We start from the raw sequence: 57,483 nt of genomic DNA, 5'->3' as shown, positions 1-57,483 counted from the left end.
CGAACGCGTCGGTGTCTTCACCGACGCGATCTTCGCGATCGCCATCACGCTGCTCGCCCTGGAACTCCCCCGCCCGGAGAGCGAGGACTTCCGGCGGCTGGGGGCGTTCTTCGGCGATCACTTCGGCTCCTTCATGGCCTTCGCCATCGCCTTTCTCATGCTCTGGTTCGCCTGGCGGGCCCATCACACGCTGTTCGACCAGATCGAGCGGGCGTCCCAGTCGATGCTCCTGCTGCACATCCCGCTGCTGTTCTTCGTGGCCGTGCTGCCGTATACGACGTCGGTCTTCGGCGAGGCCAACGCCGACGCCCTGCCGGGCGAGGCGGAGGGCAGGGCCCTGGCGACCGGCCTGTTCGCCGGCAGCGAGGCCGTCCTGCTGCTGTGTCAAGGCGCGCTGTTCACTCTGGTGCTGGCGCAGCGCCTGCACCAGCCGGACGCCGACCTGCGCCGCCTGCGCGGCAACGCCTGCGTCTACTGGGCCATCGGGATCTACTGGCTGCTGACCGCCGTGGCGAGCGCGTGGGCGGTCACCGCGGTGCCCTTCCTGTGGCTGGCGACCCCGCTCGTCGCCGGCGGCACGATCCGTGTGCTCAGGATGCGGCGGTGAAGCCGCGCAACACGTCCGCGATCTCGCCGACCTCGGTGAGCTTCCCCGACGCCACCGCGATCACGAAATCGTAGGCGGCGTCGTCGTCCTGCGGCTCGATCTCCACTCCGTTCTTCGCACAGAAGACGTACGTCGTGAGCCAGCCCGCTCGCTTGTTGCCGTCCACGAACGGGTGGTTGGAGAGGATCGAGTGCAGGATGGCCGCGGCCTTGGTCGGCAGATCCGGGTAGGCGTCCCGCCCGAACAACGACGTCTGAGGACGAAGCAGCGCCGCCTCGAAGAGCCCGATGTCACGAACCTCGATCGGCGCTCCCGTCGCGTGGCGGGCGATGCGCAGCCCCTGCTCACAGCTGATGTAGCGGATCATTCTCCCAGCCTGCGCAGAAGGTCCGCGAAACGCTGGGCCCCCTTCTCGGCCAAAATGTCGGTGTACTCGTCGTCGGCGACGCGGGTGAGGTAGTCGTCGATCGCGTCCAAGGCGATCTGCCGCATGCTCCGGCCTTCCCTCTCGGCGCACCGCCGGAGGGCCTCGGTCTGCTCATCGGTCAGGCGAAGCGTCATGGCCATGCCGTCATCCTACGGAGCGGTGTCACGCCGATACCGTCGGCCGAGAGCCGGCAGCCGGTCGCGATCACGCCTGACCGCCGCCGAGGCGGCGGAGGCGTGTCACCGCCTCGGCGATGACCTCGTCCCGCTTGCAGAAGGCGAAGCGCAGGTAGTGACGGCCCCGTGCGGGGTGGTCGTAGAAGACCTGGGTCGGGATGGCCACCACCCCAGCCAGCTCGGGCAGCCGCCGGGCCAGCTCCAGACCGTCGTCGAAGCCGAGCGGCCGAATGTCGGTCTGCACGAAATAGGTGCCGGCCGGCCGGAGCACGTCGAAGCCGGCCTCCGTCAGACCCGTCACGAGGCGGTCCCGCTTGGACTGCAGGGCCGCCTGCTGGGCCGCGACCCACTCCATTTCTTCCCGCAGGGCGTACGCGACCGCGGCCTGCCAGGGGGCGTTCGCGGTGAAGGTGAGGAACTGCTTGACCGCCTGCACGGCGCCCGCGAGCGGCTCCGGAGCGCACACCCAGCCGGTCTTCCAGCCGGTGACGCTGAAGGTCTTGCCCGCGGAGGAAATCATGACCGTGCGCTCGCGCATGCCGGGCAGCGTGGCGAGCGGAACGTGCTCGACGCCGTCGAAGGCGAGGTGCTCGTAGACCTCGTCGGTCACCGCGATCAGGTCGTGCTCCAGGCAGATCCGGGCGACGCACTCCAGCTCCTCGCGGGTGAACACGGTCCCCGTCGGGTTGTGCGGCGAGTTCACCAGGATCGCGCGGGTGCGGGGCGTGATCGCGGCCTCCAGCTCGGCGGGGTCGAAGGTGAACCGCCCCCCGTCGACACGCAGCGTGACCGCCCGGCGCACGGCTCCCGCGAGCGCGACGGCCGCGGCGTAGGAGTCGTAGTAGGGCTCGAAGACGACCACCTCGTCGCCCGGTTCGCAGAGCGCGAGGATCGCCGCGGCGATGGCCTCGGTGGCGCCGACGGTGACGAGGACCTCGCCGTCCGGGTCGTAGGAGAGGCCGTACCACTGCTTGCGGTGCTCGGCGACCGCCTGCCGCAGCTCTGGAAGGCCCGGTCCGGGCGGGTACTGGTTGAGACCGCTGCGCACGGCCTCGACCGCGCGCTCCAGCATGCGCTCCGGCCCGTCGGTGTCCGGGAAGCCCTGGCCCAGGTTGATCGAGCCCGTCTCCACGGCCAGCTTCGTCATCGTGGCGAACACGGTCGTGCCGAACTCCCGCATCCGCCGCACCAGCGGCTCGCTCACGCCTCCAGCCTATCCGAAACCTTCTATATGCACACTAAGCAAGCCCGGCCAGCAGAATGCAGACGACGGGACAACACTTCCCGGTCCACTCCGTGACTCATTAGGGCATAGCCGCGCGCGACGCGGCAATCCTGCTACCATGCCTCTCCCCGCCGCGGGCGCCAAAGAACTGCGCCGACATGACAGTGGAGGAGCTGCCGGAGGGCCGACGATGCAAAAGAATGCACGTCGTCATCCAGTCCGACTGTTTGACTCGCCCCATTCGGTCGGGGGCCGACTCCAGACTCGGCCGCCGGCGCCGCCGGATCCATTACCTTTCGCATCCCGACGACGTAGTCACAGGCACCTCCTACGAGTAATCTGTCAAGAAGGCGGCGGGACCGCCTTCGGGGAGAGCGTTCGAAGGAGCCGCTCTTGCCACGTCGTCGGGCCTCTTGGGTACTGACTACATCGGTCATCGCAGTCGTTCTGCTGCCGACGACGACCAACGTCGCCTCGAATGCTCTTCCCGATTCCTGGCGATCGCACCTTTGGCTGGCGTGGCCTGTCTGCATATTGCTCGCGATTCCCGTACTGGTGATGGAGTTGCGCACGCGGCACGGCACCTCTACCGAACACGTACCTGCCCCAGTTACGTTCGTCCCGAACGCCGACGCTCAGATATGGAATATCCCGGCACCCGTCAAGGAATTCAGCAATCGCAGGGCGGAGTTTCGCAGGATCGGGACGATACTGATGCGCGGAAGTGGCCGAGCGCTTCTGTTGAGCGGCATGGGAGGCGTTGGAAAAACGCAGCTCGCTCTCGCTTATGCGCACCGCCGGCGTTCCTCCGTCACTCTGGGATGGCGGATCTCCGCGGGTAGCCGAACGTCGGTGATCTCTTCCCTGGCGGAGCTGGGCGGCCAGCTGAATCTGCCCTCCACCACCGCCGAGTCCACAGCCAAGAAGGTTGTGGAGCTGCTGAGCGAGCGGGAGGGATGGCTACTCATATTCGACGACGCCAAGACCGGCGAGGACCTGCTGGACCTGATACCCGTCACGTCAGGCGGGCAGGTCCTCATAACGTCCAGGAACCCCCAATTCGATCGTCGCGCAGAAACGCTGCTCCTACAGACGTTTCCTCAGGAGGAGGCCGCCCGGTTCTTACGCAACCGCGTCGGAGACACCGACCAGGGCTCTTCCGCGGAACTGGCGACGAGGCTTGGGGGCCTGCCCCTCGCGCTGGAGCAGGCGGGTGCATACTGCCGTGACTCCGGCATCGGCCTCCGCGATTACCTGCAACGCTACGACTCCAGTCGGGCGCGCCTGCTCCGGCAGGGCTCAGTTCATAATCGCGTCAGTGTGGAGGCGACTCTCGAGCTTTCCTTCGACTGGATCGGGCGACGCGATCCCGCAGCCATGCAACTCCTTCGTGTTCTCGCCTTCATGGCGCCCGCGGAGATCCCTCGAGACCTGCCCACGATGAATCCGTCCGTGCTACCTCGCGCGCTCGCGCACGCCTGTGCCGATGTCGTAGGCCTCGATGAGATCATCGCGGCGCTCCTGCAGGCCTCACTTCTCACCTCGGCGACCGCCGAGCACATCCGCGTTCACCAGCTGATCTCAGACGTGCTCCGCGACAGGATCACGGCCGATGGAGACCGCAGGTTTCGATGGTCGCGCACCCTGCGAACGGTATTTCCACCGAGAAGGGACCCGTCCTCGTCCTGGAGCGCCTCACGCTGGGCGAAGGCCGCTTTGGCTCTCCTGTGGGCGGGCGTGCAGGTGAACGAGCGGGACCCGGACGGTTGGAGCCGTGCCGCCACCCTGCTTCCCCATGCCGACAAGGTCTGGACCCACCTGGCGAACGAAGAAGTGGCCCTTCTCAAAGAGGAGAGGATTCTTGCCGCACAGCTGTTCGGCGAGCTCGGCATTCGGCTGTTCCGAGGCGGCGACTACGCGGTGGCCGAAGAGTTGTGCCGCCGAGCTCGGCGACTCGGCCAAGAGGTGCTCTCCGACACGGACCCACGTCTGCTGCGCCTGACGAGCTGTCTCGCCCAGGTCACCAACGGACTCGGAAATCTGAGCGAGGCGAAAGACCTCTACGAACAAATACTTTCTGTTCACCGCCGTAACCACGGAGAGGATCATCCGGACACAATCCAGACGATGAATGATCTGGGCGGTGTCCTCATGGAGCAGGACGAGTGCCTTCCCCATGCGAGGCACATGTGCGAGCAAGTCGTTTCCACACGGCTTCGCACACTCGGTGAACACAACGTCCACACTCTCATGGCAATGAACAACCTCGGCAAGGTGTGCCGCCGTCTTCACGACCTCTCCACTGCCCATACTCTTGCCACAGAGGTAGTAAGAGTCGGAAGCGAGCTGTTGGGAGAGGAGCATCCCGACAATCTCGTCTGGATGAACAACCTCGCGGAGGTATCGCGTGCGCGCGGAGATCTTGAAGAGGCACATGCGCTCCACCAGAAGGTCCTCGCGCTCCGACGCAAGGTACTGGGCGAGACACATCCAGCGAGCATTGTCTCCATGAACAACCTCGCTCGTGTCATGCGCCTGCTCGGCGACACGAATTCTGCCCTCCAACTGTACGAAGAGTCCTTGAGACTGGCTCGTCAGGCCATAGGCGAAGATCACCCAACCTTCACCGCAGCCGAGAATGGGGTGCGGGAATGCCTGGCAGACCGTCACCGGCTGGACGATGGGAATGGCTCCTCATAGGGTCGGGCGGGACGGCGGGCGGATCAGGCGGCCCGTCCCTCCCTGGCGAGCCAGCCCAGCACGTCGGGCAGCACATGTAAGGCGTGGAAGTGCGCCGCGCCCCGCTGGATCCGCACCGTGGCGGTGGGTATCCGCCTGCCCAGCCAACGGGAGTGGCTGACCGGGGAGAACACGTCGTCTTCGCCGTGCCACAGAAGAGTGGGCACCCTGATGTCGGCGGGGTCGAACCCCCACGGTGAGCAGAAGGCCATGGCGTCGTCGATCCAGCCGTACGCGGAGTTCCGCACAGCCTCCGCGTAGCTCTGCACCAGCATCGTCCGGATGCCGGGGTCCGCGATCACGCTTCTGTCCGACTCCGGCAGCTCGTCGTAGAGGGCGTCCACGAGCCGTACGGGGTCCTCGCGGATCTCGTCGGCGGTCGGGCCGAGCCGCGCCGCGAGGCGTGCCTGTCCCTGCATGGCGGTTCTGTACTCCGCGATGTTGCTCTCGGCCATGCCGTCGAACCAGTCGAGGCCCTCCGCATCCCGGGGGGCGAGTCCGACGAGGACCGCGGCCCGGGTCACCTGCTGGGGGATAAGTGCGGCGCAGGCGAGCGCGTGCGGCCCGCCGCCGGAGCGGCCCACCACCGCGAAGCGGTCCAGGCCGAGGTGATCCGCGATCGCGGCCACGTCCGCGGCGACGTCCCCCACGCTGCGGCCTTCGTGCCGGTCGGAGTCGCCGTATCCCGGGCGGTCGTAGGTGATGAGGCGCACGCCGAGCCGATGGAGCAGATCTTCCCGTGGAAGAGGGCCGATCCGGCTGCCGGGCGTCCCGTGGAGCAGGAACACCGGCCTGCCTCCGTCACTCTTTCCCCGCTGCGCGACGACGAGGCGCCGCCCACCATCCGCCGACCACACCCCGTCCGTCAACGCCGTGCCTCCGCGTCGCCTGTTGAAGGATTCCAGGGCCAGCATCCTCCGAACCGGTAAGACGTGAAAAGGGCCCGGCGGCCCCGAACGACGACATCTTTCGCCGTACGGACCCTGGAGCGATCCCTCTTGGCGGGTTATCTTCAATGCCGTTCGAACGGCCGGAGCCGGTGGCGTTCATGGCCGCCTCGGTCTTCATGCTGGAGCGGGCGGACGAGCTGTTCGCCGTCTGGGACGGGCTGCCGGCCCGCGGGTTCGGCGGCACGGCCGACGTCGTCTCGCACGCCCGCGAGCGGGAGATGCGGGTGCTGGTGCTCTGGCCGCCCGGTTCACGAAGGGACGGGTAAGCGTGGCGACAGGCAGGATCCGGCGGGTCGACGCGCTGCGCGGGTTCGCCGTGTGCGGGATCATGCTGGTCAACGCCTGGCAGCAGAGGGTGCGGCAGGGGCCGACCTCGCTGGACTGGGTGATGGAGAACCTGTTCCAGAGCCGCTTCTACCCGATGTTCGCGTTCCTGTTCGGGTTGTCCTTCGCACTGTTCCTGCGCTCCGCGCGGCTGCGCACGCGGCGTCCGCGGCTCGTCATGCTGCGGCGGCTGGCCGTGCTAGCGGCGCTGGGCGCGGCGCACATCCTGATCGATCCCGGCGAGGTGCTGCTGCCGTACGCGCTGCTGGGGGTGGTCGTCCTGCTTCCGGCGAGCCTCCTGCCCCGGGCGGCCGTGCTGCTGGTGGGCTGCGGCGTCCTGGTCGCCGCCGTGTTCGACCCCCATCCGTACGTGCTGATCACCGCGCTGTTCCTGCTCGGCCTGGCCGCCGCCCCGGATGCGGAAGGGAAGCGGGGGGCCGGGCGCGTCGGCGGGGCTGACGGCCTGGGCGGCGGGCCGTTGCTCGGCGTGGTGTGCGGGGCGGCGGCCCTGCTCGCGGCCGGGCTGACCTGGTGGTGGAACCACGCGCCGCCCGGCGGCGGGGTCTACCAGGCGGCCGCGCTGTGCGGCGCGGTGGCGTACGCGACGGCGTTCCTGCTGGTCGCCCGCCATACGGCGGTGTTCGAGGCGCTGGGCCGGATGACGCTGACCAACTACGTGACGGGCACGACCGTGATCGTGGCGGTGATGCCGCTCCTGAAGGCCGACGACACGGGGGCCGCCGTCGTGGTGCTCGCCGTCGTCACCGTCGCCGCGCAGGCGGTCTTCTGCAGATGGTGGCTCGCCCGCCACCGGTACGGCCCGCTGGAGTGGGTGTGGCGCGCCCTCACATGGTGGGGCACCTCCCGGGGCACCTGGTGGAGCGTGGCGGCGACCGGGCAGACTGTGATCCGTGACCCGCGTAGCGCTGTGCCAGATCCCCGTCGACCACGACCCGGAGACCAACCTCTCGACCGTGCGTGAAGCCCTCGCGCGGGCGCCGGAGGCGGACCTCGCCGTCTTCCCCGAGGCGACGCTCACCCGGTTCGGCCCGGGGGTCGTCGAGACGGCCCAGCCGCTGGACGGCCCGTTCGTCACCGGCCTGGCCGAGGCCGCGCGCGAGCACGGCACGGCCGTCATCGCCGGCGTCTTCGAGCCCGCCGCGGACGGCAGGGTCTGGAACACGGCCGTCGCCCTGCGGGAGGACGGCTCGCTCGCCGCGGCCTACCGGAAGATCCACCTGTTCGACTCCTTCGGCGCGAAGGAGTCGAAGCTGGTCGCGCCGGGGGACGCGCCGGCGGTCGTGGAGCTGGCCGGGCTCAGGATCGGCCTGATCACCTGCTACGACGTCCGCTTCCCCGAGCTGGCCCGCGCGCTGGTCGACCAGGGCGCGGACACGTTCGCGGTGATCGCCGCCTGGGGCTCGGGGCCGCTGAAGGAGGAGCACTGGACGACCCTCGTCAGGGCCAGGGCGATCGAGAACACCACCTGGACCATCGCCGTCGGTCAAGCGCCTAATCCCGCCATACCGGACGGGTTCGGTGTGGGCCGCAGCATGCTCGTCGATCCGATGGGCGTCGCCCGGCATGACCTGGGCACGGGCCCCGGCGTGCTGATCGCGGAGATCGACACGGCGTGGACCGAGACCGCGCGCGCCACCCTCCCCTCGCTCGAACACCGCCGGCTCGGAGTCCACAGATCGTAAACTTGGCCCCATGAGCGAGCCGGGACGCAGGACGCGGATGCAGAAGGTGGTTCCGCCGCGGCTGCTCGTGCCGTACCTGTCGGGCCGTCGCACGATCATCTCCGGCTACGTGTACCGCGTGCAGGACTGCGACCGCCTCACCACCCCCGCCGCGCTCGTCGAGGCCCTCGACCTGTGCTTCGACGGATCGGAGCTGACGCCGGACGTGCCCGAGCTGTACATCATGCGCTGGGACGCGCGGGAGATCGACACCTACGTCGTCCCGTACGGCCCGCACATGGGCGGTGATTGGAGCGATGCACCCCCCTTCACCGGGAACGGGTTCACCGCCTCGCGCGAGCAGGTGGTGCCGCAGTTCCACACGATGCCCATGCCGATCCCCGCGGGTGCGGAGATCGTCCACCTCGCCCCGGCCGGAGAGCATCCCTTCGCCGGGTACGACGGCCTGACCTGGCGGCCCGCGCGATGAGCGAGATCGAGCCGGTCGGCCTGGGATTCGTCGCCCGCTACCGCGACCGGGACTACGCCGCCGCGGTCGGGCCGGGCGGTGACGACGTGGTGCTGTTCAGCGAGACGCCGCAGGAGGGGTTCACCGCCGCGGGCGGCTACTGGCGGCTGCGGGTGGGCCGGGCCGCGCTGGAGCGGCTGACCCTGCTGCGCACGGTCGGGGCGTTCGGCGGCGAGCCGTGCCTCGTGCTGGACGAGGACGACGGCGGCGACGGCGGGGAGGGCGGCCTGCACATCGCCTACACCGGCCACAACGGCCTGAAGGCCGAGGCGCTCGGATACTGGCTGGTGGACCACGGCGCGTACGAGGTGGTCGTGCCCCGCGACGAGGTCCACGCGATCCGGGTGGAGCGCGTCCCTGTGCCGCTCACCGCTGACCGGGCGGACGGTCACGAGGGTCCCTGAGGGACCCGGGCCGAGGCGGGTTCTCGGGAGCCCGGCGATCGACGCCGGGGCCGGTGGGCGGGTGTGCTGAGGCGGCCGGTTCAGGAGCCGAGCGACCGGTAGCGGGCGAAGCGGGCCGCCGTCCGCTCCCCCTCCGGGCGGTCCAGCAGCCCCGCGATCTCGTGTCCGAGCGTGCGGCCGACCCTGCGGCAGAACTCCTCCGGCTCGTACGCCGCGTCCGGCCGTTCCGGCACGATCCTGTCCACGATGCCGTCCCGCCGCAGGTCGGCGGCGCGTACGCCCTGTGCGGCGGCGATCTCCGGGGCGAAGTCGACGGTCCGGTACAGCAACGCCGACGCGCCCTCCGGCGGGAGCGGCGACAGCCAGGCGTGCTGCGCGCAGACGACCCGGTCGGCCGGGAGCAGGGCCAGCGCGGTGCCGCCGGCGCCCTCCCCCAGCAGCAGGCACACGGTCGGCGCGTCGAGCATGACGAGGTCGGCCAGGCAGCGGGCGATCTCGGCGGCCAGGCCGCCCTCCTCGGCCGCCTTCGACAGCTCCCCCCCACTGGTGTCGACGACCGTGACCAGCGGCAGGCGCAGTTCGCCCGCCAGGCGCATGCCGCGCCTGGCCACCCGCAGCCCTGCCGGGCCGAGCGGGCTGCCCGCCCGCTGCCGCCGCCGGTCCTGACCGAGGACGACGGCGGGCGCGGCGCCGAATCTGGCCAGCGCCAGCAGGAGGCCGGGGTCGCGCTCCCCCGTGCCGGTGCCGCGCAGCGGGGTCACGTCCCGCGCGCCGTATCTGAGCAGCTCGCGCACGCCGGGGCGGTCGTCGCGGCGCGAGCGGGTGACGGCCTCCCACGCCGGTACCGGTTCGTCCGCCTCCTCGGGTTCCGGGCCGGGATCCAGCCCCGCGCGCGGGGCGCAGAGCACGGTCAGCGCCCGGACGGCGACCTCCCGCGCGTCCCCGGCCGAGACCACGGCGTCGACCAGCCCGAGGGCGTGCAGGTTCTCCGCGACCTGGACTCCCTGGGGGAACGGGTAGCCGTGCAGCGACTCGAACACCCGAGGCCCGAGGAAGCCGATGAGCGCGCCCGGCTCGGCGGCCGTCACATGCCCGAGCGAGCCCCACGACGCGAGCACCCCGCCCGTCGTGGGATGGCGCAGATAGACGACGTACGGCAGGCCGGCGGCGCGGTGGGCGGCGACCGCCGCGGTGATCTTGATTATCTGGGTGAAGGCCAGTGCGCCCTCCTGCATGCGGGTGCCCCCGCTGGCGGGGGCGGCGAGCAGCGGCAGGCGCTCGGCGGTGGCCCGTTCGACGGCCCGGACGAGCCGCTCGGCGGCCGCCACCCCGATCGAGCCGGCCAGAAAGGAGAACTCGCAGGCGGCGACGGCCACCCGGCGTCCGTCGAGCGTGCCCTCACCCGTGACGACCGACTCGTCGTATCCCGTCCTGGCCCGGACGCGGGCGAGTTCGGCGGCGTAGTCCGACCCGGGAGCGGCCCGGTCCCGCGGAGGCTCGTCCCACGACTTCCACGAGTGCGGATCGAGTACCCGCGCGATCAGCGTCCGCGCGTCCGGCCGGCCCGTGCCGCCTTCGTTCATGGCGAGCGCCGCTCCCGCTCGGCCAGCCAGTCGAGCACGGCGTCGTCGTCCTGGCCCAGGCCGGGAGGCACGACGTGCCCGTCGTCCGAGGCTCGGCCGTCGAACCGCAGCGGTGGGCCGGGCAGCTCGATCTCGCCCAGGACCGGATGGTCGACGGTGACGATCAGGCCCTGCGACCGCACCTGGTCCCAGGCGTAGACCTCGTCGATCGACCGGATCGCGCCCGCGGGCACGCCGATCTCCCGCAGCGCCGCGAGCCAGTGCTCGCGGTCGTGCACCGCCAGCGCCTTCTCCATCTCGGCGATCAGCTCTTCCCGGTGAGCGAACCTCTCCCTGTTTGTCGCATATTTCGATATTTCTGGATCGATGTCCAGTAGCTGGGCGACCTTGCGCCACTGCCCGTCGCTGGCCACCGCGATCTGGATCATGCCGTCGGCGCAGCGGAAGGCGCCGTACGGGGCGATGGAGGCGTGGTGGTTGCCGCCCGCCTTCGGCACCGCGCCGCCGACGGTCCAGGCGGTGCCGTGGTAGGAGTGCACACCCACGACCGACGCCAGCAGCGACGTCCTGACGACCGTCCCGCGGCCGGTGCGCTCGCGCTCGTACAGCGCCGCGACCACGCCGTAGGCGCCGTGGATGCCCGCGAGCAGGTCGGCGATCGAGGCTCCGACACGGTACGGCTCGTCGGGCGACGGCCCGGTCAGCGACATCAGCCCGGCCTCCCCCTGGGCGATCTGGTCGTAGCCCGGCCGGCCGCCCTCGGGACCGTCGTGGCCGAACCCGGTGATGGACAGGATCACCAGCCGGGGATTGAGCGCCTGCAGGCGCTCGGTGGAGAACCCGAGGCGGTCGAGCACGCCGGTGCGGAAGTTCTCCACCAGCACGTCGCTCTGCCGTACGAGCCGCTCGATTAGGTCACGGCCCTCTTCGGACTTCATGTCCACCGCGATCGACCGCTTGTTGCGGTTGGCCGCGAGGAAGTACGTGGAAATGTCATGATCCGGGCCGACGAAGGGCGGGCCCCATCCGCGCGACTCGTCCCCCGCCGGGTGCTCCACCTTGATCACGTGGGCGCCCAGGTCGCCGAGCATCTGCGCGCAGTGCGGCCCGGCGAGGGCCCGGGACAGATCGAGGACGACGATGCCGCTGAGAGGTCCCTGCACGGCCAGCCTCCACGGAGGTCGGTGAGGAGAACGTCCGTCGGTCTCCACCGGCAAGCCTGCCAGGTCACCCCGCCGTCACGACAGCCCCGGTCCGCGCCCCCGGCGGTCTACCGCCCGTACGGCCCGGGGTTCCCGGGCCGCCGCCCCTGCCCGGGGCTGTGTCAGCGATGCGTGCGATGGCCGCGCCACTGGTCCATCAGCCGCCGCAGCCGCTGCTGGTTGTGCGGATCACGCGCCTTGGTCTTGACCTTCTCCACGTTCTCCCGGCCCTTGGGGCTCTGCAGGTAGTCCCGGATGCGCTGCACGATAGATGACATTTATGACTCACCATCCCATTTATGCCGTCACTGGACGGCTACCCACGGACACCGCCGCCAATCACCGGTGCCGGGAGCAGGCAGGGCGGTACGGTGAAAACCGGGGAGGACGTGCGGTGCCGGTACGTGACCTGGGGGCGAGACGTGGGATCGGATGCACCAGGCACGGGGCCGCTGTCTCCGGACGTACGGCACGACCACCTTTCTCCACTGCCACAGAAAACGGGAGCCGGAAACGTGCCCACGGACGACGACCTGGTGCCGAACCCGAAGTACGACGACCTGCGGGCCGCGCTCGAGACGGTTCGGGAGCACGTTCACGTCCTGGAGACGGCCCTGGACCGGGCCTGCGCCCAGTTCGGCGGTGAGCCGGTATGGGTGGGCCCAGCGGCTCGCGCCTTCGCCGAGGAGCTCAACGGCCGCCGGGCACGGCTGAGGAGCGCCGTCCACCACGTGATCGCGGAACTCGAGGCGGAACTGCGCACCACACCCGCGAAGGTCTCCCGTTCCGCGGCGGTGAGCGGCTGAGGCCGAGGCGGGGGGAAGGTGGCCCCACCCGGGCGCCACCCCGGCGGCGCGCTTTAGAGGGTGTCGACCTCCGCGTGCGGGAGGCCGCCGGAGAGTTTGGGGTAACCGGGGCCGCGGTCGAAGAAGGCGGCGGGACGCGTCTCGCGCAGCCGCTCCCGCAGGCGCTCGGTCGCCTCCGCGTCCACGACGACCTCGTCGACGGCTCCGGCCTCGCGTGAGGCGGCCAGCACGACGCCGTAGTCCTCGCGCGCGCCCTCGATCGACACCTTCCCGTCGCGGACGTCGGCGGCCACCCTCTCCGCGGGCCGGTCGTACGGCGAGCCCCAGCCGCCTCCGCCGGTCGTGCGGATGCGGATGACCTGCCCGGCGCGTACGGGGAAGTCGTCGACCAGGCCCTCCATCTCCACGCCGTCCACGGTGACCTGGAAGGGACGGCCCGCCCGGCCGCCGTTGACGCCCCAGCACGACAGGATCGAGCGATCGGCGATCGACATGAAGGAGGCGTCCCGCAGCATGCGGATGTGCTTGTCGTAGCCGAGGCCGCCGCGGAACTCCCCCGGCCCGCCGCTGTCCACGGCCAGGCCCAGCCGCTCGACCCGGAACGGCCAGCGCGCCTCGGCGAACTCCACCGGGATGTTGCGGCTGTCGGGCACCACGTGGATGGTGTCCTCCCCGTCGGCGTACCAGCGCCCGCCCGAGCCGCCGCCGAGCACCTCGCGCATGAGGTAGGGCCCGTCGTCCGACTCGCCGTACACGCCGGTGTAGCGGATGGTCTCCTGGTCGGCCGGCATCCGGCCGCCGGTCGCCTTGGCCAGCACGCCGGCCAGGACGCCGAGCAGGCGCAGGATCACGAACGTACGGGCGTTGGTGGGCGCGGGGAAGATCGGCGTCAGCAGGGTGCCCTTCTCCGGGAAGACCATCTTGATCAGCGGCACGACGCCCTCGTTGACGTCAAGCTCGGCCATCCGCTCGGGGGTGTCGGCGAGGTTGCGCAGGATCGGCGCCAGCCACTTCTTCAGGAAGACGCCGTCGGCGTAGTCGCCCGCGTGGTTGATCGGTCCCTTGGCCTGGGGCGAGGTGCCGGTGAAGTCGATGGTCAGCGGGGTGTCCGCCGCGTGGTCCACGGTGAGCGTGATCCGCTGGGCGTGCAGGCGCGGCTCGTCCACGCCGTCGTGTTCGGCGTAGTCCTCCCAGATGTGCACACCCTCGGGGATCTTCGCGAGCAGTTCGCGGCGGAACGTCTCGGTCGTCTTGCCGACGATCGCGTCGAAGCACGCCTCGACCGCCTCCCGGCCGTACCGGTCGAACAGCTCGCCGAGCCGCCGGGCCCCCATGAGGCAGGCCGAGCACTCGGCGTCGAGGTCCCCGGCCAGGGAGTCGGGCATCCGGGAGTTGCGCGTCATGATGGTGAGCGCGGCGCGGTTGGGCACTCCCTGGTCCCACAGCTTGATGGGCGGGACCATCAGGCCCTCCTCGAACGCGCTGCGCGCGTGCGACGGCATCGATCCCGGCACCGCGCCGCCGATGTCGTCGTGGTGGCCGAACGCCTGGACGAACGCGACGACGTCGCCCCCGTGGAAGACCGGCACCGTCACGCACAGGTCGGGCAGGTGGCCGATGCCGCCCTCGGAGAGGTAGACGTCGTTGTGGAAGAAGACGTCGCCGGGCCGCATGGCGCCGATCGGGAAGTCGCGGACGATCGGCTGCACCAGCGCCGAATAGGAGCGCCCGGTCAGCTTGCGCAACCGCGCGTCGTGGATGCCCGCGCGGAAGTCGTGGGCGTCGCGGATCATCGGCGACCGGGCGGTGCGGGCGATCGCGGTCTCCACCTCCATCTCCACCGAGGCGAGCGTGCCCTCCACGATCTCCACGAGCACCGGGTCGACGTTCCTATCGGTCATCGCTCACCACCACGAGGTTGCCGTAGTCGTCCATGGTCACCGTGAAGCCGGGGTGCACCGGCAGGGTCGAGCCGTACTCCTCGATCACGGCCGGGCCGCGCACCACGGCTCCCGCACCGAGGTCGGCACGGCGGTAGATGACGGTGCGGCCCCACTGCTCGTAGTACACGTCGCGGGTCGCGACCGGGCTCGGCTCGTGCTCCTGGCGGGGCCTGGGCGCGATCTTCGGCCGGGTGATCGGGCCGATGCCGGACACCCGGAGGTTGACCCACTCGACGACGTGGCGGGGGTCGTCGCGGTAGCCGTACCCGTAGAGCCTCTCGTGCTCGGCGTGGAACCGCTCGGCGATCACGGCGAGCCACGCCTCGTCCACCGGGCCGTCGGGGGCCGGCACCCGCACCTCGTACGCCTGGCCGTAGTAACGCAGGTCGGCGCTGCGCGCGTACACGTGCTCGGCGAATCCCTCGCGGTCGAGCGCGTCCGCCGCCTGGGCCTCCAGGTCGGCGAGGATCTCGCCGACCGTCTCAGGGGAGGGGGCGCGGGCGACGTGCGTGCGCACGTAGTCGTTCTTCACGTCGACCGTGAGCAGGCCGAACGCGGAGACGTTCCCGGGATCGGGCGGGACGATCACGGCCGGCAGCCCGAGGATGTCGATGAGGCGGCAGGCCAGCAGCGGCCCGGATCCGCCGAAGGCAACCATCGGGAAGTCCCGCACGTCGAGGCCGCGCTGGACCGTGATCTGCCTGATCGCGTTCGACTGGTTGAACGCGCTGATCTCCAGGATCCCGGTGGCGCAGCGTTCCGGGCTCAGCCCCAGACGGTTCGCCAGCGCCTCGACGCCCGCCCGCGCGGCGGCGACGTCGAGGGAGATCTCGCCGCCGAGCAGATGCGGGGGCACCCGCCCGAGGAAGACGTGCGCGTCGGTCACCGTCACCTCGGTGCCGCCCCTGCCGTAGCAGATCGGCCCGGGGTCCGCGCCCGCCGACCTCGGGCCGGCCTTCAGCGTCCCCTCGGGGGAGATCCAGGCGATGGATCCGCCGCCCGCCCCGACCGTGACGATGTCGATCATCGGGATCTTGCACGGGTAGCGGCCGATGCCGCCCTCGGTCGTCAGCGACGGCTCTCCGTTCACCACGACGGCCACGTCGGTCGAGGTGCCGCCGCCGTCGAGGGTGATGGCGCTCGGATGCCCGGCGGTCCCCGCGATCAGCGCCGCGCCGAGCGCCCCCGCGGCCGGGCCGGACAGCACGGTCGTGATCGGCTGGTGCACCACCTCGGCCGCCGACAGCACGCCGCCGTTGCTCTTCATGACGGAGAACGGCCGTCCGAGCCGCTCCGACAGGTTCTCGATGTACCGCCGCATGATCGGTTTGACCGCGGCGTCCACCAGCGTGGTCACCGATCGCTCGTACTCCCGGTACTCGCGCAGCACGTCGCTCGACAGCGACACGACGGCCTCGGGGTGCTCGCGCTCCAGCACCTCGCGCATCCGCCGTTCGTGCCCGGGGTTGGCGTAGGAGTGCAGGAAGCACACCCCGATCGCGGTGACGCCCCGCTCCCTGAACCACCGCGCGACGTCCGCGGCCTGCTCCTCGTCGAACGGCCGAACCTCACGGCCGAGGTGGTCGAGCCGTCCGCCGACGGTCCGCACCCGGTGGACGGGCACGATCCGCGGCGGCTTGACCCAGAAGTAGGAGTTGCCGTACCCGTCCGGCACGCTCTGCCGGGCGATCTCCAGGACGGACCCGAAGCCCTCCGTGGTGACGAAGCCCAGGTGAGACGTGCCGTCCGGGCGGTCCTCCAGCAACTGGTTGGTGGCGACGGTGGTGCCGTGGACGAGGGCGGACACGGCGTCGAGGGCGCGGGACCCCGCGTGGGCCTCGAGCACCTTGTGAACGCCTGCCATGAACCCCTCGGCCGGGTTGGCAGGAGTCGAGGGAGTCTTGGTCGTGACGATCCGGCCGGACTCCTCGTCGAGGAGCACGACGTCGGTGAAGGTGCCGCCTGTGTCGACCCCGATGCGGACGCTGGACATGCTCCGTGTTTACCGATCGCCGCCGATCGGAAGAACCGGCGCACTCTGCCGAAGAATCGACGTCCTGTCGTCAGACCCTGCCCGGACTGGTCACCTACACCGCGCAGGTGCCGTCGTCGCAGTCCTCACCGGCGGGCACGCCCACGGCCCTCTCCTCGGCCGTACGCGCCTCGACCTCCCGCAGGGCGGCCACGAGCGTCTCGACGGGCTGCGCGCCCGAGACGGCGTACTTCTCCTCGAACAGGAACAGCGGGACGGCGCGGACGCCGAGCGCACGGGCGCGGGACAGTTCCGCGCGCACCTCGTCCGCCCCGTCACCCGTGTCCTCGACTCCCGTCTCGGCGGCCAGGGCGGCCAGCGCGGCGGGGTCGCCGACGTCGAGGCCCTCGGTGAAGTGCGCCCGGAAGAGCCGGTCGGCCATGTCCCCGTCGCGCCCCGCGCGGCCGGCCAGCCGGATCAGCCGATGCGCCTCGAACGTGTTGGCGGCGACCGCCCGGTCGAAGCGGAGCTCCAGCCCGTCCTGCGCCGCCACTCCCGTGACGTGTCCGGTCATCTGCGCCACCTGGGCGGCGCCGCCGAACTTGCGCTCCAGCGCGCGCACCAACGGCTCACCGCCGGAGACCCCGTCCGGGTCGAGCTGGAACGGGCGATGGGCGACCTCGATGTCCCCCTCGTATAGGCGCACGGCCTCCCGGAGACGGTGGTGACCGATGTAGCACCAGGGACATACGACATCGGAGAAGATCTCGATTTTCACGACATATCCCAACCAGCGGCACCGACGGCCGATTCCCCGGCACCGGCGGCGTCCGTGGTCTTGCCAGGTTCCGACTCGCATCCGTATATTCGTAGACGAGTGAATGAGGAAGAGGGTGATCGTGGATGGCGAAGCGGCGCAAGGTGGCGAATCTGCTGGCGTTGGCGGTGCTCTCCACGCTCGCGCATCGGCCGATGCATCCGTACGAGATGGCGGCGGCGATGCGCGGCTGGAACAAAGAGCACGACATGGGGATCAAGTGGGGGTCTCTCTACACAGTCGTCGGCAACCTGGCCAAGCATGGGCTGATCCAGGAGCTGGAGAGCGGTCGCCAGGGGCGCCGCCCGGAGCGGACCGTCTACCAGATCACCGAGGCGGGCCGGGAAGAGTTGGTCGACTGGACCCGGGAGCTGCTCAGCGTTCCCCACACGGAGTTCCCCTGGTTTCGCGCCGGCCTGTCGGTCATGACGGTGCTCTCCCCGGACGACGTGGCCGGGCTGCTCACCGAGCGGCTCGCGGCGATCAGGAAGGGGATCGCCAGGCTGGAGGAGCTCTACGAACGTGACAGCGCGCGGATGCCGCGTCTGTTCCTCATCGAGGTGGAGTACGACCTGGCGATACTCAAGGCGGAAGAGGACTGGATCGGCGCCCTGCTGGGCGAGCTGACGGCGGGCACGTTCCCCGGCCTGCCGGAGTGGCGGACCTTCCACGAGACCGGCGAACTGCCGGCCGAGATGAAGAAACTCGCGGAAGACCACATCACTGACATTTAGCCCTGGTGGCGGTGCTGCAACACCGCCACCAGGAAGACCTTCGAACCGGCATGTGGTGGCCCGAAGATGCAGCGAATCGAGAATAACGGGTCTCCTCCCATGGCGGTTCGGCGAGCACGTCAATCGACAGGAGGAGAAATGAAGAACGTCGCGATCATCGGGGGCGGCATCGCCGGCCCGGTCACCGCGCTGGCGCTGCGCAAGGCGGGCATCGACGCCACCATCTACGAGGCGTACCCGACCAGCGCCGAGGGCGTCGGCGGATCGCTCGTCCTCGCACCCAACGGCATGGCGGCACTGGAAATCGTCGGTGTGGCCGGCGCGGTGCGGGCGGCCGCGCAGCCCAGCACGCGCTCGGTGATGACGCTCGGCAGCCGCACGCGCCTGGAGCTGCCCAGCCTGTCCCAGGTCGGACCGCTGCACGCGGTCCGGCGCGCCGACCTCTACCGGGCGCTGCACGACGAGGCCGTGAAGCAGGGCGTCAACGTCGAGTACGGCAGACGGCTCACCGGAGTGGAGGGCACCACGGCGGTCTTCGCCGACGGCAGCCGGGCCCGGTTCGACGTCCTGGTCGGCGCCGACGGCATCCACTCCACCGTTCGGCGGCTCATCGATCCGGACGCGCCCGGCCCGAAGTGGACCGGGATGCTCGGCGTGGAAGGCGTGTCGTCGTACGACGTGCCCGAAGACCCGGAGACGATCGTCTTCGCCTTCGGCAGGCGCGGCTACTACCTCTACTGGCGCAACGCCGCGGGCGGCAGCACCTGGGGCGTCAACCTGCCATACCACCGGCCCCTCTCCCTCACGCAGGCCCGCGAGGTGCCGCACGAGGAGTGGATGCGCATCCTGTTGGAGACGTACGGCGAGGACGTGCCCGGCGGTGACCTGCTCCGGCACACCCCTATGACGTCGATGCAGGTGACGGGGGCCCTCTACATCATGCCCAGCGTCCCGCACTGGTATCGGGACCGGATGGTCCTGGTCGGCGACGCCGTCCACGCGCCGTCGAACAGCTCGGGACAGGGCGCGTCGCTCTCCATCGAGAGCGCCGTCGAGCTCGCCCGCTGCCTGCGGGACATCGAGGACGTGCCGCGGGCGTTCGCCACGTACGAGCGGCTCCGCCGCACCCGGGTGGAGAAGGTGGCGGCACGCACCTCCAAGATCAACAGTACCAAGGCGCCGGGTCCGGTCGTGCAGAAGCTGATACCGCTGCTCATGCCGCTGATGCTGAAGACGTTCATGAATCCGGACAAGACCGTGGGCCCGGAGCAGCGCTACCGCATCGACTGGGACACGCCCGTCGGCGCGGCGGCCCACCTGGCGTGACCTACCTGCGGCGGCCCTGTCGGCCGAGGAGCCAGCCGATGACCGCGCTGCCGAGCGCGACCCCCGCGCCGGCGCCGAACGCCGCGAGCATCGTCCAGGCCGGCACACCCGGGCGGGGCGCGGCCGGGACCTGCCGCGTGAACACCCGCGGCTCCCCGGTCACGGCCGCCACCGCCGCACGCTCGCCGGCCGCCGCCACCGGCGCGATCTCGGCGACGACGGTCTCCACGGTTCCGGCGGGGACGGACAGCAGGTGCCGCTCGACGGCGGAGAAGAACTCCCCCGCGGTCTTCTTGGCGACCGAGGCGAGCATGCGCTGCCCCACGCCGCCGATCATGCCGCCGACGACGGCCTCGGCGTCGTAGTCGATCCGGGTGCCGCCTCCGGCGTCGCCGAGCCGTACGGCCACGGTCGCCTCCACCGTGCCGGGGGCGCCCTGGCCGCGCGCGCCGAGCGTGAACCGGTCCGGCTCCTCCTGCTCGCGCAGCGCCACCTCGCCCTGGTAGACGCCCTTGATCGAGGCGACCCCCGCGGTCACCGTCATCGCGTACACGTTCTCGCCGATCGTCTCCAGGCGCTCGCAGCCGGGGATCGTCCGGACCAGGACGGCAGGGTCCTGGAGGGCGTCCCAGACCCGCTTGCGCTCCGCCGCGACCAGCGCGCTGCCTGAGACCTTCATGAGCCACCTCCGATGCCGAGCACCCTAGAGAATCACCCGTACGGCGAGAACGGCAAGATCTGCCCCGGCACGGCGCCGTGGTCGTGCAGAGTTCACATGCCCGGCGGTGCGGCCGGCTACCGAGCCACGCCGTCGCGCCGTCAACCGCGCGGCGTACGAGCGAATCAGCCGCACGGCGGACGCGGCACTTGTCATCGTTCGTCCAGTCTTGATCCCGTGCCTCCCCAGGAGGCGCTCCCGGCGGGACGGAGCCCCCGTCCCCGGTGACCGGGACGGTCCGACCGCAACCGTCGGTACTGCAGGCAACGGGATCCGGCACCGCGAACCGGGGTCCGGGCGGCGCACGCGCCCGGCTGTGACGAAGATCGCACCTCGCGGAGCGCCGATGCTCTACAGCGTGTAGTACTACTGGTTATAGAACTACGAGCTGTAGAGCTCCGGGTGAGGGAGACATGGACGCGCTTGACCTGGCACGGTGGCAGTTCGGGGTGACCACCGTCTACCACTTTCTCTTCGTACCCCTGACGATCGGGCTGGGCGTCTACGTCGCCGGACTGCAGACCGCCTGGCACCTGACGGGCAAGGAGCACTACCTCAGGCTCACGAAGTTCTTCGGCAAGCTCTTCCTGATCAACTTCGCCATGGGCGTGGTCACCGGCATCGTCCAGGAGTTCCAGTTCGGGATGAACTGGAGCGAGTACTCGACCTTCGTCGGCGACGTGTTCGGCGCGCCGCTGGCACTGGAGGCGCTGCTCGCGTTCTTCCTGGAGTCGACGTTCCTCGGCCTGTGGATCTTCGGCTGGGACCGGCTGCCCAGGCGGATCCATCTCGCCTGCCTGTGGGCCGCCGTCATCGGCTCCAACCTGTCGGCGTACTTCATCCTCGCGGCCAACGCCTGGATGAAGCACCCGGTCGGCTACGAGGTCGTCGACGGCAGGGCCAGGATGACCGACCTGTGGGCGGTGCTGACCAACTCGACGGCCCTCGCCCAGGTGCCGCACGTCGTCGCCGCCTCGTTCGTCGTGGCGGGCGGGTTCGTCATCGCCGTCGCGGGCTACCGCATCCTGCGCGAGCGCGGCCTCGCCGTGCGGCCCGGCCGCCGGAACGCCCCGGCCGTCCAGGACGCGACCGTGCCGATGCGCCGCCTTCCGGACATGTGGCGGACCAGCCTGCGCGCCGCGCTCGTCATGACGGCGATCGCGGGGGCCGTCGTCGCCGGCAGCGGGGACCTGTCCGGCCAGTTGCTGCGCGAGCAGCAGCCGATGAAGCTCGCCGCGGCGGAGGGCCTGCGCCACGACACCGCCGGGGCGCCGTTCTCGATCGCGCCCGGCGTCGAGGTGCCCGGCCTGCTCAGCCTGCTCGCCGCGCACGACCCCGGCGCGACGGTCCAGGGCGTCGACGACATCCAGGCGCGGTACGAGAAGGCCTTCGGGCCGGCCGACTACATCCCGAACCTGCCGGTCGTCTTCTGGTCGTTCCGCGTGATGATCGGCTTCGGCATGGCCACGGTCGGCCTGTCCGTGCTCGGCCTGTGGCTGACCCGGCGGCGGCGGCGCGGCGGCACGGCGAAGCCGGTGCCCGGCTGGTTCGCCCGCCTGTGCGTGCTGGCGCTCCCGCTGCCCGCCGTCGCGATCATCTCGGGGTGGTTGCTCAGCGAGATCGGCCGCCAGCCCTGGACCGTCCAGGGCGAGCTCATGACGGCCGCCAGCGTGTCGCCGGGCGTCTCGCTCGGCGAGGTCGCGATCACCCTTGCGGTCTTCACGGTCCTGTACGGCGTGCTGGCGGTGGCCGAGGGCGTGCTGCTGGTGCGGCACGTCAAGGCGGGCCCGGAGGTGCCGCCGATCGAGAGCGCGCCCGCCGGCGCCGCTCCCGCCCGCCCCGACGATGCGCGGCTCACGCCGACGCTCATGTACTGAGGAGCCACGAGATGACGACCTTCTGGTTCATCGTGATCGCGTTCCTCTGGACGGGTTACTTCGTCCTGGAGGGATTCGACTTCGGCGTGGGCGCGCTGCTGCCGCTGCTGTCGCGCTCCGAGGCCGACCGCAGGCAGGTGCTGGGCACCATCGGGCCGGTCTGGGACGGCAACGAGGTGTGGCTGATCACCGCGATCGGGGCGATGTTCGCGGCCTTCCCTGCCTGGTACTCCGGCCTGCTCAGCGGCTTCTACCTGGCGGTCTTCCTCGTCATCGCCGGCCTGATCGTCCGCGGGGTGGGCCTGGAGTGGCGGGGCAAGGTCCACTCGCGCCGCGAGATCGCGCTGTGCGACGCCGGGATCGTCGTCGGCAGCGTGCTCCCGGCGTTCCTGTGGGGCGCGATCTTCGGCAACCTGCTGTTCGGCACGGCGCCGGCGACCGTGCTCGGCGGGGCCCTGTCGCTGTCGGTGGCCGTGCTGCACGGCGCGGTGTTCGTGGCGCTCAAGACGACCGGCGGGGTCCGGGCCCGCGCCCGCCGCGCCGCGCTTCTCGCGGCCGTCGGGGCGCTGCCGATGGCGATCGCCACGCTGCCGTCCGTGCCCGGCAGGGGGCCGGCGTGGACGCTGGGCACGGCCCTGCTCGCCGCCTCGGCGCTGGCGGCCGGGGTGACGCTGGTGTGGGGCCGCCGGGAGGGCTGGGCCTTCACCGCGACCGCGACCGCGATCGCCGCGACGACCGCCACCGTCTTCGGCGTGCTGTGGACCGCTCCCCTGCCCGGGCTCACGCTGGCCGAGGCGGCCTCGGCGCCGTACACGCTGACCGTCCTCACCTGGATCGGCCTGTTCGCCCTGCCGGGCGTCATCGCCTACCAGGCCTGGACCTACTGGGTCTTCCGCAAGCGCCTCACCGCCGGAGTTCACTGATCGCTTCCGGGCGCTCCCTGAGGCGTGAGGCGCAGGTGGTGGAGGTCGGAGGGGGAGATGGGCATCCGGGCGATCGTGATGCCCTCGGCGTCCTCGACGGCGGAGGCGATGACGGCCGAGACCGGGATGACCCCGGCCTCCCCCGCGCCCTTGATCCCCAGCGGGTTCAGCGGCGAGGGCGTCTCCAGGTGGGCCGTCTCGATGTGCGGCACCTCCGTGGCGTACGGCATCAGGAAGTCCATGAACGAGGCGTTCAGCAACTGGCCGTGCTCGTCGTAGACCATCTTCTCGTACAGCGCCCCGCCGACGCCCTGGGCGACCCCGCCGTGGATCTGCCCCTCGACGATCATCGGGTTGATCAGCCTGCCGCAGTCGTGGACGACGGCGTAGCGCAGGATCCTGATCTCGGCGGTGTCGGGGTCGGTCTCCACGATCGCCGCGTGCATGCCGGCCGCGAAGGTGGATCTGACCGGTGAGTAGTAGTCCCGCCCCTCCAGACCCGGCTCCTCCCCCTCCGCCACCGGCGGCCGGTCGTCGGAGGCGGCCCCGGCGAACTGGGTGGCCCGTCTGGTCTCCTCGTCGAAGGCGTACCGCAGCGGGTTGGACAGCACGGCGACGGTCCCCAGCGGGATCGACGCCGACGGCACGCCGGCGACGTGGACCGTCCCGTCGGTGATCTCCAGGTCGCGCGGGTCGGCCTCCAGCGCCTCCGCCGCGATCCGCAGCGCCTTCTCCCTGACCTTCCGGCAGGCGAGCGCGATCGCGTTGCCGCTCATCACGGCCGCCCGTGAGGCGAAGGTGCCCACGGCGTACCCGAAGCGCCGGGTGTCGCCGGTGACGACCGACACCTTCTCGATCGGCACGCCGAGCTCGGTGGCCGCGATCTGGGCGAAGGCGGTCTCGTGCCCCTGCCCCTGGGAGGTCAGGCCGGTCGAGACGTGCACCCGGCCGTCGGAGGTAATTTGCACGTGCCCGCCCTCGTAGGGGCCGACGCCGGTGCCCTCGACGTAGCAGCCGACGCCGATGCCGATCCTGCGCCCCTCGGCCGCCGCGCGGGCCTTCGCCTCCGGGAAGGAGTCCCAGCCGATCAGCTCCTTGAGCAGGCGCAGCGCCTCGGGGTAGTCGCCGCTGTCGTAGATCAGCGGGCGCCCGTCCTGGAACGTCATGCCCTGGTCGTACGGGAACTCGTGCGGCTGGATGAAGTTGGCCGCGCGGACCTCCGTGCGGTCCCTGCCGAGATGGGCGGCGATGCGGTCCATCGTCCGCTCCATGCAGAACACGCCCTGCGGGCGGCCCGCGCCCCGATAAGGCGTGACCTGCACGGTGTTGGTGTAGATCGAGGAGAACTCGACCCGGTAGGCGCCTACCTTGTACGGCCCGAGCAGCTGGGTCGAGGTGATGATCGGCACGATGATCCCGTACGGCGTGTAGGCGCCGTGGTCGTGCAGGATCTCCACCTCCAGGCCGAGGACGCGCCCGTCGTCGTCGAACCCGACCCGCACGTGCTGGACCTGGCCGCGCTCGTGCGACGACGAGATGAAGTGCTCGCGCCGGTCCTCGGCCCACTTGACCTCGCGGTTCAGCAGCCGGGCCGCCCACGGCACGAGGACCTCCTCGGGCCACGGATGCACGATCTTGACGCCGAACCCGCCGCCGACATCGGGCGCGACGACCTCCACCTTGGGCAGCGGCAGCCCGAGCTTGGCCGCGATCGCCATCCGCACGCTCGTGGACGTCTGCGTGGAGGAGTAGACGCGCAGCGAGCCGTCGTCGGCGTCCCAGCGGGCGTACACGCCCCTCCCCTCCAGGGGCATGGACGCGCTGCGCTCGATGTCGAGGCGGAACTCCAGCGTGTGCGGGGCGGCCGCGATCGCGTCCCGCGCGGCCGCCCCGCCCGGTCCCGGCACCTCCTGGACGAGGTGCGCGCCGACGTTGCCCGGCACGTCCTCGTGCACGAGGTGGACTCCGCGCACGGCCTCCTCGATGCCCACGACCGGCTTGAGGATCTCGTAGTCGACCCTGATCAGGGCGCAGGCGTCCTCGGCGAGGTAGCGGTCGCGGGCGACGACCATCACGACCGGCTCGCCGACGTGCCGGACGATCTCCCGGGCCAGCGGGTACGCCGTGCGCCCGTGGGTGAGCGCGGGGTGCGGGATCAGCAGCGGCAGCGGCTCGGCCAGCGCGCCCGGCAGGTCCTCCCACGTGTAGATCGCCACGAGGCCCTCCACGTCGAGGGCGGCCGACACGTCGATGTCGAGGATCCGCGCGTGGGCGTGCGGCGACCTGACGAAGGCGGCGGCCAGCGCACCTGCGCCCAGGTCGTCGAGGTAGCGCCCCTGGCCGGTGATCAGCCGGGCGTCCTCGCGCCGCTGGACCGGCTCGCCGAACAACCTGGTCGTCACCGGTCCTCCTCCACCCGAAGTTCTGTCTGACGCTCCGCCCGAGGCTCCGCCTGAAGCTCTGCCTGAAGCTCCGCCGCCCGGTGGACCGCCTTGAGGATGTTCTGGTAACCGGTGCACCGGCACAGGTTGCCCGCCACGGCCTCCAGCGCCTCCTCCTCGGCCGGTGCGGGGTTGTCCCGCAGGAACGCGGTCACCGTGCACAGGAACCCCGGCGTGCAGAACCCGCACTGCAGGGCGTGGCACTCGGCGAAGGCCCGCTGGACCGGCGACAGCTCGCCGTCGCGCGCCAGCCCCTCCACCGTCGTGATCTCGTGGCCGTCCACCATGACGGCGAACGTCAGGCACGACCGCACCGGCTCGCCGTCCAGCAGCACCGTGCAGGCGCCGCAGACGCCGTGCTCGCAGCCCACGTGGGTGCCGGTGAGGCCGAGGTCGTGGCGCAGGCAGTCGGACAGCAGCCGCCGCCCGGGCACCGTCGCCTCGCGCAGGACCCCGTTGACCGTCAGCGTCACCCGATGGCGTGTCTCGTTCACGATTCCTCCCCGCGGGCCGCCGCGGCGGCGTCCCGCAGCGCCCGCGCGGCGAGCACCCCGGTGAGGTGCCGCCGGTAGTCCGCCGTCGCGTGGATGTCGCCCTCCGGATCGATCCGGTCCCGTACGGCTCGCGCCACGGCCTCCCACTCGACCGAGGCGGCCGGACGCGGGCCGCACGCGGCGGTCACGTCCACGACCACCGGGACCGGTCCCACGCTCACACAGGCGACGCGGGCGGCGGCGATCCGGAGGTCCTCGTCCAGCGTGACGGCGGCGGCCACCCCGGCCACCGCGTAGTCGCCGTGCCGCCGGGCCACCTCGTGGAAGGCCGTGCCCGACCGAGGGGGCAGCGCCGGGAAGAACGCCGACACGGCCAGTTCGCCGGGCCGCAGCGCCGACTCCATCGGGCCGGTGAAGAACTCCGCGGCCGGCACCTCCCGCTCCCCGCCCCGGCTCGCCATCCGTACGGACCCGCCGAGCAGGGCGAGCACGGCGGGCATCTCGGCGGCGGGGTCGGCGTGCACGAGGCTGCCCACCACGGTGCCGCGGTTGCGGATCACGGGGTGGGCGACCAGCCGCAGCGCCTGCCGCAGCAGCGGCAGCGCGGCGGCGGCCCGCGGCGAGCGCTCCACGGCGGCGTGGCGGGCCAGAGCCCCGACGCGTACGCCGGACGGCCCGGCCTCGATCCCGTCCAGGCCGGGCACGCGGTTCACGTCGACGATGTGCGCGGGCGCGGCCAGCCGCATGTTGAGCAGCGGGATCAGGCTCTGGCCGCCCGCCAGCACCTTCCCGCCGGGCCCGGCCTCGGCGAGGACGTCGAGCGCCTCGCCGAGGGTGGCCGGGCCGTGGTAGTCGAACGGAGGCGGCTTCACCGCGTTCGCACCCGCGGCGCGGGCCGTTCAGACAGCCGGGTCGCGTTCGAGCCCGATCTCCCCACCCGTGACCTCCTTCGCTCGTCTGCTCGCGATCGCGCGGAGCAGGTGATAGCCGGCGAGCACCACGATCGTGCCGAGCGCGATCCCGGCGAGCGAGAAGTCGCCGGTGATCTGGTGGGTGACCGGCCCGATCGCGAGGATGATCCCCGCGCCGATCGGCACCATGTTGACCGGGTCGGCGAAGTCCACCCGGTTCTCCACCCAGATCTTCGCGCCGAGCAACCCGATCATGCCGTACAGGATGACCGTGACGCCGCCGAGCACGCCGCCGGGCGTGGCGGCGACCAGCGCGCCGAACTTGGGGCACAGGCCGAACAGGATCGCGATGACCGCGGCGATGTAGTAGGCGGCCGTCGAGTAGACCCGGGTGGCCGCCATGACGCCGATGTTCTCAGCGTATGTCGTGGTGGGCGAGCCGCCGACGGCGGTCGCCACCACGGTGCCGACGCCGTCGGCGATGATCGCCTTGCCCATCTGGGGGTCGACGTCGGCGCCGGTCATCTGGCCCACGGCCTTGACATGGCCGACGTTCTCCGCGATCAGCGCGATCACGGCGGGCAGCACGACCAGCACGGCCGACGCCTGGAACGACGGGGCGTGGAAGTGCGGCAGCCCGATCCAGTCGGCGTCGACGACGGCCTGGAAGCTCACGCGGGGGTGGGTGTCGATCTTCCCAATGCCCGCGTTGTACGCGGTGATGTTCCCGAACGCCTTGTCGGCGAGCCAGGACAGGACGAACCCGAAGACCAGCCCCAGCAGCACGCCGATCCGGCCGAGGAAGCCGCGGAACACCACGATGAACACGAACGTCGCGACCATCGTGATCAGCGCGATCCACGGGTCCTGCGGCCAGTACACGTCGGCCACGACGTACGCCAGGCCGAAGCCGATCAGCATGACCACCGCGCCGGTCACGACCGGGGGGAAGACGCGGTGGATGATCTGCACGCCGAGCACGTGGATCGCCACGCCGCACAGGGCCAGCACCAGGCCGGCGACGAGGATCGCGCCGGTCACGACCTGGTCGGCCCCCGGGGTGTCGCCGCCGAACGCGGCCCGCACCGCGACGACGCCCCCGACGAACGACGCCGACGTGCCCAGGTAGCTGGGGATCCGCCCCTGGGTGAAGAGCAGGAACAGGATCGTCGCGACGCCCGACATCATCACGGCCGTGTTCGGGTCCAGCCCCATGACGAGGGGGAACACGAAGGTCGCGCCGAACATGGCGATCACGTGCTGGGCGCCGATGCCGGCCATGCGCGGCCAGCTCAGCCTCTCGTTCGGTTTGACGACCTCCCCGGGTGCCAGCCCTCTGCCGTCGCCGTGCACTGTCCATCTGAAAGCCATTTACGCCCCTTTTGGTACTGGGCCGTGGGCCGGTAGGCCACCCCGCAGGCGTCCCTCCGCGGCGCTCTAGACCGTTTGGGGCACTTTAGGACTGGCGTGCGCGGCAGACATGGGCATGATCTGCCAAACCGGCGCGCTCCGGGGCGTCACACCACACGGATCGTGTACCCCTCGCCGCTGACGACCTGGCCCGCCCGGATTTTGCAGGCCTTGCGCAACTCCACGCGCCCGTCGACGCGCACCCGGCCCTCCGCGACGAGGTGTTTGGCCGCGCCGCCGCTGTCGGTGATCTGGCAGAACTTGAGGAGATCGCAGAGCGGGATGTAGTCGCCGTCCAGCTCGAAGGTGATCGCTGGGGCCTTCGCGTCGTTCACGCCGCCAGCTTAGATAAGTCAGCGAGTGCCCCGCAGACTCGCCGTGGCGAGGCGCCGCCTGGGCGACCGCAGGTGGAAGATCCAAGGGCCACGACCTAGATGCCCCTCATGCGCAGGACGTGCAGGGCGAGGGTGAGGTTGAGCCGCAGGTGCGCGTCCTCGGTGAAGTTGCCCAGCATGCGCTCCAGCTTGCCGATCCGGTAGCGCAAGGTGTTGTAGTGGAAGTGCAGCCGGCGCGCGGTCTCGGCGACGTTGAGGTTGGTCTCCAGCAGCGCCTGCAGGGTGCGGCGCAGGTCGGCGTTCTCCGCGTCGTCGTCCCCCGCGAGCGGGCCCAGGGTCTCGCGGACGAAGGCGTGCAGCTCGTCGGTGTCGTTCACCAGCGACAGCAGCCGGTAGACGCCCAGCTCGTCGAAGTGGGCGATCGCGCCCGCCCCGTGGAGCTGCCGGCCCACCCTGGCGGCCTTCAGCGCCTGGCCGTACGCGCCGGGCAGGGCGTCCACGCCGGAGGCGACCCGGCTGAGGCCCGTGGAGAACGTGCCGTCGGAGACGGCGGCGAGCGCGTCCCTGGCCACCTTCGCCGGGTCGGCCGCCGCCCCGACGATCGCCACGACCTCGTGGGAGAAGCCGGCGACCGCGCCGCGCGGGTCGTGCTTGCGCACCGCCGCCTGCCACGCCGCCAGCATGCGGTCCTGCAGCGGTCGTTCCTCGGCGTCCGGGTCGATCTCGGCGACCAGCACGCTCACCGGGCGCTCCACGTCCCAGCCGAACGCCTGGGCGCGCTCGGCCACCCGCAGCCCGCCCCTCCCGGTGAGCACGTCGCGCAGGAAGTCGGCGCGGTATTTGCTCTCGACCGCGGTGACCGCCTCCTGCTTGGTGATCACCAGCGCGGCGACGGTCGCGGCGCGCTCCAGGATGCCGATGTCGCTGGGGGTCAGCGTGCCGTGGGCGCTGTAGGCCGCGATCCTCCCGTGGTGGTGCCCGCCCGCGACGACCGGCACCGCCGCATAGTGCCCGTCGCCGCCCGCGGGCGGGGCCGCCTGCGTCCGCGCGAGGGCCGCGTTGATCTCCCGCAGCCGCGCCACCTGCCCGGACTCCCCGGCGGCCGCGAGGAGATGACCGGCGGCGTCGGTCGCCCCCACCGCCACCTGCAGCAGCCCGGCCACCTCCGCCGTGACCTCCCGCATCCCGCCCCCGGCCAGCACGATCTGCACGAGCGCCCGGTGCGCCTCCTCCGTACGGGCGAGGATCGCCGCCTGGCGGTTGAGGATGTCGGTGAGCACCTGGTTGAGGATGTCGTCGAAGCCCACGTCGTTGGGCAGCAGGATCAGCGGGAAGCCCAGCCGGTCGGCCTGCTCGACCATCTCCCCCGGCAGCTCGTCCAGGTAGCGGCCGAGCTTGATCGCCAGAGCGGCGAGACCGCGCTCGTCCAGGTCGGCCACGAGCCGGTCGAGTGACTGCGGCGTGTTGCGCAGCGGGTAGCCCGTGGTGAGCAGCAGCTCGTGCGGCTTCACCCAGGCGAGGATGTCGGGCACCTCCATCACGTTGAGGCGCTGCACGATGCGGTCGAGGCCCGCCCGCCCGGCGATCAGGCGGGCGTCCGCCAGCGTCGAGACCCCGAGCACCTCGCCCACCGACACGCCGTGGAGGATCGTTCCGGTGCTCGCCAGGCGCATGGCGGGCGGGGCCGGGTCGTTCTGCAATGCCGTCTCCGAGAATGCCGTCACCGGGGTCGCGACGTCCCCGGGCCATTGATCGCTCACCGCTCCTCGTCCGTTACGCGGGCCGCTCGTACCTCGCGGACCACTCCCCTCACTGCGTCGGGCTCGTCTCAGGCCGATTGTGCCCGACCGCGGTCCTGTCAGGAAGAGCCAAGCATTCGGCCGACTGTTGGCACCTTTCTCCGTACGGAGGGGGGAGACCGGGCCTTAGCGTCGGCAACGACTGGCTTCGGGAGGTCCCGGTGAGTGTTGGCACGCGCCCGAAAGGGCGGCGGGCGACGACGCCCGCGTCCCGCCCCCCGGCGGCCTCCGCCTACGTGAGCGGCGCCGCGAGCGAGGCCGTACGGCCCACGATCGAGGCGCCCCGCCGACCGGCCAGGGTGCTCGCGGTCCTTCCCCTCGCGCTCTATTTGGAGATCAGGAGCGAGGCCGAGCCGCACGTCGTCGCCGTGGTGACGGGCGAGGCGACCCGTCTGCCCAACGCCGTGCTGCTCGCGGAGCGCCTCGGCGGGGTGTCGGCGGGCGACGACGCCTGGGTCGGCGAGGGGTCCGTCGAGGTCGGCGGCGTGTCGATCTGCGTGCGCCGCTGGTGGGACCCCGCTCCCCCGCTCGGCCCCGCCGACCCCGCGCGGCTCGCGCCCGCCCTCGGCCTGCTCGGCCGTGTCCGCGCGGCCTCGCCCCGGCGTCCGGGTCTGGTCCCGGACGGCGCCCCGGCGCTGCTCGATCGCGGCTGCCGGTCCGGTTCGCTGGTGGAGAGCATCACCGCGGCCGAGCGGCTGATCGGCCTCGGCCCGGGGCTGACGCCGAGCGGCGACGACATGCTCGCCGGCCTGCTGGTCGCGCTGCGGCACCTCGGCGCGGCGGCGGGAGCGCCGCGCGCCGTATGGCTGGCCGACTGGCTCGCCGCGGCGGTCACCTACGACGCCCGCACCCGGACCACGCCCATCTCGGCCACCCTGCTGCACTGCGCCGCCAGAGGCGAGGCGAGCCCGGAGGTCACCGGGGTGCTGTGCGGCGCGGCCGGGCACCAGCCGCTGGAGCCGGCCGTGCACCGTCTGCTCCGCCTCGGGCACACCTCGGGCGCCGACCTCGCGTGGGGCGTGCAGATCGGCCTGGCCGCCGTCCTCGCCCATCGGGAGGGCCGGTGAACGATCTGGTCGAGGTGCGCCCCGGCGTCTACCGCGACTCCGTGACGCTGATGCGGGTGAGCCGGGCCCTCACCGAGCACCCCGGAGTCACCGTCGCCGTCGTCGCGATGGCGACCGAGCTCAACCTGGACCTCGCCCGCGATCTCGGCTTCGCGGTGCCGCCCGCGACGCCCGGCGACCTGCTCGTGGCGGTGCGGGCCGGCTCGCCGGCGGAGCTGGAGGACGCCGCCGCCGAACTGGAGCGGCAACTCGCCGCACGGGCGCCGGCGAGCGGGACGCGGGGCGAGGCGCCGCCGCGTACGACCCGGTCGGCGGCGCGGGCCTTCGAGGCGAGCCTGGCGCTGGTGAGCGTGCCGGGCGAGCACGCCTTCGCCGAGGCGCTCGACGCCGTGGAGGCCGGGCTCTCGGTGATGATCTTCAGTGACAACATGCCGGTGGAGCAGGAGATCTTCCTCAAGGACCGGGCACGGGCCAGGGGCGTGCTCGTGATGGGGCCCGACTGCGGCACCGCGGTCGTGGGCGGGGCCGGCCTGGGCTTCGCCAACGTCCTGCGCCCCGGGCCCGTCGGCGTCGTGGCCGCCTCGGGCACCGGCGCCCAGCAGGTGACGAGCCTGCTCGACCTCGCCGGCGTCGGCGTGTCCCACGTGCTCGGCGTGGGCGGCAGGGACCTGTCCGCCCAGGTGGGCGGGCGCTCGGCCGTGCAGGCGCTGCGCGCGCTCGACGAGGACCCGGCGACCGAGCTGATCGTGCTGGTCTCCAAGCCCCCCGCCCCCGAGGTGGCCCGTGCCGTACGGGACCTCGACCTGGCGACGCCGGTCGTCGCCGCGCTGCTCGGGCCGGGGCAGGACGACCTGACCACCGCGGCGGAGAAGGCGCTGCGGGCCCTCGGCCGCGACGTGCCCGCGTGGCCGTCCTGGCCCGCCCCGGCGCGACGGCCGGACACGACGGGGACCCTGCGGGGGCTCTACGCCGGCGGCACGCTGTGCGCGGAGGCGGCGTTCGTCGCGGGCACGGGCGAGTTCACCGACTTCGGCGACGACGCCTATACCCGGGGCCGGGCCCATCCCATGATCGACCCGACGCTGCGGCTGGAGGCGCTGCGCGGCGTCGCCTCCGGCGTCGCGCTGATGGACGTCGTGCTCGGGCACGGCGCCGACCCCGACCCGTCCTCCTGGCTCGCGCCCGCGATCCGCGAAGCGGTGGCCGGGGATGTGGACGTGGTCGTGGCCGTCGTCGGCACCGACGGCGACCCCCAGCGGCTGCGCGCCCAGGCCGCCCGGCTGAACGAGGCCGGGGCGGCGGTCTTCACCTCCAACGCCGCGGCCGCCCGGCACGCCCGCCTTCTCGCGGGCGGGTGACGGACGTGGCCGCGCCTACCCCGATCGGAGCCGGATGACCCTCTCCATGCTGTACGGCGAGCCGCGCGTCATCACGGTGGGCGCGCAGGTGCTGGGCGAGGCGCTGGACCGGCAGGCCGTGCCGCGGCGGGAGGTCGACTGGCGGCCGCCGCTGCCGGGTGCCTCCGCGGCCCTCGCGCGGGTGCTGGCCGACCCCCGGCGCGAGAGCGCCAACGCCACCGCCGTGGGGCGGATACTGTCGGCGCGGCCCATGCTGACCGGCGTACGCCCGGCGCGTGAGGCTCTCGGCCTGGGCGCCGGGGAGTTCTTCCACGCCGGTCCGCCGATCACCTGGGAACGGGCCTCCGGCCCGATGCGGGGGGCGCTCGTCGGGGCGATGCTGTTCGAGGGTCTGGCGGCCGCCCCCGAGGAGGCGGAGGACCTCCTGGCCTCCGGCGCGGGGATCACCCTCGACTCCTGCCACCACCACCGCACGGTCGGCCCGATGGCGGGCGTCGTCAGCCCGTCGATGTGGATGCTGGAGGTCTCCGACGCCGAGCACGGCGGCACGGCCTACTGCTCGCTGAACGAGGGGCTGGGCAAGGTCCTGCGCTACGGCGCGTACGGGCCCGAGGTGATCGGGCGGCTGCGCTGGATGGGCGAGGTGCTCGGGCCGGCGCTGGCGGCGGCGCTGGAGCGGTGCGGCCCCCTCGATCTGCGCACGCTCATCGCGCAGGCGCTGCAGATGGGCGACGAGCTGCACAACCGCAACCGCGCCGCGACGTCCCTGATGGTGCGCGAGATCGCGCCCGCGGTCGTGGAGGCGGCCCCGGACCACGCGGCCGAGGTGCTGCGATTCATCAACGGAAATGATCATTTCTTCCTGAACGCGGGAATGGCGGCGGCCAAAGTCAGCGCCGACGCGGCGCGCGGCGTGCCCGGGTCGAGCCTGGTCGTGGCGATGGCGCGCAATGGGACCGATTTCGGAATACAGGTGTCGGGTCTCGGCGACCGGTGGTTCACCGGCCCGGCCGGCGTGCCCGACGGCCTCTACCTCGGCGGATACGGCCCGCACGACGCCAACCCCGACATCGGCGACTCCACCATCACCGAGACGGTGGGCCTGGGCGGCTTCGCCATGGCGGCGGCCCCCGCGATCGTCCGGTTCGTCGGCGGCGAGGTGGCCGACGCCGTGACGGCCACGACCTCGATGTACGAGATCACCATGGCCGAGCACCCGGCGTACCAGATCCCGGGGCTGGGCTTCCGCGGCACGCCGGCCGGCATCGACGTCGCGCTCGTGGCCAGGACCGGTCTGCTGCCCGTGGTGAACACCGGCATCGCGGGCAGGATCGCCGGGACCGGCCAGGTGGGAGCGGGTCTGGTCAGCCCCCCGGCCGAGGCGTTCACGGCCGCCCTCGACGCGCTGGGCGACCCGTGAATTCCCTTCGACCGTCATCAGACCGTAATATCGTCGTCAACCTCAGATAACCGATGCAATTCGCACGGTCCGTTCGGTAGATCTTGCGGAGCGAGCGTGAATTGGGGACCTAATCTATGACGACAGATCGCCTGCTCGGTATGGTCCCCCCTATGCCAGAGGGTCAGGGACCTGTCGGCCGCGCCCCCACGGGGGGCGCCCCCGAAGGGCAGGGCCGTCTTGTCGGCCGGCGCTACCGGCTGCTGTCCCCCGTGGGCCGCGGCGGCATGGGGATGGTGTGGCACGCCCATGACGTGCTGCTGGACCGGGACGTCGCGGTCAAGGAGCTGCTCCTGCCGTTCGGGCTCGACAACGCCGGCGCGCAGAACGCCCACCGGCGCATGCTGCGCGAGGCGCGCTCGGCCGCCCGGCTCAGCCATCCCGGCATCGTCACCGTCCACGACGTGGTCGAGGAGGACGGGCGGCCGTGGATCGTGATGGAGCTCGTCCGCGCCTGGTCCCTTGAGCAGGCCGTGCGGCAGAGCGGCCCACTGCCGGTCGTGCAGGCCGCCGAGATCGGCATCCGGGTGCTCGACGCGCTGCGCCACGCCCACGCCGCCGGCATCCTCCACCGGGACGTGAAGCCCGGCAACGTGCTGCTCACCGCCGACCGCGTGGTGCTCACCGACTTCGGCATCGCCGCCATCGAGGGCGACGTCACGATCACCCAGACCGGGCTGCTCATGGGCTCGCCCGCCTACATCCCGCCGGAGCGCCTGCAGGGCCGCACGATCACCCATGCCGCCGACCTGTGGTCCTTCGGCGCGACGCTGTACGCCGCCGTGGAGGGCCGCCCGCCGTACGAGGGTCCGGACGCGGTCGCCGTGCTCGGCGCGGTGCTCACGCAGGAGCCCAACCGGCCGCGCCGCGCGGGCGCGCTGCTGCCGGTCATCGAGGGCCTGCTCCGCAAGAACCCGGCCGACCGCCTTCCGGCCGCGCAGGTCGCGGAGATGCTGGAGCGGGTGCTGCACAGCCACGGCGCCGGACTGCCGGGCCGCGCCGGCACGCCGACGTCGGTGCCCACCCCCCAGGACTCCACGCCCGCGAGGTTGCTGCCGCCGCTCGACATCCCCTCGGGACCGCTGCCCTCGCGCATCATCGAGACGCCCTCGGGTCCGGTCCGCGTGCCGCTGACGGCGGAGAACCTGGCGCCGGGCGCGGCCACCCCGCCCGGCGTCGCGCCCCGTCCCATGGAGCCCCAGGCCGGGGAGCCCCGGCCCGCCGACCCCGCGTACGAGCCTCCGGCTGCGTTCGGGTCCACAGGCGGCTTCGGGTCTGTGAGCGGCCTCGGGTCTGTGAGTGGCCTCGGGTCTGGGGGCGGCTTCGGGCAGGCCCCCGCCTTCGACTCGGGCTTCGACCCGCTGTCGTCCCCCTCGGGGTCGACACACGCGCCGGAGCGGCCCAAGGAGGCCATGTGGCCGACGCCCACGCCGGGTGACATGCCCGGCGACCTGGGCGGCGCACAGGGGGCGCCGCACCGGCCAGGGCACCATGCGGCCCACCATGCGGCGCACCAGCAGACGGGACCACAGCACGCGACGCCGCAACACGCGGCTCCGCAGCATGGGGCACCGCAACACGGGGCACCGCAACAGGCCGTCTCGCCGCAGGCCGGCGATTCCGATCCGGTCGCGGACGCCACGGGTCCGCACACCCCCAGGGTGGGGCGCAGGCGCAAGGAGCAGGCCGCCGAGGTCGCCGGCGGCGAGGGCCGGTCGAAGGTGCTGCTCGTCGTCGCCGCCGCGGCCGTGGTCGCGGTGATCGCCGCGATCGTGTTCGTGCTGCTGCCGAGCGACCCGGGCGGCGTCGTGGTCTCCCAGCAGGACGGCAGGTCGGGCCCCACTCTCGCGCCCACCGACGCCCCCACGCCGACCGCTCGCCCGCTGTCGGCCGTACGCGTGCCCGAGGGCTACCAGCCGGTGACCGAGGGCGGGGTGGCGCTGGCGGTGCCCAAGGAGTGGACCTCCACGGCCGACGCCGACTCCGTCAAGCTCACGGGCCCGAAGGACAGCGGGCAGAGCATCACGATCAAGAGGATCCCCGACGGCAGCCTGGCGGCGCTGCGGTCCGCCGAGCAGAACCTGAACATCAAGGACTTCACCGACTACACGCAGGTCCAGCTGCACCAGGTGGACTACCGCTACCCCGCGGCCGACTGGGAGTACACCTACACCAACGCCAACGAGGTCACCGTCCACGCGGTCATCCGCTACCTGGAGGCGGGCGAACGCGCATACGCGATCATGTTCGCCTCGCCCGACTTCGACTGGAACGAGTCCGCGGCACCGGTGCGGCAGGCCCTCTGGAGCACCTTCCGCGCCGCCTGACGCCCGGTCCTCACCGGGGCGGCGCAGCAGCGCGGGCCTCACCGACGCCGTCGCGTGGCGATCGTGTTCCGGCACCCTTCCGGCGAGGACGTCCTGATCGACCACGCGTGAATCCCGGATTCCAAGGAGTGCCGGTGCGGACCTTCGAGGCGCTGCGGGAGGACGATCCCCGGCAGGTGGGGCCCTTCCGGATCGAGGCGCGCCTGGGCGAGGGCGGGATGGGCCGCGTGTATCTCGGGCGTTCGCGGAGCGGGCGGGCCGTCGCGGTGAAGGTGGTGCGGCCCGAGTTGGCCGGCGACGCCGAGTTCCGCCGCAGGTTCGACCGCGAGGTCGCCACGGCCCGCATGGTCAACGGCTTCTTCACGGCCGGAGTGGTCGACGCCGACCCGCAGGGGTCGCCGCCGTGGCTCGCGACGGCGTACGTGCCCGGCATGTCGCTGGAGGACGCCGTCGGCGAGCACGGGCCGTGGCCGGAGGAGTCCGTGCTGGCCCTGGCCGCGGGGCTGGCCGAGGCGCTGGAGTCGATCCACGCGGCCGGGGTCGTCCACCGGGACCTCAAGCCGTCGAACGTGCTGCTGGCCGGGGACGGCCCCCGCGTCATCGACTTCGGCATCTCCCTGGCCGCCGAGGGCGGTTCGCTGACGAAGACCGGCATCACCATGGGCACCCCCGGGTTCATGTCCCCGGAGCAGCTCAAGGGCACCCGGGTCGGACCGGCGAGCGACGTGTTCTGCCTGGGGCTCGTGCTGGCGTTCGCCGCGACGGGCACCGGGCCGTTCGGGCAGGGGTCATGGCAGGGGCTGTGGTACCGCATCGTCCACGAGGAGCCCGCCCTCGACGCGCTGCCGCCCACGGTGCGGACGCTGGTCGCGCGGTGCCTGGACAAGGAGCCCGAAGGGCGGCCGGCCCTGTCGGCCGTGCTGAACGAACTGGCCGGCAGCGGCCGTGACTTCGCCTCGCCCACCCAGCCGGGCAGATGGCTTCCCCCGACCGTGGCGCGGGCGGTGCGTACGCGTGTCGTCCCGACCCGCGCGGTGACCGCCTCGCCGGAGCCGCCCCGCACGCCGTTCGGCGGGCCAGGCCCGCAGGTGGTCCCACCCGGTCCGCGGCCGGCCTTTCCCGCGCCGCCTCCCGCGTACGTTCCTCCCGCTCCCTACGCGGCGGGGCCCGCGCGCCGCCCGGCGAGGCCGTACGCGCCGCCGGTGCGTCCCCCGGCCGGTCGACGGCCCCGGCGGTACCCTCCCTGGCTGCGGCGGACCACGCGCGCCTGGGCGGTCCTCTGCGGGCTCCTCATGGCCGTCACCGCCGTGTGCGCGGTCGGCATGGGCATCTCCGCCACGCCGAGGAGCGTCTCCGGCGACGGTTCTCCGTTGACCGTCGCGCTGAACCCCGCGCTGAAGCCGGCGATCTACGTCTCCGGCGCGTCACCCGATCCGCGCTGCGAGGTCGAGACCGGCCGTGGGCGGAGCGTCCGGATCGCCCGGCCGGCGACGAGCTACCGGCCGTTGGCCGTGGGCCGCGCCAAGTGGCGGCTGCTCTACGAGATCCGCGCGCCGAAGACGGACACCTACACGGTGACGTGCTCCGGCGACGACACCGTGTTCGGCGTCGGAGCGGCGCCCTCGGCCGGCGTACGGGGCGTCGCCGGCGCCGCCGCGGCGCTCCTGGTGCTCCTCGCCGTCCTCGGGGCGCCGGCCCTGCTGGTGGCCGCTCTCGTCACCCGGAAGTCACGCCCGGCCCGCTGAGCCGCAGGCGTGGCTGCGGTCACTTGGCGTCGGCGTAGCAGGTGACGGCCACCGCCTCCATCGGGAAGCGGACCGCGGTGTCGCCGAACAGCAGCCGGGTCGCCTCGTGCGCGGCGCGGCCGACGGCCTCGCGGACCTCGCCCGCCACGCCGAGCGGGCAGTGCACCATCACCTCGTCGTGCTGGAAGAACACCAGCCGCGCCGGTTCCGGCAGCAGCCCGCGCAGCACGGCGAGGAGCGTCAGCGCCCACTCGGCCGCCGTGGCCTGCACGACGAAGTTGCGGGTGAACCTCCCCCGGTCCCTGGCCGCCCTGGCGCCCTCGGGACCGGCCACCAGGCGCCGCCACCGGTCCGACGGGGGCGGGCAGGTGCGGCCCAGCCACGAGCGGACCAGCCGCCCCTCCTCCCCCGCCCGTGCCGCGTCCTCCACGAACGCGTACGCCTTGGGGAACCGCTGCCGCATGACGGCCAGCAGCTTGGAGGCGTCGCCGCTGGTCCCGCCGTACATCGCGGACAGCATGGCGATCTTGGCCGACTCGCGGACCCCGCCGAACGCCTGGGCCAGCGCGGCGTACAGGTCGATCTCCCCGGCCGCCCGCGCGAGCCCCCGGTCTTCGGACAGCGCGGCCAGCACCCGCGGTTCGAGCTGCGCGGCGTCGGCGACGACGAGCGTCCAGCCGTCGTCGGCCAGCACGACCCTGCGCATGACCTTGGGGATCTGCAGCGCGCCGCCGCCGCTGGTGGCCCACCGGCCGCTCACCACCCCGCCCACGACGTACTCGGGCCGGAAGCGGTCGCCGCTGACCCATTGATCGGCCCAGGTCCACCCGTGGAAGCTGAACAGACGGGCCAGTTCCTTGTACGCCAGCAGCGGCGCGACGGCCGGGTGGTCGACCGCCTTGAGCACGTGGGAGCGGGTGGACGGGATCTCGATCCCGGCCGTCTTGAACGCCCGGACGATCTGCTGCGGGGAGTCGGGGTTGACCAGGTGACCGAAGACGGCCGACACCTCGTCGGCCAGGGCCTGGAGCTTGCCGGGCCGCATGCCGTGGGCGGGACGGGGCCCGAGCAGGTCGGTCAGCAGCGCGTCGTGGACGTCCTCACGCCAGGGCATGCCGTCGTGGCCCATCTCGGCGGCGATGAGCGCACCGGCCGACTCGGCGGCCACGAGCAGGCGGAACCGCCCGGGATCGGCCGTGCGCGCGACGCGGCGGCGCTGGTCCTCGAACACCTCGGCGACCATGTCGGCCTCCGGCACGCCGTGTTTTGGCGGCGCCGGGTCGAACAGGCTCGCCTGCGTGCCGCCCGCCTGATGCGCGTCAGACGCCTCGTGCGGGTCGTCGGGCACCGGGAGGCCGCGCAGGCGCGCATAGGCCGCCTGGACCTGTCTGGGCTCTCCGTAGCGCCCCTCCGCCGCCAGCAGGAGGTTCTCGGTCAGCGCGACGTCGTGGCAGCGCGCCGGCCGTACACCGGCGGACAGGAGCGCCGGGTAGACGCGGCGCGCGTCGGCCCACACCCAGCGGGGCCGCTCGGCGGCCTCCAGCGTGCGCACGGCCGCCGCGAGATCGGAGACCCGGCTCGCCGGCTCGCCGAGCGGCTTCACGGTGCCGCCCCCCTCGGCGTCGGCCGCCACCACAACGTGCACCCCACCAGCCTGCCAGGCGGCCCCGACATTTATCCGGCCGCGCCCGGCCGATCAGAGCGGGATCTCGACCTCGTCCTCCAGCGGCGGCTCCTCCTCCTGCGGCAGGCAGCCCGTCGCGGCGAAGCAGCGCAGCCGGAGCGTGTCCCCGGTGACCGACAGGTGGAGGAAGCTCTTGAAGAAGGGCGGGGTGTCCCAGTCGGACAGTTCGGAGATGTATCGGTGGAAGACCCGCCCCACCGGCAGGCGGAACGGCATCGGCCAGCCGCCGAGCAGCCGGGCCGCCCACTTCACCCGCGCGCCGATCGGCGCCCCCGGCGTTGGCCGGGGCGGGGTGTTGCCGATCCGCCGGGACATCAGGGCCAGCCCCTCCTCGGGGGTGATGTAGAGCCCGCGCAGCCGCAGCCTCCTGCTGTAGAGCAGGCTGTAGAACGACAGCGAGTCGCCGCGCAGCGGATAGCACTTGAAGTCGTCCTCGTGGACGCCGCCCACGTCCACCCGGGAGATCGTGTGGGTGGCGTGCATGAACGCCCCGCCGCCTCCGGACACGACGTACTGGATGAGCCGCCCCTCCACCCGGACCGGGTAGCGCTGGTAGTTGTGCACGTCGCCGCCGATGGCCGCGACGTAGTTGTGCGCCGGGTCGCGGACCACGTCGTCCACCGTGCCGCCGCCCTCGATCTCGCAGGGGTGGTAGGCGTTGTTGACGTAGATCGGCTTGCCGGTGATCAGGATCTTGGGCCGGGGGTCGGTGGAGACCCGGCGCAGCCACTCGCCCTGCTCGCGGTCGAGGGTGCCCTTGATCCCGGTGTCGATGCCGACGAGCAGCAGGCGGCCGGTGTCGATCACCCAGTAGGGCCCCGGCAGCGCCGGGCCCGGATCGGGCCGCATCTTCCCGGCCTCGGCGAGGGCGTCCTCGTCGATCGTCGCCGGCTTCTTCCACAGCAGCCCGCGCAGCCCGTCGGGGGACAACCGGAAGCCCCGTTGCTCGGCGGACAGGGGGTGGGCGGCGCAGAAGACCCGCATGAAGCCGCCGAGCCCGTCGTACCAGTCGTGGTTGCCGGGCACGGCGAAGATCGGGGCCGGGTAGTCCTTGTAGGGCCGGAAGAACTTGTCGCCGTACTCGTTGCCCGAGCCGGTCGGGTAGATCACGTCGCTCGCGATGACGGCGAACGCGGTGCCCGCGCCGAGCTTGAGCAGCCCGGGCACCACCGCGTACTGCGAGGCGTCGCCCTCGCCGGTGTCGCCGAGCACCAGGAACGAGAACTCCTCCCCCAGGTCGAGCCTGACACGGAAGTCCTCGTCCACGCCGCGGTCGCGCTGCGCCGCCACCCAGCGGGGGCGCACCTGCGGCGAGGGGTCGCCGAACAGCTGGGCGAGGACCTCGTTGCGGGACCGCCACAGGGTCGGGGGGTTCAGCCAGGTGAAGGAGTCCCGGTTGGGCCGCAGCGCGTCGAACGTGCCGATCTGCGCGCAGTCCCAGCCCGCTCCGGCCTGCGACACCCGTGACGAGACCTGCTTCCCCCGCGCGGCGGCCGCGCCCACATCGACCATGGGAACAATCTTGGCCTTTCCATCGCCCCCATCGACAAGATTTGCCCGAACTTGCGGGGACGTGAATGGTGCGACGCACGGCGGAGGAGGGAACTCGTGGCGAGCCCGCGAGTGACGGCGGCGACGTGGCGCGGGGCCGCTCGGGGCGACACCACGCAGGAAAGGCGGTGCTAGGGGATCAGCACACCCGGGTTGAGGATCCCGGCGGGATCGAGCCGTTCCTTGATCCCCCGCAGGATCTCGCCGCCCAGGTCGCCGATCTCCGCGGCGTACGCCTCGCGGTGGTCGCGGCCGACGCCGTGGTGGTGCGAGATCGTGCCGCCCGCCTGCACGATCGCCTCGTTCGCCGCGCGTTTGGCGGCCGCCCACTGCCCGAGGGGGTCGCGGGTCTGCGCGGTCACCACGGTGAAGTACAGCGAGGCCCCCGTGGCGTAGACGTGGGAGATGTGGCACATGACCAGCGGGGAGCCGAGCGCGCCGAGCAGGGCCAGCCGCACGGCGTCGTACAGGCGCGGCAGGTTCGACCAGAAGCAGGCGGTCTCCAGCGTCTCCACCGTCGCCCCCGCGGCCAGCAGGGAGTCGCGCAGGTAGGGGGCGGAGAACCGGCCCCGCGCCCACGCGTCCCCCGGCTCCGGCCCGAGGTGCACCCCGCCCGCCTCGACCAGCACGGCGGAGGCGCCGTCCCGCCGGTGGGCCACGTCGCCCGGGGAGCCCTCGAAGCCCGCCACCAGCAGGCAGCCGGAGTCGCGCCCCGCCGCGCCGAGGTCGGCCGGCTTCGCCAGACCGACCATGGTCTCGGTCTCGTCCGACAGCCGCAGCACCGTGGGCGGCGGGCCCTCCTGCTGCGCGAGCCGCCGCATGGCGGCCGTGCCCTCGGCGAAGGTGGCGAACCGCCAGCCCTCGTACGCCCTGACGTCCGGGGCCCTGCGGACGCGCAGCCGCAGCGAGGTGATCACCCCGAAGGCGCCCTCGGAGCCCAGGAACACCTGGCGCAGGTCCGGCCCGGCGGCCGACCGGGGCGCTCGGCCGATCTCCAGCGTGCCCCGGGGCGTCGCGACGGTCATGCCGGCGACCATGTCGTCGAACCTGCCGTACCCGGCCGAGGCCTGCCCGCTGGACCTGGCCGCCGCGAACCCGCCCAGCGTCGCGTACTCGTACGACTGGGGGAAGTGCCCGAGCGTCAGCCCGTGCGCGGCGAGGAGCTGCTCGGCCTGCGGCGCGCGCAGGCCCGGCTCCAGCTCGGCGATCATGGACACGGGGTCGACGGAGACGAGCCGGTCGAGCCGGGCCAGGTCGAGCGCGACCACGCCCGCGAAGCCCCCCTCGGAGCCACACCGGGCCGCCACGAGGCCGCCGACCACCGAGGTGCCCCCGCCGAACGGCACCACGGCCACCCGCTGCTCCGCGCACAGGCGCAGCACGGCGGCCACCTCGTCGTGCGAGCCGGGGAGCACGACGGCGTCGGGCGCGTCCGAGGCGTCCCCCGAGCGCATGCGCAGCAGGTCGGGGGTGGACTTGCCCCGGGTGTGCCGGATGCGGGCGTCGTCGTCGGCCCGCACGTGCCCGTCTCCCACGATCGCGGCCAGCGCGGCCAGGACGGGCGGCGGCAGCGCCACCGGCGGCAGCCGCACCTCGCCGAACGTCGCCGCCGGCGTGGCGGGCGCCCGGACGCCGAGGAGTTGCGCCAGCAGGTCGCGCACCGGCGGGGGCAGCTCGGCGGCCTTGGCCGGATCACCCCAGCCCGACCAGAGCATGGGTTCCGCCGCCGTGAGAGGGGTTTCCATAGCCGTCGCGCCTCCAGGTAGGTTACTAAAGAGTAATGCGGGAGTAGTGGAGGGGACATGAACTCCTCATTGAACGCCGCCAGGCGCCGGTGGGAGCTCGACGAGGCGGGCACGGACGTCGTGGACGTGCTCGTGGTCGGCCTGGGGGCGACGGGGGCCGGAGCCGCGCTCGACGCCGCCTCGCGCGGGCTGTCGGTGGCCGCCGTGGACGCCCACGACCTGGCGTTCGGCAGCTCTCGGTGGAGCTCCAAGCTCATCCACGGCGGGCTGCGCTACCTCGCTAGCGGCCAGGTCGGCGTGGCGTGGGAGAGCGCGGTGGAGCGCGACGCCCTGCTGCGCTTCACCGCGCCCCACCTGGTCGCCGCCCACCCGTACGTGCTGCCGCTGACGCCGGACGTCCCCCGGGCGCAGGCCGCGGCCCTCATGACCGGCTACCGCCTGGGCGACGCGCTGCGGGCCGCGGCGGGCACGCCGCGGCGCCTGCTGCCCGGCCCCTCGCGGCTTTCGGCCGGCCGGGCGCTCGCCCTCGCCCCGTCGCTGCGCGCGGACGGCCTGCGCGGGGCGCTGCTGTCGTGGGACGGCCGGGTGGTGGACGACGCCCGCCTGGTCGTGGCGCTGGCGCGCACGGCCGCCGCCCACGGCGCGCGGATCCTCACCCGGTGCCGCGCGCTGGCCCTCGCCGGGGACGGCGCCCGGGTGCGCGACGAGCTGACCGGCGACGAGTTCGACATCCGGGCCCGCACGGTGATCAACGCGACCGGCGTGTGGGCCGGAGAGCTGACGCCGTCGGTGGTGCTGCGTCCCTCGCGGGGCACGCACCTCGTCCTGCGCCCCGGGGCGCTCGGCGCGCTGCGCGCGGGGCTGCACGTGCCGATCCCCGGCGAGCGCGCCCGCTTCGCGCTGGTGCTCCCCCAAGCCGACGGGCGGGTCTACGCCGGGCTGACCGACGAACCGCTCGACGGCCCGGTCCCGGACGTCCCCGAGGCTCCCGAGAGCGACGTCGCGTTCCTGCTGGAGGTCATCGGGACGGCCCTGGACCGGCCGCTGTCGCGTGCGGACGTCGCCGGCGCCTTCGCCGGGCTGCGGCCCCTGGTCGACGCGGTGGACGCACCGGAGGCCGCCGGCGGCCGGACGGCCGACCTGTCCCGCCGCCATGCCGTGCTGCGCTCGCCGGACGGCGTCGTGACGGTCGTGGGCGGGAAGCTCACGACCTACCGGCGGATGGCCGAGGACGCCGTCGACGCCGCCTGCCCCGACGCCCGCGCGAGCCGTACGGCGCGGCTGCCCCTCGTCGGGGCCGGGCCGGTGCGTCCCGGCGCGCCCGGGCGGCTGGCCCGCAGGTACGGCTCGGAGTCCTGGGCGGTGCGCGACCTGATGCGCGCGGACCCGGCCCTGGCCGAGCCGGTGGCGCTGGGGATCACCCGGGCCGAGCTGGTGTGGGCCGTGCGTCACGAGGGCGCCCTGGACGCCGGCGACCTGCTGGACCGGCGGACCAGGATCGGGCTGGTGCCCGAGGACCGCGCGGCGGCCCTCCCCGCCGCCGAGGCCGCCCTGGCCTACGCCTGACCGGCACCGACCCCCGGCGCCGTCCCTGGCGTGCTCTCGATCTCTGTACACAGCGGGCAATATCGGGACATTTACGTCTTTAACGCGGATTTACGACCCCGCGGCCGCAGCCCTTGACGCGATTGGTTAAGGTTAGTCTTACCTAAGAAACACGAGTGAGGGACGGGACCGGATGGCCAACGGGTGCGAGCACCCCGCCGCCTGCCACGCGGGGGAGGCGCCGATCCTGGCGAGCGCGACCAGGAAGGGCCGGTTCTGGCTGCTCATCGAGCACGCGGGGCCCTGGGCCGCGGAGCTGGAGGAGTGCCGGCTGCCGGATGACGTCCACCGGCTGATCTCCCGCGCCAGGGCTCTTGACATCCGGCCGCAACTGATCCGCCGGCCCGGCCGCCGCGAGGCCCGTACGGGCCCCCTGCACGTCTATGTCGCCGCGGCCGCGGTGGACGATCCGTGGCTCGCCGAGGGCTTCGTGGAGCGCCCCGACGATCTTGACCTGGGCGCTCTCGTGCACGGAGTGGTTCCGGAGTCCTGCATACTGGTGAACGAGCCGATGTACCTGGTCTGCACGCACGGTCGGCACAACGCGTGCTGTGCCCGTCTGGGACTCCCGCTGGCGCGGTTCCTCGACGAGAACCTGTCCGGCGAAGTGTGGGAAACCACACATGTCGGCGGCGATCGATACGCCGCCAACCTCGTATGCTTGCCACACGGGCTTTACTACGGCAGCATGTCTCAGGCTGCTGCGATCGCGGCGGCAAACGCGTACCGGCACGGCGAGGTCGTCCTCGACCGTTTCCGGGGACGCGCGGGCATCCCTGAGCCACTGCAGGCCGCTGAGCACTTCGTCCGGGCGCATACCGGCGAGATCTCGGTCGGCGGGGTGGCCGTGGAATCCTCCCGGTCGGTTGACGACACCACGGTCTGCGTCGTGCGGCGCACGACGGAGCGTGGGACGTCGCGGTTTCGGGTCGTGGTCGAGCCCACGGTGCTCACGGCACCGTGCGGGTTGACTTGCGCCGACGGAATCCCGACCTACAGGTTGGCCGAGCTGAGCGAGCTCACGCCGGTGTTGACCTGAGGGCTCCGCCCCGGAGCCGGGAACACCACGGCCTATCCCTGCGTTGGCACAAGGGACGCCACAAGCGTCCAATGCGGCACAAACACTGAAATACCTCTCACCAAAGGTGGTTTCTCATGTCTCAGGTACGTCGGCAGCTCGCCCGCCCGCGCCCCAGCTGGGGTTGGCAGGATGATGCCGCGTGCCGGGGAGAGGACCTGGTGCTGTTCTTCGGTCCTGACGGCGAGCGTCAGCCCGAGCGCGACATCCGGGAGCGCAAGGCCAAGGCCATCTGCGCTCAGTGTCCTGTGCGAGCGGAGTGCCTCGACTACGCGCTCTCCCGTCCGGAGAAGTACGGCACGTGGGGCGGTCTCAACGAGGACGAGCGCGCGTCCGAGCGTCGCCGTCGCATGCGGCGCGCCGCCAGCGCCGGAATCAGCGCCGTGGCCTGAGCATTTCCCCCTTCCCCGACACGCGTCACCGCTGGGCGCTTCGCGTCCCGTCCCCCGATGTGGGCGACGGCGCACGCGGAGCGCCCTTCAGGTTTCATCCGTCCCTCCGCACCCCGCCGCGGCCAGCAGCCCCAGCACGTCGTCATCGGTGAGCTGGTCGAACCGCCGGTACCACTGGCCCACCGCGCGGAAGTTCTCCGGGGTGGCCGGCACGACGATCTCGTCCGCCTCTCCCCGCATCGCCTCCACCGTCTCCGGAGCGGCGACCGGCACCGCCAGCGTCACCCGGCCCCACCCCGCCTGGATCGTCCGTACGGCCCGCAGCGCGGCGCGCGCCGTGCCTCCGGTCGCCAGGCCGTCGTCCACCACGATCACGTCACGGCCGCGCAGCTCCGGCAGCGGCCGCTCTCCCCGGTAGACCCGCACCCGCCTGGCCAGCTCGCGCCGCTCCCGCCCGGCCACCTCCGCCACGTCCTGCGGTTCCAGGCCGAGCCGGTCGAGCGTCTCGGAGTCGAACACGGGCCGCCCGCCCTCCGCGATCGCGCCGACCCCGAGCTCGGGCCGGGCCGGATGCCCGATCTTCCGGGTCACCAGCACGTCGAGCGGGGCGCGCAGCCGCTCCGCGATCGGCGCGGCCACCGCCACGCCGCCGCGCGGCAGGGCGAGCACCACCGGATCCTGCGGAACCATGTCGCGCAGAACCTCGGCGAGCAGTGCACCCGCCGCTGCCCGGCCGGCGTACGGCAGCCGCACCCGGATCGTCCTCACGCCCCGGTCATACCCACCCGCAACGGAACGCACCCGGGCCTACGGGCGGCCCATGCCCCGCATCTGCTTGTGGATGGTCTTCCACTTGCGGGTCTCCTCGGCGCGCAGCCGGGCGTCGGTGCGGCGGGCCATCCAGGCGGCCTCCCGCTGGAGCCTGTTCCAGCTCTCCAGCCGCCGCTCGGGCAGCTCGCCCGACTCGACCGCCGCCAGCACCGCGCAGCCCGGTTCCTCCCGGTGCCGGCAGTCAGAGAACCGGCAGTCCTCGGCCAGCTCCTCGATGTCGGAGAAGACCAGATCGACGCCCTGGCTCATCTCGTACAGACCGACCCGGCGGATGCCGGGGGTGTCGATGACGAGCCCGCCGCCGGGCAGCACGATGAGCTGCCGGTGGACGGTGGTGTGCCTGCCCCGCCCGTCGGCGGCCCTGATCTGCTGGGTCTCCATGACCTCCGCGCCGGCGAGGGCGTTGACGAGCGTGGACTTGCCCGCGCCCGACGCACCGAGGACCACCGCGGTCCCCGAGGGGCCGAGGTGGGCGCGCACCAGATCCACGCCGTCGCCGGTGAGCGAGCAGACCGGGTGGACGTCGACGCCCGGCGCCGCCGCCGCGACGTCGGCGAGGAGATCGTCCAGACCCTGCTCGAAGAGGTCGGCCTTGGTGACGAGCACGACCGGCCGGGCGCCGCTCTCCCAGGCGAGCGCCACGAGGCGCTCGATCCTGCCGAGGTCGGCGCTGTGCTTGCCCGGGGGGACGACCCCCCCTGGCCCTTCGGGCGGCGTGGCGTGCATGGACGGCTCGGCCACGAAGACCACGTCGACGTTGGCGGCCAGGACCTGGCCCTGGCCGTCGCCCGACAGCCCTCCGCGCGAGTCGCGGCTCACGCCGCCCCGGACGAAGGCCGTACGGCGGGGCAGCACCTCGGCCAGTTCGTAGCGGCCCCCCTGGGATGAGGACAGGTCGAGCCGGGCGAGCGCGACCCAGTCGCCCACGCACGGGAGCGCGAGCGGATCGGCCGCCGCGGCCCTGCGTACGCGGGCGCCGAACCGCGCCTGATGGTTTCCGTCGGCGGCGATGACCTCGGCGGCGCCCCGGTCTACCCGCGCCACACGCGCGGGAACGGCGCCGCCGGGCAGGTCGGGCAGCTGCTCCGCGAGCCCGTCGTGCCAGCCGAGAAGAGAAAGTTCGTTGAACACTGCTGGAAACACCCTTCGGAAACCGGGCGTCCCAGCGAGAAGAGACTAGGCGGACACCCGGGAGTTGACGGACGGCATGGTCGTCAGAAAGACCCGCATAGTCCTCACCTCCCTGGTCCTGGCCGCTCGGTGGCGGCGACGGGGGAACAGTAACAGCCCCGCACTCACCCCCCGCAACCCATTTATCCCCCACCCATGCCGTGATCTTGTAGTTTGTCGCAGAGCGAAGAGAAAGCACAGGTAGACGACATAGCAGCGCAGTCGTGATCTTGCAGAGATTCATCGAATCAGTCGCCGACCTGGCCTTCAAGCGCTCGTGATCTTGCAGTCGGCGGAGACTGCAAGATCACGTTGCGACTATCGGCAGGCCAGGTGGGCAGCCGCGACATCTCGCGCAAGATCAAGCACACGGATGGCGCAGGTCACTGGCTGTCGATGCGACAAACCGCAAGATCACGAAGGTGCGGTGCGAGGTCCGCCCGCACCCTTGCGACAAACCGCAAGATCACGGTGGTTGGAAGGTCAGGACAGGCCGGGCGCGGGGAACCGGCCGGTCAGCTCGGTGACCTCGCCGTGCACCCGTGCGATCACGTCCTCCGCGTCGCCCTTGGCCACGGCGGTGACGACCTCGTCCATCCACGCCGCGATCTGGCGCATCTCGGCCTCGCCCATCCCGCGCGAGGTGACCGACGGCGTGCCGATGCGGATGCCGGACGGGTCGAACGGCTTGCGCGGGTCGAAGGGCACGGTGTTGTAGTTCGTCTCCAGGCCCGCCCGGTCGAGGGCCTGCGCGGCCGGCTTGCCCCCGACGCCCTTGGACGTGAGGTCCATCAGGATCAGGTGGTTGTCGGTGCCGCCGGAGACCAGGTCGAACCCGCGGGCGAGCAGCTCGTCGGCGAGCGCCTGCGCGTTCTTCACGATCTGCGCGGCGTACGTCTTGAACTCCGGCTGGGCGGCCTCGTGCAGGGCGACCGCGATGGCGGCGGTCGTGTGGTTGTGCGGGCCGCCCTGCAGGCCGGGGAACACGGCCTTGTCGAGCGCCTTGGCGACCTCGTCGGTGTTCGCCATGAGCATCGCACCGCGCGGGCCGCGCAGGGTCTTGTGGGTGGTCGTGGAGATCACGTCCGCGTGCCCGACCGGCGAGGGGTGGGCGCCGCCGGCGACGAGGCCCGCGATGTGGGCGATGTCGGCCGCGAGCACCGCGCCGACCTCCTTGGCGATCTCGGCGAAGGCCGGGAAGTCGATCGTGCGCGGGATCGCGGTGCCGCCGCAGAAGATCAGCTTGGGCCGGTGCTCCAGCGCCAGCGCGCGCACCTCGTCCATGTCGATGCGGCCGGTGTCGCGGCGCACGCCGTAGCGGACCGAGTTGAACCACTTGCCGGTGGCGGACACCGACCAGCCGTGGGTCAGGTGACCGCCGAACGGCAGGCCCATGCCGAGCACGGTGTCGCCCGGGTTCAGGAACGCCAGGTAGACGGCGAGGTTGGCGGGCGAGCCCGAGTAGGGCTGGACGTTGGCGTGACTCACCCCGAAGACCGACCTGGCCCGCTCGATCGCCAGCGTCTCGATCTTGTCGATGACCTGCTGGCCCTCGTAGTAGCGCTTGCCCGGGTAGCCCTCGGAGTATTTGTTGGTGAGAACGGTCCCGGTCGCCTCCAGGACGGCCCTGGACACGTAGTTCTCGGACGCGATCAGCTTGACGGTGTCGGCCTGCCGCCGCTCCTCCGCCCTGATCAGTTCGGCGATCTCGGGATCGACGACGTTCAGCGAGTTCTCAGCCATGGCGCCTTCCTTCTCCACGTCGACGGCGGCGGCGACCCAGGCGCACGGCCTCCGCAGATTCGCTCCCCGGTGGTGCCCCACCTGCGCCCATCGGGCGTTCCAGCGCCAGTCACGATGCCTCAACCCTAGCGGAGCGCGCCTCGTCCGAGAGCCGGGTGCGGCCCGGAACGAGGCTACGGAGTGAGGGTCGGAGTGAGCCTCGGAATGCGGTCCGGAACAGGGCTTGGGATGAGGCTCGGGGTTGGGCTCAGGGCTTGCGTTCAGGCATTGGGTTCAGGGATCGGGCTCAGGGCGCCGAGATCGGCACGTCCCGGAAGACGCCGTCCGGTCAGGCGTCATCGAGGGGAAGGTCGGCGAACAGCCCGAACCCGGGAACGTCGAAGCCGATCTCGTCCAGCCCCTCCGGCACACCCGTGTACGTGGCGTAGAGCGGAAGCACGTCGCCCGGGTTGAGGAGCTGGCCCGGGATCGCGCTGCACAGGCACCCGCCGTCCTTGCTCGCGGGCACGAACTTGGAGCCGCTGGGCGGATCCACGAGGGCGGCGCCCGACATCTGGTCGCCGAACACATTCCTCGGCCACCATCGGTTCCCGTCCTTGAGCGTGACCGTCAGCTGCACGCTCACGGAGGTCCCCCTCCGCCGCACCGAGTCGACGGTCACGTGGAGCAAGGAGCCGTTGAACGTGACGTCCCGCGCCGCCAGCGGCCCCTTCGGGGTCGTCCCGCCGCCGAAGGGGCGCAGCGTCAGGAGCAGGATCGCGGCGGCCACCGCGAGCGCCCCTCCAGCCACCGCGATCGGCACCCAGCGGCGGCCGCGCCGCCCACCCGTGCCACCCGCCCCCGAGCCAACCGCCCCCGAGCCGCCCGCCCCCGCGTCGCTCCGTTCTGTGCCGCCGCGTCCCCTGCCGCCGCGCGCTCCGCCGCCCTGTTCTGTGCCGCTGCGTTGTGTGCCGCCCTGGTCTGCGTCGCTGTGTTGTGTGCCACGCAGTCCCGTCCCGTCCGGCCCGTCCGCGCCGTACGGCTCCGCGCCCGCGCCCGGGACCGCCTGGCGCGTCGTCTCGCCGGGGGCGGCCCAGATGTCGGTGACGATCCTCGTGGCGGCCTCGACCGCGACCTCCTCCCGGCCGAGCAGCCGGTCGAGGAGCCGCTGGGCGCTCGGCCGCCGGGCCGGATCCTTGTCCAGCGCCTGCTCGACCAGGGGCCGCAGGCGCTCGTCCATCCCCGTCAGGTGCGGCACGTGGTGCGCGACCCGGTAGAGGACCTCCGGCGCCGCGCCGCCGCCGAACGGCGGCCTGCCGGTGGCGGCGTACGCGACCACGCACCCCCAGGCGAAGACGTCGGCCGCCGAGGTCACCGGCTCCCCGCGCGCCTGCTCGGGCGGCATGTAACTGGGCGTCCCGATCACGGTGCCGGTCCGCTCGGCCAGCATGTCGGCGAGATGAGCCACACCGAAGTCGATCACCCGGGGGCCGAGGGGCGACAGCAGGATGTTGGACGGCTTGAGGTCGCGGTGCACGATCCCCGCCTCGTGGATGGCGGCGAGGGCCGTCGCGACGCCGACCGCGAGCGCGTCGAGGTTCGAGCCGGACAACGGGCCCTGCGCGTCGATCACCGCCGACAGGTCGGGACCGTCCACGTATTCGGTGACGAGATAGTGCCGGTCGCCGTCCTGCCCGGCGTCGAGGAGCGGCGCGGTGCAGAACCTGGCGACCCGCTTGGCGGCCTCCGCCTCCTTGCGGAACCGGGCCCGGAACTCCTCCTGGGCGGCCAGCTCCGGCCGCATGACCTTGAGCGCCACCTGGCGGCCCCCCGGGTCGCGGGCGAGATAGACGATGCCCATGCCGCCCTCCCCCAGGCGGCGTACGGGAACGTAGGGGCCGATCGTGCGCCGGTGGGTCGCGGTGGAGTCGCCGGCGGAAGGCTGTGCGTCCATCGACGCCATCCTTCCATCGCCACCGGGATAGATCAGCCTTTATCGGACTTGCGGTGATGGTGCTCGTGCCTGGTGGCGCCGCCCAGCGGCCACAGGCGGTCCACCTCCGCGTTCAGCGTCGCCCCGATGAGCACGGCGAGCGCGGTGATGTAGAGCCACAGCAGCACGGCGATCGGCGCCGCGAGCGAGCCGTAGATCGACAGCGGGGTGAACCAGGCCGCGAGCACCTCGCGCAGGAACGCGGCGCACCCGATCCAGATCACCAGCGCCAGCAGGGCCCCCGGAGTCTCGCGCCACCAGCGCGTCCGGTGCGGCACGCTCACGTGGTAGAGCAGCGTGAGCATCAGCACCGAGCCGATCACGAGCACGGGCCAGTAGAGGACGGTCACGAGCGCGGCGTACCTGGGCAGGGCGTTGGACATCAGGGTGGGCCCGATGACCAGGATCGGCATGACGACCAGCCCCATCAGCAGCGCGGCGAGGTACAGGCCGAACGACAGGACCCGGGTGCGGATGATCCCCCGGGTCTCCCCCAGGCCGTACGCGATGGATATCAAGTCCACGTAGACGAACAGGGCCCGCGAGCCCGACCACAGCGACAGCAGGAAGCCGACGGAGATCAGCGAGACCTGGCCGCCGCTCAGCACGTCGGCGAGCAGCGGTTTGACGACCCGCTGGACGGTGTTGTCGGTGAACAGCAGCTCGGACTGGTCCACGACCCAGCGCTTGATCTCGGCGATGGCGGCCGGGCCGAGCAGCCCGCTCAGGTGGCCCATGACGCCGAGCAGCCCGAGGACGAACGGCGGCAGGGACAGCAGCGCGAAGAACGCCGCCTCGCCCGCGAGGCCGGTCACCCGGTAGTTGACGCCCGCCATCGTGGTCGCCTTCGCCAGGGCCCAGAGGTTCGTGTCGCGCAACCAGGTGAGACGCGCCCTGGCGAGCGCCATGCCCTGGCGCGTGAGGCGCCGCGGCCTGCGCGACGGCGCGTCCGTGGAGGTCATGGCACCCAACCGGTCATGAGAACTGGGCTCTACCCGCTGCCGCGGCGGTTAGTACGTGACCTGCGGGCGGGATTGTCGCCGCCAAGAATAGGGGCCCCCGCCCCCTGCTCGCGAGAACCGCGTTTCCCACGTCGTCATCAGGGCGCTCACGTCCCCGGTCCATGCCCGCGCCGCGCCCCTGCGGCCGGCCCGGTTCGCAGCACGGCGTTCACAATGGAGACATGATCTGCCGAGCGTGTGGAGAGCACCGGCACGAGGAGTGCCGCGGCGGATCCTGGTGCGACTGCCAGCATCAGGAGCCGTCCGAGAAGGAACACGAGGCCGAGCCGCCGGAGAACTGGGTCCGCAAGGGCTGACCCGCGTTACATTGCCGTCACAATCCCGCATCCTGGACACGAACTTGGACATCCAGGATCTCAGAGGTATCGTTTGGGACATGCCAGCGGACCCGTTGCTCGTCGTGCGACGCCACGTCGATCTCCTGCGTGTCCGTAGCGCGATCTGTATCGACGCCGGCTGACCGTCGCCCTCCGCTGATCCATCCGGGCGCTTGGCCAGGTGTCGTTTTTGTATGCCCTCACGCTCGACGGCGAGGTGAGAGGCCACCTGCGCCGGCGTCCCGCCGAAACCCGATCTCAGACCGAGCCTCGGAGAAGGACGTGTGCCCATGAGCACCCCGGCCCGCCCGGCGAACCGCCACCACAAGCGCCCGCGCGGCGAAGGTCAGTGGGCTCTCGGTTACCGTGAGCCGCTGAACAAGAACGAGGAGAACAAGAAGGCCGATGACGGGCTGAACGTCCGCCAGCGGATCATCGACGTCTACTCCAAGCAGGGCTTCGACTCCATCGACCCCGCCGACCTGCGCGGCCGCTTCCGCTGGTACGGCCTGTACACGCAGCGCAAGCCGGGCATCGACGGCGGCAAGACGGCCATCCTGGAGCCCGAGGAGCTCGACGACCGCTACTTCATGATCCGCATCCGGACCGACGGCGGCCAGCTCAGCCTCCAGCAGCTCCGGGTGATCGCCGACGTCTCCAACGACTACGCCAGGGGCACCGCCGACGTCACCGACCGGCAGAACATCCAGCTCCACTGGGTGGAGATCGAATCGGTGCCGGACATGTGGACGCGGCTGGAGGCCGTGGGCCTGTCCACCACCGAGGCGTGCGGTGACACGCCGCGCGGCATGCTCGGCTGCCCCCTGGCCGGGATCGACGCCGACGAGGTGATCGACGGACGGCCGCAGCTCCAGGAGATCCGCGAGCGCTACATCGGCGACCCGGCGTTCTCGAACCTGCCGCGCAAGTTCAAGACCGCGATCAGCGGCTGCGCCGCCCACTGCACGGTCCACGAGATCAACGACATCTCGTTCGTCGGCGTGGTGAACGAGCAGGGCGAGGCCGGCTTCGACCTGTGGGTGGGCGGCGGCCTGTCGACCAACCCGATGTTCTCCAAGCGGCTCGGCGTGTTCGTCCGGCCCGAGCAGGCCCACGAGGTGTGGGCCGGCGTCGCCGGCATCTTCCGCGACTACGGCTACCGGCGACTGCGGGGCAGGGCGCGGCTGAAGTTCCTCGTCAACGACTGGGGCGCGGAGAAGTTCCGCGACGTGCTGCAGACCGAATACCTCAAGTACGAACTGCCCGACGGCCCGGCTCCCGCGGCGCCGCGAGGGGACCGGCGCGACCACGTCGGCGTCCACCTCCAGCGGGACGGCAACTACTACGTGGGCTTCGCACCCCGCGTGGGCCGTCTGAGCGGCGACCTGATGCACCGGATCGCCGACATCGCCGAGCGCCACGGGAGCACCCGCGTGGCGACCACGATCGAGCAGAAGATGGTCATCCTCGACGTCGCGCCCGAGCAGGTGGAGTCGATCGTGGCCGAGCTTGAGGCGGCCGACCTGCGGGTCAACCCGTCCACGTTCCGCCGCCAGACGATGGCCTGCACCGGCATCGAGTACTGCAAGCTCGCGATCGTCGAGACCAAGAACGCCGCGTCGGAGCTGATCGACGAGCTGGAGCGGCGTCTGCCGGACTTCAACCAGCCGTTGACGATCAACCTCAACGGCTGCCCGAACTCCTGCGCCCGCATCCAGACGGCGGACATCGGGCTGAAGGGCCAGCTCGTCGTCAACGACAAGGGTGAGCAGGTCGGGGGCTACCAGGTCCACCTGGGCGGCACGTTCGGCCTGAACCCGAGCTTCGGCCGCAAGGTCCGCGGCCTCAAGACCACGGCCGAGGACCTGCCCGACTACGTCGAGCGGGTCGTGCGCAACTTCGAGAAGCAGAAGAACGACGGCGAGACCTTCGCCGAGTGGGTCCAGCGCGCCGACGAGGCCGACCTGAAATGACCACCGAGAGGGCTGCGCCGTTCTACTGCCCGTACTGCGGCGAGGAAGACCTGGAGCCCTACGTGACCGAGGAGGAGAGCCACGGATGGTACTGCAGGTCCTGTGCCCGCGCCTTCCGGGTGAAATTCCTCGGCCTCGGCGTGCGTTCGTGATTTCCGAGGGCTTTCATCCAATCATCCGATGAACCAATGAACGACGTGTGAGGAGTAGCGATGTCGGTGGTGGAGATAGAGGCAGGACTGGAGCGGCAGCGGGTGACGCTGGACCTCCAGGGCATCGTGGAGTCCGCGGCGCGCTTCCTTGAGGACGCGCCCGCCCGGGAGATCATCCGTTGGGCCGCGGCCACCTTCGGCGACCGCCTCTGTCTCACCTCGTCGATGAGCGACGCCCTGCTGATCGACCTGGTCAGCAGGGTCAAGCCCGGCGTCGACGTGCTGTTCATCGACACCGGCTACCACTTCGCCGAGACCGTCGGCACGCGGGACGCGGTCGAGGCGGTCTACAAGGTCAACGTGATCAACGTGAAGCCGTCCAGGACCGTCGAGGAGCAGGACCGCGACCTGGGGCCGCGCCTGTACGGTCGCAATCCCGACCTGTGCTGCTACCTGCGCAAGGTCGAGCCGCTCAACCGGGCGCTGGAGCCCTACCTCGCCTGGGTGTCGGGCATCCGCCGCGACGAGTCGCCCACCAGGGCGACCACCAAGGTCGTGGAGTGGGACGCCAAGCGGCAGATGGTGAAGGTCAACCCCATCGCCCGGTGGACCCAGGAGGACGTGGACAACTACATCGCCGACAACGGCGTCCTGATCAACCCGCTGCACTACGACGACTACCCCTCGATCGGCTGCGCCCCCTGCACCCGCCGGGTGGCACCGGGCGAGGACCCGCGCAGCGGCCGCTGGGCCGGCCTCGGCAAGATCGAGTGCGGCATCCACCTGTGACGACCGTCCCGCACACAGGCGCGCCGCTGATCGCGGTCGCGCACGGGTCCCGCGACCCGCGCGCCACCGCGACCGTGGAGGCGCTGCTCGACGGCGTACGGCGGGCGCGGCCCGGCCTGGACGTCCGTGCCGCCTATCTCGACCACGCCCCGCCGTCGCTGCCGCAGGCACTGTCGGGACTGGACGAGGCCGTCGTGCTCCCCCTGCTGCTCACCGCCGCCTATCACAGCCGGGTGGACATCCCGGCGGCGCTGCGGGAGGCGACCGGCCGCACGCCGCGGCTGCGGGCCGTCTGCGGCCCCACGCTCGGCCCGCACCCGCTGCTCGTCCGGGCCCTCGAACGCCGCCTCTCCGAGGCCGGTGTGGAGATCGGCGATCCGGACACCGCCGTGGTGCTCGTCTCGGCCGGCTCCAGCGACCGCCGGGCGAACGCGACGATCGCCGCCGTCGCCCGCGAGTGGGCACGCACCCGGCCCTGGTGGTCGGTCACCCCCGCCTACGCCTCGGCCGCCGCACCCACCCCCCGGGACGAGGTCGTGCGGCTGACGCACGCGGGCGCCCCGAAGGTCGTGGTGGCGCCCTACCTGCTGGCCCCCGGCCACTTCGCCGACATGGTGGAGCGCGACGCCCTGGAGGCCGGGGCGCACGCCGTGGCAGGCGTCCTCGGCTCCGCCCCCGAACTGGTCGCGCTCCTGCTCGAACGCCACGCCCAGGCCGTACGCGCCGCCTCCAAGGCCGCCTGACCGCGCGGCCGGGGCTAGGTGAAAAGGTCGTCGGCGGAGGCGACGGGGGCGGCCCTGCGGACCCAGGTGCCGAGCTGGCTCAGGTCCTCACACCGGCGGATCCGTTAACGCGCTTCGTCGGAGATCTCCAGACCACGGGCGTCGAGCACCGTGAGAATCGAGTCGATCTCGCCTTCCGCACGGCCCTCCTCACGACCTTTGTCAACCCAGTGGGAGAAGTACTTCTCGCCGAGACGTACTCATCTAGTGCTGTGACCGCATAGGTTCGCCGGGTAGCTGGGATGCTCCTATGGATGTCAAGCTGCGAGTTTTTGATCATTTGGTGTGGTGATGATCCGGTAGAGCTCGCGGGCGACGTAGCGTTTGAGGCAGCGGATGATCTCTTTTTTGGAGAGTCCGTCTTTGG

Annotated in this window: 50 protein-coding genes and 1 riboswitch (1 of these 51 only partly in view); of the genes, 25 read left to right on the top strand and 25 right to left on the bottom strand. The window is 72.1% G+C overall.

All coding sequences use genetic code 11. The features are described 5' to 3' along the window. On the top strand, window positions 1–607 hold the 3' portion of the coding sequence (locus FLX07_RS10500; RefSeq protein ID WP_167748192.1) for a TMEM175 family protein. 35 nt of this gene lie to the left of the window's left edge; the window shows 607 of its 642 coding nt (coding positions 36–642); its start codon lies off the left edge, out of view; the stop codon is at window positions 605–607. On the opposite strand, the gene FLX07_RS10495 is transcribed toward FLX07_RS10500, so the two are convergent. From FLX07_RS10495 to FLX07_RS10485, 3 genes are all read right to left on the bottom strand, one after another. Further along, a complete protein-coding gene (locus FLX07_RS10495) occupies window positions 591–974 on the bottom strand; it encodes a type II toxin-antitoxin system death-on-curing family toxin (protein WP_142570057.1) in 384 nt (127 codons plus the stop codon). The genes FLX07_RS10500 and FLX07_RS10495 overlap by 17 nt on opposite strands. Beyond that, window positions 971–1,174: a type II toxin-antitoxin system TacA family antitoxin gene (locus tag FLX07_RS10490; protein ID WP_223853260.1), complete on the bottom strand. Its 204-nt coding sequence runs from the start codon at window positions 1,172–1,174 to the stop codon at window positions 971–973. The genes FLX07_RS10495 and FLX07_RS10490 overlap by 4 nt, the downstream gene beginning before the upstream one ends. A 64-nt stretch (window positions 1,175–1,238) precedes the next feature. Further along, window positions 1,239–2,414 carry a pyridoxal phosphate-dependent aminotransferase gene (locus FLX07_RS10485; protein ID WP_142570055.1) on the bottom strand — a complete coding sequence of 392 codons (1,176 nt, stop codon included), beginning with the start codon at window positions 2,412–2,414 and terminating at the stop codon, window positions 1,239–1,241. 579 nt (window positions 2,415–2,993) lie between these two features. On the opposite strand from FLX07_RS10485, the gene FLX07_RS10480 reads away from it, so the two are divergent. Beyond that, a complete protein-coding gene (locus tag FLX07_RS10480) occupies window positions 2,994–5,135 on the top strand; it encodes a tetratricopeptide repeat protein (protein WP_142570053.1) in 2,142 nt (713 codons plus the stop codon). Window positions 5,136–5,158: 23 nt separating this feature from the next. On the opposite strand, the gene FLX07_RS10475 is transcribed toward FLX07_RS10480, so the two are convergent. Further along, window positions 5,159–6,043, bottom strand: a complete 885-nt coding sequence (locus FLX07_RS10475; RefSeq protein WP_142570051.1) for an alpha/beta fold hydrolase — start codon at window positions 6,041–6,043, stop codon at window positions 5,159–5,161. A 146-nt stretch (window positions 6,044–6,189) separates the two neighbouring features. On the opposite strand from FLX07_RS10475, the gene FLX07_RS10470 reads away from it, so the two are divergent. The 5 genes from FLX07_RS10470 to FLX07_RS10450 are packed head-to-tail and all read left to right on the top strand — an operon-like array spanning window position 6,190 to window position 9,063. Further along, window positions 6,190–6,390 (top strand): hypothetical protein, encoded by a 201-nt coding sequence (locus tag FLX07_RS10470; RefSeq protein WP_142570049.1) that lies wholly within the window; start codon window positions 6,190–6,192, stop codon window positions 6,388–6,390. Window positions 6,391–6,392: 2 nt separating this feature from the next. Beyond that, on the top strand, window positions 6,393–7,430 hold the full coding sequence (locus tag FLX07_RS10465) for a DUF418 domain-containing protein (protein ID WP_142570047.1): 1,038 nt from the start codon (window positions 6,393–6,395) through the stop codon (window positions 7,428–7,430). Beyond that, the gene (locus tag FLX07_RS10460) at window positions 7,360–8,151 is read left to right on the top strand and encodes a carbon-nitrogen hydrolase family protein (RefSeq protein ID WP_142570045.1); all 792 of its coding nucleotides are present in this window, start codon (window positions 7,360–7,362) and stop codon (window positions 8,149–8,151) included. The genes FLX07_RS10465 and FLX07_RS10460 overlap by 71 nt, the downstream gene beginning before the upstream one ends. A 10-nt stretch (window positions 8,152–8,161) precedes the next feature. Further along, window positions 8,162–8,620 (top strand): hypothetical protein, encoded by a 459-nt coding sequence (locus FLX07_RS10455; protein ID WP_223853259.1) that lies wholly within the window; start codon window positions 8,162–8,164, stop codon window positions 8,618–8,620. Next, on the top strand, window positions 8,617–9,063 hold the full coding sequence (locus FLX07_RS10450; protein ID WP_142570043.1) for a hypothetical protein: 447 nt from the start codon (window positions 8,617–8,619) through the stop codon (window positions 9,061–9,063). The genes FLX07_RS10455 and FLX07_RS10450 overlap by 4 nt, the downstream gene beginning before the upstream one ends. An 80-nt stretch (window positions 9,064–9,143) precedes the next feature. On the opposite strand, the gene FLX07_RS10445 is transcribed toward FLX07_RS10450, so the two are convergent. From FLX07_RS10445 to FLX07_RS36390, 3 genes are all read right to left on the bottom strand, one after another. Next, window positions 9,144–10,646, bottom strand: a complete 1,503-nt coding sequence (locus FLX07_RS10445) for a carboxyl transferase domain-containing protein (protein WP_142570041.1) — start codon at window positions 10,644–10,646, stop codon at window positions 9,144–9,146. After that, a complete protein-coding gene (locus tag FLX07_RS10440) occupies window positions 10,643–11,809 on the bottom strand; it encodes a CaiB/BaiF CoA transferase family protein (protein ID WP_142570039.1) in 1,167 nt (388 codons plus the stop codon). The genes FLX07_RS10445 and FLX07_RS10440 overlap by 4 nt, the downstream gene beginning before the upstream one ends. Window positions 11,810–11,970: 161 nt before the next feature. Beyond that, entirely contained in the window at window positions 11,971–12,126 is a 156-nt protein-coding gene (locus FLX07_RS36390; RefSeq protein WP_167748191.1) for a hypothetical protein, read from the bottom strand. Window positions 12,127–12,363: 237 nt separating this feature from the next. On the opposite strand from FLX07_RS36390, the gene FLX07_RS10435 reads away from it, so the two are divergent. Next, on the top strand, window positions 12,364–12,654 hold the full coding sequence (locus tag FLX07_RS10435; protein ID WP_142570037.1) for a hypothetical protein: 291 nt from the start codon (window positions 12,364–12,366) through the stop codon (window positions 12,652–12,654). 53 nt (window positions 12,655–12,707) lie between these two features. On the opposite strand, the gene FLX07_RS10430 is transcribed toward FLX07_RS10435, so the two are convergent. The 3 genes from FLX07_RS10430 to FLX07_RS10420 form a co-directional block, all read right to left on the bottom strand. Beyond that, a complete protein-coding gene (locus FLX07_RS10430; protein ID WP_142570035.1) occupies window positions 12,708–14,555 on the bottom strand; it encodes a hydantoinase B/oxoprolinase family protein in 1,848 nt (615 codons plus the stop codon). Beyond that, the gene (locus tag FLX07_RS10425; protein WP_142570033.1) at window positions 14,545–16,590 is read right to left on the bottom strand and encodes a hydantoinase/oxoprolinase family protein; all 2,046 of its coding nucleotides are present in this window, start codon (window positions 16,588–16,590) and stop codon (window positions 14,545–14,547) included. The genes FLX07_RS10430 and FLX07_RS10425 overlap by 11 nt, the downstream gene beginning before the upstream one ends. A gap of 94 nt (window positions 16,591–16,684) precedes the next feature. Next, complete coding sequence (locus FLX07_RS10420; protein WP_142570031.1) at window positions 16,685–17,347, bottom strand: DsbA family oxidoreductase; 663 nt, start codon at window positions 17,345–17,347, stop codon at window positions 16,685–16,687. A 125-nt stretch (window positions 17,348–17,472) separates the two neighbouring features. Here FLX07_RS10420 and FLX07_RS10415 point away from each other — a divergent pair, with 125 nt between their 5' ends. Continuing rightward, complete coding sequence (locus tag FLX07_RS10415) at window positions 17,473–18,120, top strand: PadR family transcriptional regulator (protein WP_142570029.1); 648 nt, start codon at window positions 17,473–17,475, stop codon at window positions 18,118–18,120. Between the two features lie 138 nt (window positions 18,121–18,258). Continuing rightward, window positions 18,259–19,446, top strand: coding sequence for an FAD-dependent monooxygenase (locus FLX07_RS10410; RefSeq protein ID WP_142570027.1), 1,188 nt, complete (start codon window positions 18,259–18,261; stop codon window positions 19,444–19,446). A gap of 1 nt (window position 19,447) precedes the next feature. Here the strand turns inward: FLX07_RS10410 and FLX07_RS10405 are convergent, their stop codons facing one another. Continuing rightward, complete coding sequence (locus tag FLX07_RS10405; protein ID WP_142570025.1) at window positions 19,448–20,125, bottom strand: SRPBCC family protein; 678 nt, start codon at window positions 20,123–20,125, stop codon at window positions 19,448–19,450. A 452-nt stretch (window positions 20,126–20,577) separates the two neighbouring features. On the opposite strand from FLX07_RS10405, the gene FLX07_RS10400 reads away from it, so the two are divergent. Together FLX07_RS10400 and cydB are read left to right on the top strand one after the other, a co-directional pair. Then, window positions 20,578–22,041, top strand: coding sequence for a cytochrome ubiquinol oxidase subunit I (locus tag FLX07_RS10400; RefSeq protein WP_142570023.1), 1,464 nt, complete (start codon window positions 20,578–20,580; stop codon window positions 22,039–22,041). Window positions 22,042–22,052: 11 nt separating this feature from the next. Then, on the top strand, window positions 22,053–22,964 hold the full coding sequence (gene cydB / locus FLX07_RS10395; RefSeq protein ID WP_142570020.1) for a cytochrome d ubiquinol oxidase subunit II: 912 nt from the start codon (window positions 22,053–22,055) through the stop codon (window positions 22,962–22,964). Here cydB and cutA read toward each other — a convergent pair. The 6 genes from cutA to FLX07_RS10365 form a co-directional block, all read right to left on the bottom strand. Further along, window positions 22,958–25,366, bottom strand: coding sequence for an aerobic carbon-monoxide dehydrogenase large subunit (cutA, locus tag FLX07_RS10390; protein WP_142570018.1), 2,409 nt, complete (start codon window positions 25,364–25,366; stop codon window positions 22,958–22,960). The genes cydB and cutA overlap by 7 nt on opposite strands. Continuing rightward, the gene (locus tag FLX07_RS10385; protein WP_142570016.1) at window positions 25,363–25,899 is read right to left on the bottom strand and encodes a (2Fe-2S)-binding protein; all 537 of its coding nucleotides are present in this window, start codon (window positions 25,897–25,899) and stop codon (window positions 25,363–25,365) included. Before FLX07_RS10385 ends, cutA begins: the two co-directional genes overlap by 4 nt. Continuing rightward, window positions 25,896–26,771 carry an FAD binding domain-containing protein gene (locus tag FLX07_RS10380; RefSeq protein ID WP_142570015.1) on the bottom strand — a complete coding sequence of 292 codons (876 nt, stop codon included), beginning with the start codon at window positions 26,769–26,771 and terminating at the stop codon, window positions 25,896–25,898. The genes FLX07_RS10385 and FLX07_RS10380 overlap by 4 nt, the downstream gene beginning before the upstream one ends. Window positions 26,772–26,798: 27 nt before the next feature. Further along, window positions 26,799–28,181 (bottom strand): uracil-xanthine permease family protein, encoded by a 1,383-nt coding sequence (locus FLX07_RS10375; protein ID WP_142570013.1) that lies wholly within the window; start codon window positions 28,179–28,181, stop codon window positions 26,799–26,801. Window positions 28,182–28,327: 146 nt separating this feature from the next. Then, entirely contained in the window at window positions 28,328–28,555 is a 228-nt protein-coding gene (locus FLX07_RS10370) for an RNA-binding S4 domain-containing protein (protein WP_167748190.1), read from the bottom strand. Between the two features lie 95 nt (window positions 28,556–28,650). Further along, entirely contained in the window at window positions 28,651–30,228 is a 1,578-nt protein-coding gene (locus FLX07_RS10365; RefSeq protein WP_142570595.1) for a PucR family transcriptional regulator, read from the bottom strand. 287 nt (window positions 30,229–30,515) lie between these two features. On the opposite strand from FLX07_RS10365, the gene FLX07_RS10360 reads away from it, so the two are divergent. From FLX07_RS10360 to FLX07_RS10340, 5 genes are all read left to right on the top strand, one after another. Then, entirely contained in the window at window positions 30,516–31,421 is a 906-nt protein-coding gene (locus FLX07_RS10360; RefSeq protein WP_229689665.1) for an oxamate carbamoyltransferase subunit AllH family protein, read from the top strand. Continuing rightward, window positions 31,418–32,779 carry an FdrA family protein gene (locus tag FLX07_RS10355; protein WP_229689664.1) on the top strand — a complete coding sequence of 454 codons (1,362 nt, stop codon included), beginning with the start codon at window positions 31,418–31,420 and terminating at the stop codon, window positions 32,777–32,779. The genes FLX07_RS10360 and FLX07_RS10355 overlap by 4 nt, the downstream gene beginning before the upstream one ends. Window positions 32,780–32,813: 34 nt before the next feature. Further along, window positions 32,814–34,199 (top strand): YlbE family protein, encoded by a 1,386-nt coding sequence (locus FLX07_RS10350; protein WP_142570009.1) that lies wholly within the window; start codon window positions 32,814–32,816, stop codon window positions 34,197–34,199. A 152-nt stretch (window positions 34,200–34,351) separates the two neighbouring features. After that, window positions 34,352–36,565 carry a serine/threonine-protein kinase gene (locus FLX07_RS36955; protein ID WP_208762150.1) on the top strand — a complete coding sequence of 738 codons (2,214 nt, stop codon included), beginning with the start codon at window positions 34,352–34,354 and terminating at the stop codon, window positions 36,563–36,565. A 134-nt stretch (window positions 36,566–36,699) separates the two neighbouring features. Next, window positions 36,700–38,310, top strand: coding sequence for a serine/threonine-protein kinase (locus FLX07_RS10340; RefSeq protein ID WP_208762149.1), 1,611 nt, complete (start codon window positions 36,700–36,702; stop codon window positions 38,308–38,310). Window positions 38,311–38,329: 19 nt separating this feature from the next. On the opposite strand, the gene FLX07_RS10335 is transcribed toward FLX07_RS10340, so the two are convergent. The 3 genes from FLX07_RS10335 to FLX07_RS10325 all read right to left on the bottom strand — a co-directional run bounded on the left by FLX07_RS10335 (window position 38,330) and on the right by FLX07_RS10325 (window position 43,290). After that, on the bottom strand, window positions 38,330–39,955 hold the full coding sequence (locus FLX07_RS10335) for a bifunctional 3'-5' exonuclease/DNA polymerase (protein WP_142570008.1): 1,626 nt from the start codon (window positions 39,953–39,955) through the stop codon (window positions 38,330–38,332). A 51-nt stretch (window positions 39,956–40,006) separates the two neighbouring features. Further along, window positions 40,007–41,506 carry a metallophosphoesterase family protein gene (locus FLX07_RS10330; RefSeq protein WP_142570006.1) on the bottom strand — a complete coding sequence of 500 codons (1,500 nt, stop codon included), beginning with the start codon at window positions 41,504–41,506 and terminating at the stop codon, window positions 40,007–40,009. 170 nt (window positions 41,507–41,676) lie between these two features. Continuing rightward, window positions 41,677–43,290: an FAD-binding oxidoreductase gene (locus FLX07_RS10325; protein ID WP_223853258.1), complete on the bottom strand. Its 1,614-nt coding sequence runs from the start codon at window positions 43,288–43,290 to the stop codon at window positions 41,677–41,679. A 57-nt stretch (window positions 43,291–43,347) separates the two neighbouring features. On the opposite strand from FLX07_RS10325, the gene FLX07_RS10320 reads away from it, so the two are divergent. From FLX07_RS10320 to FLX07_RS10310, 3 genes are all read left to right on the top strand, one after another. Continuing rightward, window positions 43,348–44,856 (top strand): glycerol-3-phosphate dehydrogenase/oxidase, encoded by a 1,509-nt coding sequence (locus FLX07_RS10320; RefSeq protein ID WP_142570004.1) that lies wholly within the window; start codon window positions 43,348–43,350, stop codon window positions 44,854–44,856. A 172-nt stretch (window positions 44,857–45,028) separates the two neighbouring features. Next, a complete protein-coding gene (locus FLX07_RS10315) occupies window positions 45,029–45,934 on the top strand; it encodes a sucrase ferredoxin (RefSeq protein ID WP_142570002.1) in 906 nt (301 codons plus the stop codon). Between the two features lie 116 nt (window positions 45,935–46,050). Then, complete coding sequence (locus FLX07_RS10310) at window positions 46,051–46,365, top strand: WhiB family transcriptional regulator (protein ID WP_076434697.1); 315 nt, start codon at window positions 46,051–46,053, stop codon at window positions 46,363–46,365. An 87-nt stretch (window positions 46,366–46,452) separates the two neighbouring features. Here FLX07_RS10310 and FLX07_RS10305 read toward each other — a convergent pair whose 3' ends face one another. From FLX07_RS10305 to FLX07_RS10285, 5 genes are all read right to left on the bottom strand, one after another. Beyond that, window positions 46,453–47,133, bottom strand: a complete 681-nt coding sequence (locus tag FLX07_RS10305; RefSeq protein ID WP_167748189.1) for a phosphoribosyltransferase — start codon at window positions 47,131–47,133, stop codon at window positions 46,453–46,455. A gap of 39 nt (window positions 47,134–47,172) precedes the next feature. Beyond that, window positions 47,173–48,327: a ribosome small subunit-dependent GTPase A gene (rsgA, locus tag FLX07_RS10300; RefSeq protein WP_229689663.1), complete on the bottom strand. Its 1,155-nt coding sequence runs from the start codon at window positions 48,325–48,327 to the stop codon at window positions 47,173–47,175. Window positions 48,328–48,849: 522 nt separating this feature from the next. After that, window positions 48,850–50,127 carry a serine hydroxymethyltransferase gene (gene glyA / locus FLX07_RS10295; RefSeq protein ID WP_425280120.1) on the bottom strand — a complete coding sequence of 426 codons (1,278 nt, stop codon included), beginning with the start codon at window positions 50,125–50,127 and terminating at the stop codon, window positions 48,850–48,852. A gap of 9 nt (window positions 50,128–50,136) precedes the next feature. Continuing rightward, a riboswitch (ZMP/ZTP riboswitch) is annotated at window positions 50,137–50,232 on the bottom strand. Between the two features lie 205 nt (window positions 50,233–50,437). Then, window positions 50,438–52,042: a serine/threonine-protein kinase gene (locus FLX07_RS37625; RefSeq protein ID WP_223853257.1), complete on the bottom strand. Its 1,605-nt coding sequence runs from the start codon at window positions 52,040–52,042 to the stop codon at window positions 50,438–50,440. Window positions 52,043–52,074: 32 nt separating this feature from the next. Continuing rightward, window positions 52,075–53,043 (bottom strand): YihY/virulence factor BrkB family protein, encoded by a 969-nt coding sequence (locus FLX07_RS10285; protein WP_223853256.1) that lies wholly within the window; start codon window positions 53,041–53,043, stop codon window positions 52,075–52,077. Between the two features lie 221 nt (window positions 53,044–53,264). Between FLX07_RS10285 and FLX07_RS38340 the strand changes: the two genes are divergently transcribed. From FLX07_RS38340 to FLX07_RS10265, 5 genes are all read left to right on the top strand, one after another. Further along, window positions 53,265–53,399 (top strand): hypothetical protein, encoded by a 135-nt coding sequence (locus FLX07_RS38340; protein ID WP_263407616.1) that lies wholly within the window; start codon window positions 53,265–53,267, stop codon window positions 53,397–53,399. Between the two features lie 311 nt (window positions 53,400–53,710). After that, entirely contained in the window at window positions 53,711–55,393 is a 1,683-nt protein-coding gene (locus FLX07_RS10280; RefSeq protein WP_142569994.1) for a nitrite/sulfite reductase, read from the top strand. Then, a complete protein-coding gene (locus tag FLX07_RS10275; protein WP_142569992.1) occupies window positions 55,390–55,545 on the top strand; it encodes an Insertion element protein in 156 nt (51 codons plus the stop codon). The genes FLX07_RS10280 and FLX07_RS10275 overlap by 4 nt, the downstream gene beginning before the upstream one ends. A gap of 60 nt (window positions 55,546–55,605) precedes the next feature. Further along, window positions 55,606–56,334: a phosphoadenylyl-sulfate reductase gene (locus FLX07_RS10270; protein ID WP_142569989.1), complete on the top strand. Its 729-nt coding sequence runs from the start codon at window positions 55,606–55,608 to the stop codon at window positions 56,332–56,334. After that, window positions 56,331–57,077, top strand: a complete 747-nt coding sequence (locus FLX07_RS10265; RefSeq protein WP_229689662.1) for a sirohydrochlorin chelatase — start codon at window positions 56,331–56,333, stop codon at window positions 57,075–57,077. Before FLX07_RS10270 ends, FLX07_RS10265 begins: the two co-directional genes overlap by 4 nt. Window positions 57,078–57,483: the final 406 nt, after the last annotated feature.

It is taken from the genome of Microbispora bryophytorum, from assembly GCF_006874465.1.
GTDB classification, from domain to species: domain Bacteria; phylum Actinomycetota; class Actinomycetes; order Streptosporangiales; family Streptosporangiaceae; genus Microbispora; species Microbispora bryophytorum.
This window is presented reverse-complemented; position numbering and strand designations above follow the sequence as displayed.

Coding starts and splice junctions, on each gene's coding strand:
- FLX07_RS10495 (WP_142570057.1), bottom strand. CDS start 974: ATGATCCGCTACATCAGCTGTGAGCAGGGGCTGCGCATCGCCCGCCAC.
- FLX07_RS10490 (WP_223853260.1), bottom strand. CDS start 1,174: ATGGCCATGACGCTTCGCCTGACCGATGAGCAGACCGAGGCCCTCCGG.
- FLX07_RS38340 (WP_263407616.1), top strand. CDS start 53,265: ATGATCTGCCGAGCGTGTGGAGAGCACCGGCACGAGGAGTGCCGCGGC.
- FLX07_RS10400 (WP_142570023.1), top strand. CDS start 20,578: ATGGACGCGCTTGACCTGGCACGGTGGCAGTTCGGGGTGACCACCGTC.
- FLX07_RS10320 (WP_142570004.1), top strand. CDS start 43,348: ATGAACTCCTCATTGAACGCCGCCAGGCGCCGGTGGGAGCTCGACGAG.
- FLX07_RS10415 (WP_142570029.1), top strand. CDS start 17,473: ATGGCGAAGCGGCGCAAGGTGGCGAATCTGCTGGCGTTGGCGGTGCTC.
- FLX07_RS10450 (WP_142570043.1), top strand. CDS start 8,617: ATGAGCGAGATCGAGCCGGTCGGCCTGGGATTCGTCGCCCGCTACCGC.
- FLX07_RS10315 (WP_142570002.1), top strand. CDS start 45,029: ATGGCCAACGGGTGCGAGCACCCCGCCGCCTGCCACGCGGGGGAGGCG.
- FLX07_RS10455 (WP_223853259.1), top strand. CDS start 8,162: ATGAGCGAGCCGGGACGCAGGACGCGGATGCAGAAGGTGGTTCCGCCG.
- FLX07_RS10270 (WP_142569989.1), top strand. CDS start 55,606: ATGTCGGTGGTGGAGATAGAGGCAGGACTGGAGCGGCAGCGGGTGACG.
- FLX07_RS10410 (WP_142570027.1), top strand. CDS start 18,259: ATGAAGAACGTCGCGATCATCGGGGGCGGCATCGCCGGCCCGGTCACC.
- FLX07_RS10330 (WP_142570006.1), bottom strand. CDS start 41,506: ATGGTCGATGTGGGCGCGGCCGCCGCGCGGGGGAAGCAGGTCTCGTCA.
- FLX07_RS10445 (WP_142570041.1), bottom strand. CDS start 10,646: ATGAACGAAGGCGGCACGGGCCGGCCGGACGCGCGGACGCTGATCGCG.
- cydB (WP_142570020.1), top strand. CDS start 22,053: ATGACGACCTTCTGGTTCATCGTGATCGCGTTCCTCTGGACGGGTTAC.
- FLX07_RS10430 (WP_142570035.1), bottom strand. CDS start 14,555: ATGACCGATAGGAACGTCGACCCGGTGCTCGTGGAGATCGTGGAGGGC.
- FLX07_RS10280 (WP_142569994.1), top strand. CDS start 53,711: ATGAGCACCCCGGCCCGCCCGGCGAACCGCCACCACAAGCGCCCGCGC.
- FLX07_RS10350 (WP_142570009.1), top strand. CDS start 32,814: ATGACCCTCTCCATGCTGTACGGCGAGCCGCGCGTCATCACGGTGGGC.
- FLX07_RS36390 (WP_167748191.1), bottom strand. CDS start 12,126: ATGTCATCTATCGTGCAGCGCATCCGGGACTACCTGCAGAGCCCCAAG.
- FLX07_RS10375 (WP_142570013.1), bottom strand. CDS start 28,181: ATGGCTTTCAGATGGACAGTGCACGGCGACGGCAGAGGGCTGGCACCC.
- FLX07_RS10325 (WP_223853258.1), bottom strand. CDS start 43,290: ATGGAAACCCCTCTCACGGCGGCGGAACCCATGCTCTGGTCGGGCTGG.
- FLX07_RS10365 (WP_142570595.1), bottom strand. CDS start 30,228: ATGCGCCTGGCGAGCACCGGAACGATCCTCCACGGCGTGTCGGTGGGC.
- FLX07_RS10470 (WP_142570049.1), top strand. CDS start 6,190: ATGCCGTTCGAACGGCCGGAGCCGGTGGCGTTCATGGCCGCCTCGGTC.
- FLX07_RS10425 (WP_142570033.1), bottom strand. CDS start 16,590: ATGTCCAGCGTCCGCATCGGGGTCGACACAGGCGGCACCTTCACCGAC.
- FLX07_RS10275 (WP_142569992.1), top strand. CDS start 55,390: ATGACCACCGAGAGGGCTGCGCCGTTCTACTGCCCGTACTGCGGCGAG.
- FLX07_RS36955 (WP_208762150.1), top strand. CDS start 34,352: ATGCCAGAGGGTCAGGGACCTGTCGGCCGCGCCCCCACGGGGGGCGCC.
- FLX07_RS10480 (WP_142570053.1), top strand. CDS start 2,994: ATGGAGTTGCGCACGCGGCACGGCACCTCTACCGAACACGTACCTGCC.
- FLX07_RS10285 (WP_223853256.1), bottom strand. CDS start 53,043: ATGACCTCCACGGACGCGCCGTCGCGCAGGCCGCGGCGCCTCACGCGC.
- FLX07_RS10310 (WP_076434697.1), top strand. CDS start 46,051: ATGTCTCAGGTACGTCGGCAGCTCGCCCGCCCGCGCCCCAGCTGGGGT.
- FLX07_RS37625 (WP_223853257.1), bottom strand. CDS start 52,042: ATGGACGCACAGCCTTCCGCCGGCGACTCCACCGCGACCCACCGGCGC.
- FLX07_RS10405 (WP_142570025.1), bottom strand. CDS start 20,125: ATGAAGGTCTCAGGCAGCGCGCTGGTCGCGGCGGAGCGCAAGCGGGTC.